Annotated in this window: 58 protein-coding genes and 2 tRNA genes (2 of these 60 cut by a window edge); 23 read left to right on the forward strand and 37 right to left on the reverse strand. The window is 59.2% G+C overall.

Annotated features, from left to right (window positions below; all coding sequences use genetic code 11):
• Positions 1 to 1,414, reverse strand: the 5' portion of a protein-coding gene (locus tag GSQ88_RS29700; protein WP_159011344.1) for a PAS domain S-box protein. 44 nt of this gene lie to the left of the window's left edge; only the first 1,414 of its 1,458 coding nucleotides appear in the window; the start codon lies at positions 1,412 to 1,414; its stop codon lies beyond the left edge, outside the window.
• 276 nt (positions 1,415 to 1,690) lie between these two features.
• The gene (locus GSQ88_RS29705) at positions 1,691 to 2,692 is read right to left on the reverse strand and encodes an AraC family transcriptional regulator (protein WP_159011345.1); all 1,002 of its coding nucleotides are present in this window, start codon (positions 2,690 to 2,692) and stop codon (positions 1,691 to 1,693) included.
• 68 nt (positions 2,693 to 2,760) lie between these two features.
• Between GSQ88_RS29705 and GSQ88_RS29710 the strand changes: the two genes are divergently transcribed.
• From GSQ88_RS29710 to GSQ88_RS29765, 12 genes are all read left to right on the forward strand, one after another.
• On the forward strand, positions 2,761 to 3,972 hold the full coding sequence (locus GSQ88_RS29710) for an MFS transporter (protein WP_159011346.1): 1,212 nt from the start codon (positions 2,761 to 2,763) through the stop codon (positions 3,970 to 3,972).
• Between the two features lie 153 nt (positions 3,973 to 4,125).
• The gene (locus tag GSQ88_RS29715) at positions 4,126 to 4,365 is read left to right on the forward strand and encodes an antitoxin MazE family protein (RefSeq protein ID WP_159011347.1); all 240 of its coding nucleotides are present in this window, start codon (positions 4,126 to 4,128) and stop codon (positions 4,363 to 4,365) included.
• Complete coding sequence (locus GSQ88_RS29720; protein ID WP_159011348.1) at positions 4,362 to 4,712, forward strand: type II toxin-antitoxin system PemK/MazF family toxin; 351 nt, start codon at positions 4,362 to 4,364, stop codon at positions 4,710 to 4,712. The genes GSQ88_RS29715 and GSQ88_RS29720 overlap by 4 nt, the downstream gene beginning before the upstream one ends.
• Before the next feature lie 144 nt (positions 4,713 to 4,856).
• The gene (locus GSQ88_RS29725) at positions 4,857 to 5,543 is read left to right on the forward strand and encodes an AbiU2 domain-containing protein (RefSeq protein ID WP_159011349.1); all 687 of its coding nucleotides are present in this window, start codon (positions 4,857 to 4,859) and stop codon (positions 5,541 to 5,543) included.
• A 490-nt stretch (positions 5,544 to 6,033) separates the two neighbouring features.
• Entirely contained in the window at positions 6,034 to 7,245 is a 1,212-nt protein-coding gene (locus tag GSQ88_RS29730) for a tyrosine-type recombinase/integrase (RefSeq protein ID WP_159011350.1), read from the forward strand.
• A 52-nt stretch (positions 7,246 to 7,297) separates the two neighbouring features.
• Entirely contained in the window at positions 7,298 to 7,702 is a 405-nt protein-coding gene (locus tag GSQ88_RS29735; RefSeq protein WP_159011351.1) for a hypothetical protein, read from the forward strand.
• 312 nt (positions 7,703 to 8,014) lie between these two features.
• Positions 8,015 to 11,026, forward strand: a complete 3,012-nt coding sequence (locus tag GSQ88_RS29740; protein ID WP_159011352.1) for a primase-helicase family protein — start codon at positions 8,015 to 8,017, stop codon at positions 11,024 to 11,026.
• A 540-nt stretch (positions 11,027 to 11,566) separates the two neighbouring features.
• Positions 11,567 to 11,884 carry a hypothetical protein gene (locus GSQ88_RS29745; protein WP_159011353.1) on the forward strand — a complete coding sequence of 106 codons (318 nt, stop codon included), beginning with the start codon at positions 11,567 to 11,569 and terminating at the stop codon, positions 11,882 to 11,884.
• A gap of 22 nt (positions 11,885 to 11,906) precedes the next feature.
• Complete coding sequence (locus GSQ88_RS29750) at positions 11,907 to 12,386, forward strand: hypothetical protein (protein ID WP_159011354.1); 480 nt, start codon at positions 11,907 to 11,909, stop codon at positions 12,384 to 12,386.
• 526 nt (positions 12,387 to 12,912) lie between these two features.
• Entirely contained in the window at positions 12,913 to 13,086 is a 174-nt protein-coding gene (locus GSQ88_RS29755; protein WP_159011355.1) for a hypothetical protein, read from the forward strand.
• The gene (locus GSQ88_RS29760; RefSeq protein ID WP_210253921.1) at positions 13,070 to 13,693 is read left to right on the forward strand and encodes a hypothetical protein; all 624 of its coding nucleotides are present in this window, start codon (positions 13,070 to 13,072) and stop codon (positions 13,691 to 13,693) included. The genes GSQ88_RS29755 and GSQ88_RS29760 overlap by 17 nt, the downstream gene beginning before the upstream one ends.
• On the forward strand, positions 13,690 to 14,193 hold the full coding sequence (locus GSQ88_RS29765) for a hypothetical protein (protein ID WP_159011357.1): 504 nt from the start codon (positions 13,690 to 13,692) through the stop codon (positions 14,191 to 14,193). The genes GSQ88_RS29760 and GSQ88_RS29765 overlap by 4 nt, the downstream gene beginning before the upstream one ends.
• Before the next feature lie 31 nt (positions 14,194 to 14,224).
• Here the strand turns inward: GSQ88_RS29765 and GSQ88_RS29770 are convergent, their stop codons facing one another.
• Complete coding sequence (locus GSQ88_RS29770; protein WP_159011358.1) at positions 14,225 to 15,079, reverse strand: hypothetical protein; 855 nt, start codon at positions 15,077 to 15,079, stop codon at positions 14,225 to 14,227.
• A gap of 153 nt (positions 15,080 to 15,232) precedes the next feature.
• Between GSQ88_RS29770 and GSQ88_RS29775 the strand changes: the two genes are divergently transcribed.
• Positions 15,233 to 15,991 carry a hypothetical protein gene (locus GSQ88_RS29775; protein ID WP_159011359.1) on the forward strand — a complete coding sequence of 253 codons (759 nt, stop codon included), beginning with the start codon at positions 15,233 to 15,235 and terminating at the stop codon, positions 15,989 to 15,991.
• Between the two features lie 10 nt (positions 15,992 to 16,001).
• Here GSQ88_RS29775 and GSQ88_RS29780 read toward each other — a convergent pair whose 3' ends face one another.
• Positions 16,002 to 16,433, reverse strand: coding sequence for a hypothetical protein (locus GSQ88_RS29780; RefSeq protein ID WP_159011360.1), 432 nt, complete (start codon positions 16,431 to 16,433; stop codon positions 16,002 to 16,004).
• A 140-nt stretch (positions 16,434 to 16,573) separates the two neighbouring features.
• Here GSQ88_RS29780 and GSQ88_RS29785 point away from each other — a divergent pair, with 140 nt between their 5' ends.
• Genes GSQ88_RS29785 through GSQ88_RS29795 form a run of 3 tightly spaced genes read left to right on the forward strand, consistent with a single transcriptional unit; the run spans position 16,574 to position 17,831 of the window.
• On the forward strand, positions 16,574 to 17,167 hold the full coding sequence (locus GSQ88_RS29785) for a hypothetical protein (RefSeq protein WP_159011361.1): 594 nt from the start codon (positions 16,574 to 16,576) through the stop codon (positions 17,165 to 17,167).
• Positions 17,157 to 17,516 carry a KTSC domain-containing protein gene (locus GSQ88_RS29790; protein WP_159011488.1) on the forward strand — a complete coding sequence of 120 codons (360 nt, stop codon included), beginning with the start codon at positions 17,157 to 17,159 and terminating at the stop codon, positions 17,514 to 17,516. Before GSQ88_RS29785 ends, GSQ88_RS29790 begins: the two co-directional genes overlap by 11 nt.
• A gap of 51 nt (positions 17,517 to 17,567) precedes the next feature.
• Positions 17,568 to 17,831 (forward strand): hypothetical protein, encoded by a 264-nt coding sequence (locus GSQ88_RS29795; RefSeq protein ID WP_159011362.1) that lies wholly within the window; start codon positions 17,568 to 17,570, stop codon positions 17,829 to 17,831.
• Positions 17,832 to 17,844: 13 nt separating this feature from the next.
• On the opposite strand, the gene GSQ88_RS29800 is transcribed toward GSQ88_RS29795, so the two are convergent.
• The 3 genes from GSQ88_RS29800 to GSQ88_RS29810 form a co-directional block, all read right to left on the reverse strand.
• Positions 17,845 to 18,363 (reverse strand): hypothetical protein, encoded by a 519-nt coding sequence (locus GSQ88_RS29800; RefSeq protein WP_159011363.1) that lies wholly within the window; start codon positions 18,361 to 18,363, stop codon positions 17,845 to 17,847.
• Positions 18,364 to 18,365: 2 nt separating this feature from the next.
• The gene (locus GSQ88_RS29805; protein WP_159011365.1) at positions 18,366 to 18,692 is read right to left on the reverse strand and encodes a GrlR family regulatory protein; all 327 of its coding nucleotides are present in this window, start codon (positions 18,690 to 18,692) and stop codon (positions 18,366 to 18,368) included.
• Between the two features lie 181 nt (positions 18,693 to 18,873).
• The gene (locus tag GSQ88_RS29810) at positions 18,874 to 19,887 is read right to left on the reverse strand and encodes a DUF2971 domain-containing protein (RefSeq protein WP_159011367.1); all 1,014 of its coding nucleotides are present in this window, start codon (positions 19,885 to 19,887) and stop codon (positions 18,874 to 18,876) included.
• Between the two features lie 1,329 nt (positions 19,888 to 21,216).
• Between GSQ88_RS29810 and GSQ88_RS29815 the strand changes: the two genes are divergently transcribed.
• On the forward strand, positions 21,217 to 22,359 hold the full coding sequence (locus GSQ88_RS29815) for a hypothetical protein (RefSeq protein WP_159011368.1): 1,143 nt from the start codon (positions 21,217 to 21,219) through the stop codon (positions 22,357 to 22,359).
• 762 nt (positions 22,360 to 23,121) lie between these two features.
• Here the strand turns inward: GSQ88_RS29815 and GSQ88_RS29820 are convergent.
• The 9 genes from GSQ88_RS29820 to GSQ88_RS29860 form a co-directional block, all read right to left on the reverse strand.
• Positions 23,122 to 24,153, reverse strand: coding sequence for an MAE_28990/MAE_18760 family HEPN-like nuclease (locus GSQ88_RS29820; RefSeq protein WP_159011370.1), 1,032 nt, complete (start codon positions 24,151 to 24,153; stop codon positions 23,122 to 23,124).
• Entirely contained in the window at positions 24,153 to 25,337 is a 1,185-nt protein-coding gene (locus GSQ88_RS29825; RefSeq protein WP_159011371.1) for a DUF262 domain-containing protein, read from the reverse strand. The genes GSQ88_RS29820 and GSQ88_RS29825 overlap by 1 nt, the downstream gene beginning before the upstream one ends.
• A 776-nt stretch (positions 25,338 to 26,113) precedes the next feature.
• Positions 26,114 to 27,670 (reverse strand): ISL3 family transposase, encoded by a 1,557-nt coding sequence (locus GSQ88_RS29830; RefSeq protein ID WP_159011373.1) that lies wholly within the window; start codon positions 27,668 to 27,670, stop codon positions 26,114 to 26,116.
• Positions 27,671 to 27,731: 61 nt separating this feature from the next.
• Positions 27,732 to 28,346 (reverse strand): hypothetical protein, encoded by a 615-nt coding sequence (locus tag GSQ88_RS29835; RefSeq protein ID WP_159011374.1) that lies wholly within the window; start codon positions 28,344 to 28,346, stop codon positions 27,732 to 27,734.
• Positions 28,347 to 28,468: 122 nt separating this feature from the next.
• Positions 28,469 to 29,293 (reverse strand): hypothetical protein, encoded by an 825-nt coding sequence (locus GSQ88_RS29840; protein ID WP_159011375.1) that lies wholly within the window; start codon positions 29,291 to 29,293, stop codon positions 28,469 to 28,471.
• Between the two features lie 244 nt (positions 29,294 to 29,537).
• Positions 29,538 to 30,122: a DUF4238 domain-containing protein gene (locus GSQ88_RS29845; protein ID WP_159011376.1), complete on the reverse strand. Its 585-nt coding sequence runs from the start codon at positions 30,120 to 30,122 to the stop codon at positions 29,538 to 29,540.
• 228 nt (positions 30,123 to 30,350) lie between these two features.
• Positions 30,351 to 31,040, reverse strand: coding sequence for a hypothetical protein (locus GSQ88_RS29850; RefSeq protein WP_159011377.1), 690 nt, complete (start codon positions 31,038 to 31,040; stop codon positions 30,351 to 30,353).
• Positions 31,041 to 31,062: 22 nt separating this feature from the next.
• Positions 31,063 to 31,575, reverse strand: coding sequence for a hypothetical protein (locus GSQ88_RS29855; RefSeq protein ID WP_159011378.1), 513 nt, complete (start codon positions 31,573 to 31,575; stop codon positions 31,063 to 31,065).
• 642 nt (positions 31,576 to 32,217) lie between these two features.
• Complete coding sequence (locus GSQ88_RS29860) at positions 32,218 to 33,096, reverse strand: hypothetical protein (protein ID WP_159011380.1); 879 nt, start codon at positions 33,094 to 33,096, stop codon at positions 32,218 to 32,220.
• A gap of 101 nt (positions 33,097 to 33,197) precedes the next feature.
• Here GSQ88_RS29860 and GSQ88_RS29865 point away from each other — a divergent pair, with 101 nt between their 5' ends.
• Together GSQ88_RS29865 and GSQ88_RS29870 are read left to right on the forward strand one after the other, a co-directional pair.
• On the forward strand, positions 33,198 to 33,422 hold the full coding sequence (locus tag GSQ88_RS29865; RefSeq protein WP_159011381.1) for a helix-turn-helix transcriptional regulator: 225 nt from the start codon (positions 33,198 to 33,200) through the stop codon (positions 33,420 to 33,422).
• Between the two features lie 259 nt (positions 33,423 to 33,681).
• Entirely contained in the window at positions 33,682 to 34,566 is an 885-nt protein-coding gene (locus GSQ88_RS29870; protein WP_159011383.1) for an ArdC family protein, read from the forward strand.
• A 434-nt stretch (positions 34,567 to 35,000) separates the two neighbouring features.
• On the opposite strand, the gene GSQ88_RS29875 is transcribed toward GSQ88_RS29870, so the two are convergent.
• From GSQ88_RS29875 to GSQ88_RS29920, 10 genes are all read right to left on the reverse strand, one after another.
• A tRNA-Phe gene (locus GSQ88_RS29875) sits at positions 35,001 to 35,076 on the reverse strand.
• Positions 35,077 to 35,268: 192 nt separating this feature from the next.
• Positions 35,269 to 35,490, reverse strand: a complete 222-nt coding sequence (gene yacG / locus GSQ88_RS29880; RefSeq protein ID WP_159011384.1) for a DNA gyrase inhibitor YacG — start codon at positions 35,488 to 35,490, stop codon at positions 35,269 to 35,271.
• Positions 35,480 to 36,103: a Maf-like protein gene (locus GSQ88_RS29885; protein ID WP_159011387.1), complete on the reverse strand. Its 624-nt coding sequence runs from the start codon at positions 36,101 to 36,103 to the stop codon at positions 35,480 to 35,482. The genes yacG and GSQ88_RS29885 overlap by 11 nt, the downstream gene beginning before the upstream one ends.
• 224 nt (positions 36,104 to 36,327) lie before the next feature.
• On the reverse strand, positions 36,328 to 36,795 hold the full coding sequence (locus GSQ88_RS29890; RefSeq protein ID WP_159011389.1) for an arsenate-mycothiol transferase ArsC: 468 nt from the start codon (positions 36,793 to 36,795) through the stop codon (positions 36,328 to 36,330).
• Positions 36,796 to 36,915: 120 nt separating this feature from the next.
• A complete protein-coding gene (locus GSQ88_RS29895; protein WP_159011391.1) occupies positions 36,916 to 37,416 on the reverse strand; it encodes a UPF0262 family protein in 501 nt (166 codons plus the stop codon).
• Positions 37,413 to 38,720: a histidinol dehydrogenase gene (gene hisD, locus GSQ88_RS29900; protein WP_159011392.1), complete on the reverse strand. Its 1,308-nt coding sequence runs from the start codon at positions 38,718 to 38,720 to the stop codon at positions 37,413 to 37,415. Before hisD ends, GSQ88_RS29895 begins: the two co-directional genes overlap by 4 nt.
• A gap of 113 nt (positions 38,721 to 38,833) precedes the next feature.
• A complete protein-coding gene (locus tag GSQ88_RS29905) occupies positions 38,834 to 39,283 on the reverse strand; it encodes a DUF2948 family protein (protein WP_159011394.1) in 450 nt (149 codons plus the stop codon).
• Positions 39,284 to 39,362: 79 nt separating this feature from the next.
• Positions 39,363 to 40,652, reverse strand: coding sequence for a UDP-N-acetylglucosamine 1-carboxyvinyltransferase (gene murA / locus GSQ88_RS29910; protein WP_159011395.1), 1,290 nt, complete (start codon positions 40,650 to 40,652; stop codon positions 39,363 to 39,365).
• A 114-nt stretch (positions 40,653 to 40,766) separates the two neighbouring features.
• Entirely contained in the window at positions 40,767 to 41,426 is a 660-nt protein-coding gene (locus GSQ88_RS29915; RefSeq protein ID WP_159011397.1) for an NAD-dependent epimerase/dehydratase family protein, read from the reverse strand.
• Positions 41,427 to 41,450: 24 nt separating this feature from the next.
• A complete protein-coding gene (locus GSQ88_RS29920; RefSeq protein ID WP_159011399.1) occupies positions 41,451 to 42,389 on the reverse strand; it encodes an SDR family oxidoreductase in 939 nt (312 codons plus the stop codon).
• Between the two features lie 162 nt (positions 42,390 to 42,551).
• Here GSQ88_RS29920 and GSQ88_RS29925 point away from each other — a divergent pair, with 162 nt between their 5' ends.
• On the forward strand, positions 42,552 to 43,127 hold the full coding sequence (locus GSQ88_RS29925; protein ID WP_502706780.1) for a TetR/AcrR family transcriptional regulator: 576 nt from the start codon (positions 42,552 to 42,554) through the stop codon (positions 43,125 to 43,127).
• Positions 43,128 to 43,180: 53 nt separating this feature from the next.
• On the opposite strand, the gene GSQ88_RS29930 is transcribed toward GSQ88_RS29925, so the two are convergent.
• From GSQ88_RS29930 to GSQ88_RS29950, 5 genes are all read right to left on the reverse strand, one after another.
• Positions 43,181 to 44,005, reverse strand: coding sequence for an alpha/beta fold hydrolase (locus tag GSQ88_RS29930; protein WP_159011402.1), 825 nt, complete (start codon positions 44,003 to 44,005; stop codon positions 43,181 to 43,183).
• 175 nt (positions 44,006 to 44,180) lie between these two features.
• Positions 44,181 to 44,684, reverse strand: a complete 504-nt coding sequence (locus tag GSQ88_RS29935) for a hypothetical protein (protein WP_159011404.1) — start codon at positions 44,682 to 44,684, stop codon at positions 44,181 to 44,183.
• Positions 44,685 to 44,784: 100 nt separating this feature from the next.
• On the reverse strand, positions 44,785 to 45,093 hold the full coding sequence (locus tag GSQ88_RS29940) for a UBP-type zinc finger domain-containing protein (RefSeq protein ID WP_159011406.1): 309 nt from the start codon (positions 45,091 to 45,093) through the stop codon (positions 44,785 to 44,787).
• A gap of 80 nt (positions 45,094 to 45,173) precedes the next feature.
• Positions 45,174 to 46,895, reverse strand: coding sequence for an FAD-dependent oxidoreductase (locus GSQ88_RS29945; protein WP_159011407.1), 1,722 nt, complete (start codon positions 46,893 to 46,895; stop codon positions 45,174 to 45,176).
• Positions 46,896 to 46,947: 52 nt separating this feature from the next.
• Entirely contained in the window at positions 46,948 to 47,271 is a 324-nt protein-coding gene (locus tag GSQ88_RS29950; protein ID WP_246785101.1) for a hypothetical protein, read from the reverse strand.
• A gap of 200 nt (positions 47,272 to 47,471) precedes the next feature.
• On the opposite strand from GSQ88_RS29950, the gene GSQ88_RS29955 reads away from it, so the two are divergent.
• Positions 47,472 to 47,546 (forward strand) — tRNA-Thr (locus GSQ88_RS29955).
• A 155-nt stretch (positions 47,547 to 47,701) separates the two neighbouring features.
• A complete protein-coding gene (locus GSQ88_RS29960; RefSeq protein ID WP_159011409.1) occupies positions 47,702 to 49,195 on the forward strand; it encodes a helicase HerA domain-containing protein in 1,494 nt (497 codons plus the stop codon).
• 12 nt (positions 49,196 to 49,207) lie between these two features.
• Here GSQ88_RS29960 and GSQ88_RS29965 read toward each other — a convergent pair whose 3' ends face one another.
• The 5 genes from GSQ88_RS29965 to GSQ88_RS29985 form a co-directional block, all read right to left on the reverse strand.
• Positions 49,208 to 49,876, reverse strand: coding sequence for an alpha/beta fold hydrolase (locus tag GSQ88_RS29965; RefSeq protein WP_159011411.1), 669 nt, complete (start codon positions 49,874 to 49,876; stop codon positions 49,208 to 49,210).
• Positions 49,873 to 53,277 (reverse strand): acyl-[ACP]--phospholipid O-acyltransferase, encoded by a 3,405-nt coding sequence (locus tag GSQ88_RS29970; protein ID WP_159011412.1) that lies wholly within the window; start codon positions 53,275 to 53,277, stop codon positions 49,873 to 49,875. The genes GSQ88_RS29965 and GSQ88_RS29970 overlap by 4 nt, the downstream gene beginning before the upstream one ends.
• Before the next feature lie 110 nt (positions 53,278 to 53,387).
• Positions 53,388 to 53,669 (reverse strand): YiaA/YiaB family inner membrane protein, encoded by a 282-nt coding sequence (locus tag GSQ88_RS29975; protein ID WP_159011413.1) that lies wholly within the window; start codon positions 53,667 to 53,669, stop codon positions 53,388 to 53,390.
• 47 nt (positions 53,670 to 53,716) lie between these two features.
• Positions 53,717 to 54,412 (reverse strand): PspA/IM30 family protein, encoded by a 696-nt coding sequence (locus GSQ88_RS29980; RefSeq protein ID WP_159011414.1) that lies wholly within the window; start codon positions 54,410 to 54,412, stop codon positions 53,717 to 53,719.
• A 24-nt stretch (positions 54,413 to 54,436) separates the two neighbouring features.
• Positions 54,437 to 54,736 carry a hypothetical protein gene (locus GSQ88_RS29985; RefSeq protein WP_159011415.1) on the reverse strand — a complete coding sequence of 100 codons (300 nt, stop codon included), beginning with the start codon at positions 54,734 to 54,736 and terminating at the stop codon, positions 54,437 to 54,439.
• Between the two features lie 50 nt (positions 54,737 to 54,786).
• Between GSQ88_RS29985 and GSQ88_RS29990 the strand changes: the two genes are divergently transcribed.
• Positions 54,787 to 55,407 (forward strand): TetR/AcrR family transcriptional regulator, encoded by a 621-nt coding sequence (locus GSQ88_RS29990; RefSeq protein WP_159011492.1) that lies wholly within the window; start codon positions 54,787 to 54,789, stop codon positions 55,405 to 55,407.
• Positions 55,408 to 55,440: 33 nt separating this feature from the next.
• Here GSQ88_RS29990 and GSQ88_RS29995 read toward each other — a convergent pair whose 3' ends face one another.
• A protein-coding gene (locus GSQ88_RS29995) for a LysR substrate-binding domain-containing protein (RefSeq protein WP_159011417.1) crosses the window boundary here: on the reverse strand, positions 55,441 to 55,442 show a 2-nt sliver of it. 868 nt of this gene lie beyond the right edge of the window; only 2 of the gene's 870 nt are visible here; the start codon falls outside the window, past its right edge; only part of the stop codon is in view: it crosses the right edge, with 2 bases visible at positions 55,441 to 55,442.

Genomic DNA, 55,442 nt, shown 5'->3' on the forward strand with positions numbered 1-55,442 from the left:
CTTCGCTCCGGCGATGGACGCCAAGCTTGCGGTACAGCGCGGATACATGGTTGCGCACCGTGTTCGAGGACAAATTCAGCCGCTTGCTGATGGTCGCATCGCCGACGCCCTGGCAGATCAGGCCCAGCACTTCCCGCTCGCGCGCGGTAAGCTTCTCCACCGATACGTCGGATGTCGGCTTGCCCGTCCGGCGCAAGGCCGCGAGCTTTTCGATGATGCCTTTGCTGAGCCAGGACGCGTCGGTCATCACGGCATCGATCGCCTGCATCAGCTCGCGCTCCGAGCGTTTGCGCTCGGTGATATCGAGGAACGTCGCCAATACGCAGATCTGATCATTGATCGTCACGGTTTCGGCCGAAACGATACAATCGATTTCGTTGCCGTTTTGGCAAGTCATGCAGGTTTCGAATTTAACGACACGCCCGGATTCCACAATGTCGGTCTCAAACCGCTGCTGCGCTTCCGGTCGCGCCCAAAGCCGCATTTCTTTCTGAGTTTTACCGATCAGTTTGGTGTCGGCGTATCCGAACTGGGCAGCGAAAGCATCGTTGACGGTCAGGAATGAGAAGCCGTCGAGTATCATGACCGCGGTCGGCACCGGCGACAATTGGAAGGCCTTGGCAAACCGCTCTTCGCTTTGTCGCAGTGCCGATTCGGCTTTCGCACGGGCTTCGAGATCCGCAAATGTGAAGAGCATGCAGGGCTCTTCATCGATTTCGATTGGCTGACCGGCCAGGATGACAAGCCTGGATCCACCGGCCGGCAATGCCAGCGGGATCTCCATCTGCGGGATGGTCCTACCCTCGGCGAGCCGGTCGTACGTCAACTCCGGACTTTTAGCTCCCGCCAGAAGATCGATTTCGCCGATCGAATGACCGAGTACATGGTCGCGGGTGTAACCGGTCATATCTGCGAAGCCCTGGTTCACCTTCACGAACATCTGGTCTGACAGACGGCAGATGACGGCCGGTGCCGGATTCGCATTGAACGTGCGTTCAAACCGCGCCTCGGCCGCGAAGCGTTCCGTCACATCGGCCATCACCAGCACAAGACAGTCCGGATTGCCTTTCGCGTCCGTGATGACGAGGCTGCGGATTTGATGCACCCATTCCTGTCCATTGCTGGCCCGCGGCGCAACGACCACCACCACATCCGCGAAGGTTTCCCCCGCGATCACCCGTTCAACGGGGTATTGATGTCCGATGAGCAGATGATTGTTGCGATAACGCAGCACGAAATTCTCGCGATACTCGTCGACGGTTTTCCCCATCTGGTCGAGGGTTTCGACGCCATGCATCAACAAAGCGGACTCATTGGCCCAGGTTACCTTCTGGTCCGGTTCGATAATGATCACGCCCTCGCTGAGGCCTGCGATAATCTGCTGAAGCTGAGAGCGATCTACGGTTTCCGTCAAAAGTACCTCCGGCGCTGCCGTGAAAGCCCCGGTAATCTGGCTTTACTGCAAAAGCGATTTTCAAATTTGTTGTCAGGCTTGACAGGCCCACGCGACAACCAACGTTGATGGCTCGCGTTCCCACCCAGAATCGACCTACCGTGGGCCGGTAGGGTTTGCGCGGCTGTCTGGGGAAATGGCGCCCGTCCCCGGAGCGCCATCAACCGCAGTAAAAACAAAGGCTTACAGCCACCAGTCAGGTATCTCAACACTCTGGCTACGGAGCGCGGATCGCATTCAACTGTCGGATGGATGGTCTGTCGGACCCGGCCGTTCCCCGTTGTCAGCGGCAGCCAGTGTCGCGCGAAAATAGCTTGGCGGCGCGCCGATGATGCGCTTGAAGGCGCGACTGAACGCTGCTTCCGATTCATAACCAAGCCGGCGTGCGACGACCGCGATCTTCAAGCGGTCGCGAAACAGCCACAGCTTTGCTTCCTGCATCCGCAACTGCGCCACGTAACGGGCCGGTGTTTGGCCGACCACATTGACAAAGCGCAACGCAAATGCCGAGCGAGACGCATGCATGACGTCCGCCAGCGCCTCGACGGTCCAATCCGCGGTCGGATCGCGATGGATCGCAGCGAGAACGCGCCCGATACCGGGGTCGCGCGCTGCTGCGACCCAACCTTCAGAGCCGCAGCCTTTCTCCACCCAGTTGCGGATCAGTGCCGCGGCGACAACATCGGCCAGCCGCGTCAGCATGCCACCGGCACCGACGCGATCCAGCGCGAGTTCGGCGGTCATGGCCTCGAGCAGATGCGGGATGGCGGGCTCGTCGGTGGCGAGTTCGTGCATCTGCATCAGCTCAGGCATCATCAGAAGCAGCGGATGCTGGCTGTCGAGGTTGAAGGTCATGCCGGCACCGAACAGCACGGTTTCTTCGCCATCGCTGTTGCCGCCGCTGCAGGTGTCGAGAATGCCGCAGCAAACCGGCTCGAAGTGGCAATTCTCCACGGGTGCGGGGAAGGCATCAGGCGAACTCGCCAAGGCGTGTTCCGCTCCGCGCGGCAGCAAGACCGCATCGCCTTCTTCAAGGCGGACCCACATGTTGTCCAGCGTTCGCAGCCAGCAGCCTCGCCCCGCGACGAAGTGGAATTGGGCCTTTGCCTGCGCCGGGAATGACAGACCCCACGGCGCCGTCATGCGGCAGCGCGCGTAATCGACGCCCTCAAGCTTCAAGCCCCGGAGCATCTCAGTGAGCGGGTGCGTCGCGGCATCTTTGGACGAATTATCAAGCATTACGGGTTTTCTAGCATGGAAACTCCAGATGGTCACGTCCATCTATCGGGTTCCTCCTGGAGACTGTCATGACCGATTCCGCCAGCGCCGCACTTGATGCCGATGTTTCTCCGATCACCAAAGCGCCGACTGCAACGGCGTGGGCGGCTGTTGTTTCCTTGATGCTTGGCGCGTTCAGCCAAGTCACGGCTGAGTTCCTGCCGGCCAGCCTGCTCACACCGATCGCCGCCGATCTCGGTGTCTCGGTCGGCGCTGCCGGGCAGGTGGTGACGGCGACGTCCCTGGTCGGGATCATCGCCGGGCTTGCGTCGGCGATCGTGACTCGCGCCATCGATCGCCGCGTCGTCCTGTGGTCGCTGACGGTGCTGTTGATCGTATCCAATCTGCTGTCGGCGACGGCAAGCAACCTGACGATCCTGTTGTTTGCCCGCGCGTTGCTCGGCATCAGTCTCAGCGGCTTTTGGGCGATGGCAACGGCCACCGCGATGCGGCTTGTCCCGGCGGACGCGCTGCCGCGCGCGATCGCGCTGATTTTCAGCGGAGTTTCGATTGCCACCGTCAGCGCTGCGCCGATCGGGGCCTATCTTGGCGATCTCTGGGGATGGCGGAACGTGTTTTTGCTGGCGGCTGTGGTCGGCGCCGTCGTGCTCGTGTTTCAGGTGCTGACGCTGCCGCGCTTGCCGCCGCTCACGTCGCCGGATGTGCGCACGCTTTTTGTGTTGATGCGTCGGCCAAGTGTCCGGCTCGTGATGATCGCCATAGCCGTCTGCATCTCGGGCCATTTCGCCGGTTTCACGTACGTCCGCCATTTCCTCGAGCAAGTGCCGAAGCTTCCGGTCACTGCGATTTCACTCGTGCTGCTTGCTTATGGCGTGGGTGGCTTCTTCGGCAATTTCGCCGGCGGGGCGCTGGTCGCCCGCAGTGCGAAGGGTGCGATCGTCACTGGATCTGCCGCGATCGCCGTGCTCGCGCTGGTGCTTCTTGTTTTTGGCAGTTCGGGCCTTGTCTCGGGCATTGCGGTCGGCCTCTGGGGTTTTGCTTTCGGCGTGCTACCGGTCGGCTTCCAGACATGGATGGTGCGGGTGGCATCCGACGAAGCTGAATCCGCGGGCGGCCTGCTTGTATCGGCTTTCCAGGTAGCGATCACGGTCGGCGCGGTCGTTGGCGGCATTCTGGTCGATGGCTTCGGCCCGTTCGGCTCCGTGGGTTATCTCGCCGCGGCGACGATTGCGGGCGCGCTGCTTGTGTTGCTGTCGCGCAGCGGCGAGGTGCCGGCGTGAAGGTGCGGCCTGCGCCATTCAGAACAATATAACGAACTCACATGTCATTGAAATTATTATACAATTAAAATGGGCGCTCCGCACGGTTCAAGGGGACTTGGCCAATCGCCTCGCTCCTACTAGGTTACATGTAACCAGCCCGGGAGAGTTGCCATGGTGTCTGCGCCGAAGCCGAAGCCCTCCCGTGTGAAAGTTCGCGAGCATCGCGAACGGCTGCGTCGGCAAGGACTGCGTCCCATCCAGATTTGGGTCCCGGATGTGCGTGCGCCGGCGTTCCGCTCGGAGGCGCGTCGCCAGTCGCTGGCGGTGGCCGCAAGCTCCCGCGCACACGAGGATCAGGCGTTCATCGACGCCGTATCGACATTCACTGACGAAGTGGATGGGCATGAATGAGACGCGGCGACGTCTGGACCGTTGCGGGCGGCAAGGGTTATGCGGGCAAGGCGCGGCCCGTCGTCATTCTTCAGGATGACAGTTTCGACGGAACTGAATCCATCACGATCTGCGCGTTCACGACCGACGACACGGACGCACCACTGTTCCGACTTCCTGTCGAACCGAACGAGCGCAATGGATTGCGCGCCCCATGCCGCCTGATGGTCGACAAGGTGACCACCGTCCCGAAATCCAAGGTCGGCGCTCATATCGGACGCCTCGATGACGAAGATGTCCTCCGCCTCAATCAGGCCGTGCTCGTATTCCTTGGACTGGCAACGTCTCAGAGAAACAAGAAGGCATGAGTTGTAGCGAGACGTGGACGCTGTTCAACTCGTGGCGATTGGCCACGAGTTATGGTCCAGTGTACTTAATCGGGCGAGAGTGTTTGGTGCACTGTCACCGTGACCTATTTGAAATAGCAAGTCAGCCAAGTTCGGAGGCGTATGGTGACAAATCAATCGGCTGCCGAAGCCAAACAGCGCAACGTCGAAAAGATGGGCGAGGCACTGGGGGCGCAGTACTCCCTGCTTTGGCAGGAAGTCGTACTGCTGCACAGGAATTGGGAACAGTACGTCGTGCTATTCGGCACTAAACCGTCGCGGATCGAACTACTCAATCAAAGCGCCCCGTATTTCTTTCGCATGTTGCAGGATGACTTATGGGACGTGACGCTGCTTCACATTGCCCGGCTGACTGACCCTCCAAAGACTGGCAACAAAGAGAACCTGACCATCCTGAGTTTTCAGACACTGATTGATGACGCAAAGACGAAAGAAAAGCTTGCTGCACTGCTAGCCATTGTGAAGGACAAAACGGAGTTCTGCCGCGACTGGCGCAACCGATATATCGCTCACAACGATCTCGACATAGCGCTCGAACGTTCAGCGAACCCGCTCGCCGACGCTAGCAGGCTGAAAGTAAAGGAAGCGCTGAAGGCAATCGCGGACGTGATGAACGCGGTCGATTTCCAATACTTCCACTCAGAAACGCGCTTTGACCTTGGCGGCGCGCTTGGCGGAGCCATGACGCTTCTTTACGCCCTTTATCGCGGCAAGAAATTGCAGGATGAGTGCGTGAGGCGACTAGAGGCGGGAGAATTCAACGAGGATGATTTAGACCCATCAGAGTTGTAAGTCGCGCACAATACATTGCGCGGCGGCCGCATAATTCTTATTCATTCCACTCCTCTTTCAAAGGGGCGGTGTAGTCCTCTGCGATAGATGCAAAGGTATTCTGCGCGGCGACGGTGAGGCGAGCTTGCCGAGTTTCCTTTGCTGGCCCGGATCGGTGCCATCGCGCAACTGCTTCAGACCTCATCCCGCTTCCACCGGGAGTACCCTCAACCCACGCCATCATGGGTAGCCGTGGGGAACAGCGCTGAACGATTTCTGCAAGCTATTGATCTTGCTTCAGTGTGCGCAACGAGGGGGAACAGCGAAATGGTGCCCAGGGGCGGGATCGAACCACCGACACTGCGATTTTCAGTCTCTGTCCCTTCACTTTCGTCACGTTGCTCAGCACTGCTGCCCTTGAAATTAAGGAATTCTTTGCCCAACTCGATTGCTAGAGTTTTCGTCGGTTTGCTTCCAAGGTTGCAATAGAGTTGCAAGGCGAGTTCATGTGATGAGTATCGAGTCGTCGTTAACCAAGTTGCCGCTGCGCCTCAAGCCCGTTCCGGCTACCCGCGTCAAGCTAACGGAGCTTCGCATCGCGAACCTCGCGATTCCACGGGCAGGCGTAGCATACATATACGACAGCGTTACGCCCACACTCGCTATACGGGTTACATCAGCGGGCACGCGGTCCTTTGTGGTCGTCAAGAAAATTAATGGTGCGGCTCAGCGAATCACACTTGGTCGTTTCCCGAGCCTCCGACTTGATGATGCCCGCCAGACTGCGCGGTCAATAGCTGGTGAAATAGCCAAGGGCCACGATCCCGTCGCGTTGCGGAGGGAGGCGAAGGCGCGAAAGACAAAGTTGGCCGATCTGTGGCCCTTCTATCTCTCCCATTTGAAGCAACGCAACAGGACGTGGCGGCGCGACGAGGCACGCTGGACGGCCGACATTGAGCCGGCAATCGGCAATAAGGCATTGGCGGAAATTACTCGCGGCGACTGCCAGACGCTGGTCGATCGAATTGGAACGCAGCACCCGATCGCCGCCAATCGAGTTGCCTCGCTAATGTCTGCCTTTTTTAATTTTGCGGTTCGCACTGATCGGCTCGCCGTCAATCCCGCAAAGGGATTAACCAAATTTCAAGAGACATCTCGATCCCGTGTACTAAATTCCAATGAGCTTGAGAAACTCCTCAGCGCAGTCGAGATAGAAGGGGCACCCTGGGCAAGCGTCTTCCACATGCTGTTCTTTACAGGAGCTCGCCGGGGCAGCGTCGTCGCCATGCGTTGGGAAGATATCGATCTCGGCACCGCAATCTGGACCATACCGGCGCAGGTGGCAAAAAACAAAACGGCGACTCCTCTGCCGCTTACCGAACCTGCTCTCAAACTCCTTCAGAAACAGCTGGAGCGCTCTGCTGGCGAGGAATGGGTTTTCCCTAGCCCGATTGGAAAAGGCCATCTGGTCGGCCTGCCCAAGGCGTGGGCGCGGATACTGCGCCGGGCGGGGATAAAGAACCTTCGTATTCATGACATTCGTCGATCAGTCGGCACTGCAATGGCCAGGACCGGAGCAAGCCCACACCTGATTGCAACCGGACTTGGACACCGGAGCATCGCCTCAGCAAAGGCCTATGTTCGTCTGGCAGGCGAGGACGCTAGGCAGGCTTTAACCGATGCCGTTGCGTCACTTACCCGGTCGCGGTCGCAAAATGTATAAATGGAGCGGAGCACCTGGCTGTGCATCACTTCCCCCAGAAGCTGAGAAGAAGGTGCGAGATCGAATCACGAACATCCTCGAACGCCATGGCATGCCAGAACGATTGGAATTGCTACAGGCCCTCGTCGATGAAATCTCCTGGGCCTTCGCGGGCGCCGCACATCAGCTAAGGCGTGAAGGCCGCGGTCGTCCAGTTGACGGTGCCGAAAAACTTTTGGCCGTGCGAATTCCCCAAGTTTTGAAGGATCGCGGAGTTCAAGGCAATTGGCTCCAAGGGGACAACGGCGAGATCGGGATAGTTTCCGAAATCGAAGCCGTCGCCCTAGGTGCCCTTCGGCAGTCGCGGGACCAAGAACGACAAACAATGTCCCGTCCTGCCCGCACAAGCGACGCACGGAAATTGTTAGGGAAAGTGTACCGCAACGATCCGCTGCCCAAATTCGACCAAAATAATTAACGTAACAACGCGGGTTTCTAGAGCGTGCTGTAAGCATCGTGGAGGTGATCCATGATGATCGGCACAAACTCTCATATGCATTGCAGAGGAGCACGGCCAAGGTTGGCCCCTCGCTCTCTTGAGGAAATCTATAGTCTTCCCGCAAATGCGCTGCTTACGCCGGCAGAGGCGGCGCTTGTCACCCGGCTGACCGAGTCAGCGCTTTCCGTGAGGCGCTCGAAAGGTCAATGGCCACCTTTTGTGAAGTTCGGACGTCTGGTTCGCTACGGCCTGGGAGACTTGCTGACGCCACCGAAAACAGGTGCGTAAGCGATGAGCGATCAGGTCGTACCCGCGAGCGCTACCGCGCAGCCCAGGGAATTTACCGCCACAGTAACTACTAACCCCGAAGCCGGCGCGAAGCCGACAGCTGCAGTAGAGACCATCGAGATGGCGGCGGATGGTGGCGCCGCAGGAACAATCGGCCCTGAGGCCAGCATGGTGCCCGCCACAGCAAGTGGCGGCGCCGGAATTACCGCCACGGTAACAAGCAGTTTTACCGAACCGGCTCAAGTTAGCCTCGCGACAGCCGCTGAAAAAAACCGAAAGTTTCTCGAACAAGTAGTTGTCTGGCCGGGGGCAAAGGATACTCCCGGCTGGATCAACCTGCATACGCATCTGAAGAATAACGACCCGGCCAAGAATGGTGGCAAGCCATTCGTTGTCGGTTGGCCGTTCAAGACGCCGCCGGATTTGATCGCTCGCGCGCAGTGGCTGCACCAGACCGACGCATTCTTCGACGCGTGGTACTGCACCTCGCAGCAGAGCGAATGCACCACCAACTCCAGCGGAAAGCCCAAGGCGATCCGCCTTCACAAGAACGCGACGTGGCTTAAGGCCATCTGGGTCGACGTCGATGTCGGCAACAAGATCGACCCCGCCACCGGGAAGCCCGAGACCAAGCACTACGACACCCCTGCCGAGGCTTGGGCGGCCGTCAGTGCGTTTCGGAAGAAGGTGGGCCTTCCAGCCCCAAGCGCCGTGGTGAACTCTGGAGGGGGCCTGCACGTCTACTGGATCGCGTCCCAGCCGCTCACGCCGGCCAAGTGGCGCCCCTATGCCGAGGGGCTGAAGGCGCTCCTGCTTCAAGAGGGTGTGAAGTGTGACGCCGGCCTGACGACGGACGACGTGCGCATTCTTCGAGTGCCGGGCACGATGAACCACAAGTATGATCCGCCTCGTCCTGTTGTCCTGCTGCATCTCGGTAAGATGTATGACTTCGGGACCCACTTGCTGTTCCTGACGGGCCATAGAATGACGTTGGCGGCGGCTGCGCAGCCCGCCCAACGAGACGTAATGGAGCCCGCCGACTGGAGCGCACCAGACCCAGCCTTCGCAGAGCTAAACCCATCCGACGCGTTGGCGGCCGGCATGACGCCGGCCGGCGCGTTCCTGATCGACCCAACTCCAGTGTTCGAGCAATGCGGCTTCCTGCGAGACGCGCGCGACACAGGCGGCAAGGACTTTGATAATCCCCTGTGGAATATCTCCGTGCTCTGCACGGCTTTCATGGAGGACGGCAACGCGCTCGCTCACGAAATATCTCGACATCATCCGACCTATGTCGCTACCGACACACAAGCGCTCTTCGATCGGAAAATGGCTGACCGTGCTGACCGAGGAGTTGGATATCCAAGCTGCGCAACCATTGCCGGCCTAGGCAGCAAATCATGCGCGTTATGCCCGCTCTTCTCTAAAGGGAAGTCACCGCTCAATATCAGGCGAGTTTTTACCGCCACGGTAACCGCGGACGTTCTTCACCCAAACGCCGAGTTGAAGAGAATGTTTCATGATGAGCCCCTTAGCGATGTTTTAGTTGCCATGAATAAAATCTTCGCAGTGGTCAAATACGGGGATCAGATCCTCATCGCCAACATTATCGCAAAGCACGTCGAATTCTTCGGTGAACCTGAATTTCACAAGATGATGGCAAATCTGACGATCCCCACAACGAACGGGGGAACAACGACGCTTAGCCGCGTTTGGTTCAGGTGGCCCGATCGTCGACAATATATAGGAAAGGGTGTCGTGTTTGAGCCCGGCGGCCCTCTGGATGTCAGAGACGACATGCTCAACATATTTCGCGGGCTGGCAATCGATCCCACGCCAGGAGACTGGTCGTTAATGAAGGCTCACATTCTTAATGTCCTTTGCTCCGGCCAAGAGAATCTGTTCGAATACTTGCTTAAATGGATGGCCTGGGGCGTGCAGAGACTGGATGAACAAATCGGAGTGGCGGTCGCGCTCCTTGGAGATCAGGGCGCCGGCAAGGGCATCTTCGTGCGCACTTACGGAAGCTTCTTTGGCGATCATTTTGCGCACGTCGCCAATGGCGACCAACTAATCGGCCGCTTCAACGCAACGATAGGAAAGTCTTGCCTTGTCTTCCTGGATGAGGCGGTCTGGGCCGGCGACAAAAAAGGTGAAGCAGTATTGAAGGCCCTCATTACGGAGCCCAGTCTTCAGCTTGAAGCGAAATTTCGGGATCCTATCAAGGTCATCAACAGGCTTCGTATCATAATAGCGTCAAACAACGAATGGGCTGTCCCCACGGGTATCGGCGACCGGCGTTGGGTTATCCTCAATGTCGCTAATGACTACGCTGGAACATCGCACGCAGCATACTTCGATGCGCTAGGCTCTGAGATCGCCAACGGCGGCGCGGCCGCGATGCTTCACGATTTGCTCAACACGGACCTGAGCACCTTCAACGTCCGAGCAATACCACGCACTGCGGCAAAAGCTCAGCAGCAAGCCTTGTCATTGCCCTCGATTGAATCTTGGCTGTTTCAGGTTCTCCAGGAAGGTGCCATGGAACAACGCAACCCACTGGTCAGGGAAGAGTGGCAGAGGGATGGGTTCATCGTGAGCAAAGACCTTGCCTATTCTGCCTACGAAGAATTTAGCAACAGGCGGCGCGAGTTTCGCCCAGCTACAAAATCTATGTGGGCGAAGCGGCTCTTCACTCTCTTGGGAAGCTGCATGAGTCAGGCTCGACCAGGCGGCGAAGGTACCAGAAGGCGGTCCTTCCAATTTAATTCGCTCGACGATTGTCGGCGGGAATTTGCCGCGAAGATCGGTGCTGATTTCGAGTGGGATCCTGAGGAGGTTGTCCAAGGTGTTGAGCAGGAGCCTGCTCCGCCTCAGACAATTTCATCAAAACCCAAAGCAGCACAATGCTCCGAGCCGGTAATACAATCGCTCTTTACTCACCCTTCAAACGTCGCAGCGATAGCCAAGGACGTCAGTTTGGCTGAGCGCTTCGTTGTAAAGGGTAACCTCTGAACCCCGTGGCCGTCACGCGGTGCGTCCAGGGCTCTCTTGCCGGTCCGGTGGCGTTTCCAATGCCCGGGCCAGCTCAACGACTGCGATTGTTGCTTCGGTCCATCATGTCCAGCGTGGCCGCCGCTTTTCTTGCAAGCCTCCTGCGTTTGAGCAGGCTGCGGCATTTTTAAGGGAAAGAGACCCATTTTTGGCAATGCTGACTGGTTGGACAACTTGGACAGGATGGACCGGCATCGGATTTGTCGACATCTTCTTGCGTCCAACCGAGAGCGGTAGGATGGCCAAGCCGGCCTTGATGCCTCGCCGGTTGCAGCAACGCGCGTCAGCGCGACGATGTCACGTCCCCAGTCGCCGCCTAATCAGACGCCCTCTCCAGGCGCTCAGGGACGAATCGTATTGAGGCAGATGAACGGAGCGGCGGCTGCGTTTCGTCAATCACAATCGAGTGAATATTTGCCACTCCATTACGAAATCGCATCAAGGTCGAGCGTACAAGTACATGTGGCGGATGTTGTAGGCCGTCGGCTACCGGAATTAGAGATGATCATGTCGTTTTTAGAAAAATTGGCTCAAGCCCGCGCCGAATTGGAAGCGCGTCAAAAAGACCCTTGGCACACGAAGGTCGAAGCCGCCGTGTGCGGCAAGGACGCGATCAGCACTGCCGCCTTGCTCGATCTCCTGCGGCAGCCCGCGACTACAGGTACCGCGCGGCGTCTGGCCACGATCATGCGAAGTCTCAATTTCGTTCCAATCAAATCGCGGCGTCTCATGCCGGGAGGCCGTTGCGGCAACACGGTCACGCGCGGCTGGGCACGCCCTGTCCGGCAGACCAAAGGTCTCGGCCTCAGGGCGAGCTGATACGGCGCGAACGGAGCACACAATGTCGAAGCCACATCCAGATGTAACCCCAAAGCTAATTGAACGCTTCTTGGCTCGCGAAGAGACAGCCCTCCCGGATATCTATCTTCCGATGGCGGATGGAGCTGTCCTAGCAGGTGAGGATCTCCCCGGGGCGGATAGTTGCAGCCTCGCATCTGACGATAAATATGCGTGGGCCCGTACATGTGACGACAACGCATTTCAGCGCTGGACGCAAAGGGGAGAGCTGATTGAAGTCGTCAAGTTCGGAGAATACTGGTTCATCAATCTTAGCGACGGCCCTTTTCCTGAAGAAAAATATCAAGCTTTGGTCTTTGCCTTTGATCGACTTCCTATCTGCACCGGCTCCGCGGCACAGGCGATGCAACTAGCCGAACATTGCTATCCCGATCCCCGCCCGCCGGTGGCGGGTTGTTGGGCGGACATACGGGTGCTCCTGCGATCTGGCAATCAGATGGTATATCGCAAGGTGCAAAGGTAGAACGGCTTCCTCGCGTCAAGCTTTGAATCAGACTGTCCGCCCTCCGCCAGCAGCAGCCGCTAGCGGGGCCGACGATCGAACCGTGAAGCGGACCCCGGACGGCGAATTTTGGATTCGCATTGAGCCCGTGACTTTTAATCATGGGGTCGTGGGTTCGAGTCCCACCGCGCTCACCAAGAAAACCCACTGCCGCAGGGTTTTTTTGAATCCCACTACCCAAGGCACTACCCGGAAAACTCATTTGGGTAGTGTATGGGTAGTTGGTTGCGGGAGACCCGGCCGGAAAATAATGAGAAAGGCCAGCTTGGGCGCCTCGGTCGCTGTCGGCCCGATTCCGCGACCGCCCTGCCCTCACTACCCAACACCGTTTGGGTAGTTGCGGCACCACTCCCAGCGCGCCCCGCTGGTGCCCGCAATTCTCCGACCACCATGGCACCACCGGTCGCCGCGCCAGCTCGCGGGCGGCGCCGGGATGTCCCGGTGATGCCCCTTGACGGCCAGCCCACATCGGCCCAACCCGGCGCCCATGACCATCCTAGAAACCGTCACCGAGCACCGTTGCGAGGCGCTGACGATCAGCGACATCCCGCCGTATCGCTGCACCACCAGCGCCACCGCCGACCGGCGTGGCCGGGCAGTCTGTGCCAGCCATGCCCGTGCCCTGCGCATCCGCTGGTTTGATGATGGCGCTGATGAGTGAATCCGGCGCCGAATACATCTTGGCCCACGCCCACCGGCTGGTCACGGTGGCGACCCGATGCGCGTTCTCATTCGGATCGGCAGATGGATTGAACGACCTGTTGTTGATGCAGGATGACCCGCAAGGCGAATGGCGGCAACCTGTCGCGGTCCTGCATCGCGACGCGGTTATGATGGCGGTATTGCAGGTGTCGAGTTTGCTCGACCGCAATGATCGGATGCTGAGCCTTCAGGCGGTTCATCGATTCTTGAAGGACGCCAGCGTGGTAGCGGCACTTTTGCAGACGCTGGAAGATCGACGCGGACCAGATATTTTCGAACCGTCGCGAACCGAGCTGATCGAAGAGTTCCGGAAAATCTACGGCAAGATTGACTGGAAGATTCACGGTCGACTTAAACATCTGCGTAACCGAGGAATTGCGCACCTCACGGTCGAAGAGATGATGAAGTCGGTCACTTTTGCTGAACTTCGGACCTTTGTTGGGATCGTGTCCGGACTGACGGCTACCCTGCAACATCTCTGCCAGACCGATACGGCATTTAGGATCGACATTTCGGATGAATACCGACGGATGGCGCGCGAGACAATGAGGCGGGCCAACCCATGACGACGGATTTCCTGATCGGTCTGGCAAAAGCCGTCGCCTATCTCCCCGGTGTATTCGCGGCGACGTTCTTGATCTGGGATCGGTACGTCAAACATAGGCCGATGGCGATCATTGTGGCACGGCCGTTGATGGACGGGAGTGTGCAGATCGTGCCGTTCTTGTTCTTCAAAAATGCAAGCGATCGGCCTATTCTGGTTTCATGGGACAATGACCGGACAAAGTTGCGCGTCGGGAAGGACCAGTCGGCTCACGCCATCCTGCGCAGTTTGGGGGATGAGCAGACCGTGGTTTCGCTGGGACCAGAAGCTGAGGCTTATTTGCCGGTATTTAAGCCCAACACCTATGACTTGATTGACCCCCACAACAGAATGGAGCTTGAGCTTAAATGGCGATTTGCTCAGCCCCGTTTTTGGATTGCTGAAAGACGTCTCAGAATCTCGCTTCGCAAACGCGATTTAGAGGAAATGATCGACGGATTTATGGACGGCTCGCAGAGGTGATCGCGGTCACTGCGTCGCACGACTGGCCGTTTTACCACTCCAACTGTTCCCAGCGGGCCTTATCAAGCGTCCCGTCCGCTAAGATGAAATGTGCGGGGCGCGCGCGAATTATTTCGAGGCCAGCGATAGCCTCGTTTGGATCGTCGCTTGTGCTTGGCCCCTGAAAGATCACACCGCCCAACATCCATGAGCGTAACCCGCGATGCTGTACCACGGTGATCATCGGCGCACCGCTTATTCCGCGAAAGTCAAAATTTTCTGGCATAATTCCGTCGCCGAAAACCGGCACGAGACCTTGTCGCTCGATCTGCGATGAAATTACTTTTTCATTCACCTGCGTGGCGATACCAGAACCGCATACAGCACCGAACGTGATAAACTCCGGAGTTTGGCGTGTCCCGACTCCCGGATATCCGCTATAGTAAATGCCGCCGTTCTGCATCGGTAGGCTTGGCGGCCACGTTCTCTGGTAGCCTCCGCACACTTCTTTTCCGATACCTCTCACCTCTTGTTCAGTCACCGAAAAGGTTGCGATATCGATACCCGGATGAGAGTCGATCATGCGCGCATCCAAATCGAGCTGGATGCCCATACCGTTTGTCGTAAGTGTGAGCGGTCCCTTGCGAGCATCCGACGCCCGATAGCCGTCAACGACATGGTACGCGGTTACACCGATGACCCGCTCGCCGGTATTTAAGAAGAACGCGGTGCCGTTGCGCGGGACTATTGTGCCGTAGCCATCATATTCGCGCCATGCCAGCGGCACACAGAATGAGGTGACCAAGCGCAGCTCATATTCTCCCAAGCCGCCCGCCATGATGGCTTTGGCTTCCTCAATGGAAAGCTGCTCATCGATCGGAATTTGCGTCTGTGTCTGGTCACTCATGATCCTGTTATAGCGCCAAAACAAGCGAGAAGGGAGCCGCCCGCTTGTCCAAATCGCACTGAGCTGGCGCGCGGCGGCGATGATGATGACACATGATACCCAAGGGCCGGTCCGTGGTATGCTCGGCGGAACGCAGGAGCGAGTAACGAATCGATGACCGAGAACCTTTTCACTCGCTTTAGCGACAGGTCGGTTCGCGTTGGGCAGGTATGGATACCGGGCAAACAGGTCGAGCAGACCCTCGCGCGCTACGCAAAATTGTTGTTCTGCTTGAATCATTCTGTTGATCATCCTTATTCCCTCATGGGCAGCGCGACTGCGATCCGTTGGAAAGATCGGTGCCTACTATTTTGCTGCCAGCATCAGATTTTGCAGTACGCCCCGGACGATGTCGTCATACCGACAGACAAATCAGGTGAGATTTTAATTTCGGGATCGGCGCTGATTTGGAGAGAGCCTGACAGTACCAGCCTTGGCGAGGAATTTCTCGACATCCGAGCGATGAGGTTCATTCCTACTAATTATGGCGTGGCAAATCTGGAGGCCGGCTTTTTCGATCTGTCCGCCTCAGATTGCTGGAAGCGCGAAACCGATGCCACGTTTTTTCTTTTTGGCTACCCGACCAGCCTCCGCAGGGTCGATTACGACAAGCCCAGCATTGATGTGCAACAGGTCGTGACAAGCGCGAAATATGTTGGACCAAGCAACGCTGAGGGAGTTCATCGAATAGAGATGCACCGCACGAAAGGCTTTTCATCAGACGGACTGAGCGGTGGTCCAGTGTTTCATCTTGCAGAGGATGCCAATGGGTTTTTCGTCGGGTTTTCAGGCGTAATGCTACGAGGCAGCGACACCTCTGATATCATTCACTTGATCGAGGCTGGCCAGATTTTAAAATTCTTCAATGGATGACAATTCTTGCTCACCGCCGCTCATCATCATCCGGATGTACCCATTTATAGGGCGCGATCTCGCGCTGTTGCGTGAGCTTGACCATATGCACGCGTGGCGAATAGCGTGGCGTCCGGCACGACCGGCATTTCAGCGCCGCCTCTAGTTTCCAGATCGGCGTATCGCGTGGTCGCCGGACATGTTCAAGCGGAATGCTGGCCTCGGTTTCGCAGCGATGGCATTTGACTTGTAGCCAGCTATAGCCGCCGTTGAGACATTGCGCGATCGTTGGCGACGGCTGCGCCGGTCCCCCATGGGCTTCCATCTGGATCGACCATAGCTCGGCCGCTGCCCGGTCGGCTTCACTGACGGCCTTCCGCGCGGCTTCCTGCGCTCCCTCGGCGCGAATCCTGGCCCCTATGATCCGGCCGCCGTAGATGACTTCTCGCGATTTCGTGCTCATGGCGGCCATTACAGCGACCTTGGCGCGGCTGTGCAATGGCACTAGGGTTTGCGGTACGGTAGCGCTTGGCGACCCCACAGGTACGGGCTGTGTGCTTGGCGAGACGGCTGCTTGGGTCTTGGTGTTCGCGGGGGAACCTTATGAGATCGGGACTTGGCAGCGTTGGTGCGTTTCTCTTGATGGGACTGGCAACGATAAACGGGAGTGCTGCTCAGAGTGCCAAAGTCCCAGCAAGGGACGACGTGTTCAATTTTGCAGGCACACAACAGTCTGAATACACGGCGGACCTTCGAGAAAAATTTATCGGGTCACTCGTGACTTATTGTCAGGCAGTTTTCGAGTCACTTCCAACGAACACGCCCGCAGAAGACGCTTGGGTCGTTTCCGAGGAAAACACCAGAGACGCGGCAAAAATACAACGCCTCTGGAAATCCAAGGAGTATAGCCGGAGCTACTTGAAAGCGATTTTTTCACAATGCAAAGATACGACGGCTATGCTGATTGAGCTGATCCAGTATTTTTCGAAAAAGCCAAATTCATCCGAGCAGCTTTCGCGTCTTGAGGCAAATGGGCTCATCAAACTCGCTCTCAATTTCGATGTCTTTCTTGACGACTATTCGTCCAACATCGAAATAACTAAAGACGTGCGATCATCATTCGATGAATTCCGTCTTCACGTCATTCGCATTTGCCTGTTACGAGCGGCACGGAGCTCACTTGACGATGTTCATTAATCGAATATGCGCGACAGCGGCGGCGGCGATCATTGTCCTCTTGTTCTGCGCCAACGCCCGCGCCGAATCAGTTGATGTAAAATATCGCGGCCCTGTCGATCTCAAAACATTTGAGTGTCGTGACATCAACCGAAGTAGCTTCATCCAGCGCGTTTGTTACGACAAAGCGCAGAGCTATATGATTATAAACTTGAAGGGCACTTATTATCACTATTGCGAATTGTCGCCCACGACGTTTGACTCCTTAATGGACGCGCCATCTATGGGCCAGTTCTATAATCAAAACATCAAAGGGTCTGGCTCGGATGGTCCGTATGATTGTCGAACGCATCGTGTGCCGCCCTATTAGGAAATTTTCGCCGCCACCGCGAAGGCCCTGAACATTGGGACATAGACCTGAATGCAATTCGCCACTATCCGACCCTATGCCGACCCGGAAGCCGCCGCGCGCAAGCTGATCGAGATCGCCAATTCGGTCGAGGCCGTGCAGGATGGCCGAATCTTTATTGAGCTGATCAACGGGCCGCTGTTATTCGAGCATAAGGCTACGCCAGCGGAGTATAGCGCCGGGCTAAAGCTTGCGATCGAACGCGGCTGGCTGGTCATGCACGAGAGCGGGACTTTCGTGAAGTTCACGCAGGCGGGCGCCGAGCTGTTCGCGTGAACTACGTCACACCTTACGAAGGCCACCCCGGCCTATCATAGAGCACCAGACAGAAATTTGCAAAAAGTAGACTGAGCGCAAAAAGTGAAGTCAGTAAGCAGTACGCGATAACAAACAAAGCAACATTGCTGCTCCGCAGTGCTTCTTCGGCTTCAACTTTGTCGAGTCGGTTATATTCGATGAAAAATTCGGTAAGAGTCCGATTTGGAGAAAGCAAATATCTAACGAATGTGAAGTGCTTTATCTGCATCGCAATTTTGTAAACCTGATACAGCACGAAGCCGACGAGAGACATTCCAAGGCAAAATGCTACCATAATATTGGCACGAGGTGGCAATTGTGACTTCGTATAACTCCAAAGCGTGAACGCGCCAGCGTACCCGCCTAACATTACCAGATTGGTGTAGGCTGTTGCCTTGTCATACAACTTCGACTGAATATCGACTATGGTCCGACGATATTCATCTGCTAATTTTCTTTGTTCCTCGTTTTGTTGATCTGGCGCTACGCCGCCCTTATCCAAATCACTCATTATCAGTCAGCGATGCGGGAAAGTTTGGCGGTGAATTTCAAGCCCGGTGCTTCAACTGCCGTTCCTTGCATCAATCCGCTGTTGCCATTCGACTGCCCTTTGAGAGCGATGTGAACTCGATCCTTGCCGAAGACAGAAACAATGCCGGGATATTGCGTGTGTCGATCTGTAACTACCTCAGCGATAAATTCGTTTCCATGTTGTGCGAAAGTGCCAACATAGAATAGGCCAGCGTCCCCGCCGTGCAGTCTTCCGCCCTGCAAAAAGACTACGCCAGCCCCAAAACCCATCGGAGTGTGAAATTCTACCTTGTACAGGCCGTCATCCATTTTGCGCTCCTCTCGTTAACGTCGAACGCTTTTACGCCAGTGCGCTATAAATATCCACGGCGCCAAACCGCCGTCACGTGACGGCGGCGGCAGCGATTGGCCCCGCATGGGGTTAGCCTGAGTGCCAAAGCGCTCATGTCCCGCGCGCGGGAAACGTGCCAAGGTTTACAAGATTGTGCCGTTAGCTGCGGATCGGAATAAGTGATGCGAATATTTTGTTTCCAGCATCGGTTACGCCGGACGCGGTGAGTGTTTCTTTGAATGCCTCGTACATCGCTAGCGGATACGGCGAAGGGCCGATAATCAAGCGATCAAACATCGCGGCTAAATCCAGCTCGGCGAGCACTGGCGATACGGCGCCATCAAGCGGAATTTTGTAGACAATTTGCGGGACGCCACCGACGACTTCCGTCGAATGATCAACGAATTGGGAAGGCAATCGCTGAGGTGAATAGATAGCTCTCCACTCCCGCTCTTCGTGGAAACCCTCATGTTTCAGGCAGGTGACACCCGCGACAAGCATCGTAAAAACATAATTGACAATCATCTGTCGATCAATTCCACGTAAAAATTCGGCGGACGTTTGAAAGTTCTTGATGCTTTCGTCGATAACGCCGTGAGTTTCCGCTTCGGTGAGATAGGCGACGGGACTGAACATCAAACCTAGAGCGATTGCGGCACTCGAAAAATTCGGAACACGGAAAACTAGTCCGACCCGAGCTGATGAGGCGTTACCGAAGGCACGCCACATCGATAAGCGTCCGTGGAAATCTTCCGACGTTCTGTGCTCAGAGATCGATGCGATATAGGTGTTGTCACGGATGTTGTTCCACCAGCCATTAAATAGGTTGATAGCTTCCATGGCTGCACCGGGAGCAGACTGATCCAGCGCTGTTGTAAAGGCGTCCAGACGCGGCTTGTCGGAAAAGAATTTTGTCAGAATGGCGAAACCATGTTGGACCTCAAGGTAATCCGCCATGCACGTCGCGTTGCGCATCCACAGCCGCTTCGTCTTGATAATATTGAGTGCATTTTCGGCCGATGTGTAATGGACAAATCGCGGGTCAGAACCGTCAGCTTCATTTGCAAAAATGGCGTCCCGCTGCCTCCGCGCGTGGGGCATGAAGATACCCTCTAGACGCTTCAAGAGTTCGATTTGTTCTGGGGGCAAACCGGGAATTGGTGGCGTATTCATGAAATGGCTTTCAAAACTCTAGGACGAGCGAACGCAACCATGCACCATGTTAGGTAGTATTGTCGAGACCGAGCGCTGTCGTTCACTGCGCCCGATCGCATGCCGGGTGCGGCAACGGTCCCTCATGATCCTCAAGCCATGCCCGATCGCGCATGTCGACATAGCCGCCGCAGAGCGGGCATTTCCGGAAGTGCTCGGCTTCGCTTAAAGGGCGTCCGGTGACTTGCCTACCGATGACGGTGCCGCGCGGAAATTGATCTTCGATGCTCGCGATTTTCATATGGTCACCTCAAAAAAATCAGGCCCCGGAATTACTTCCGCGGCCACCTATACGGCGCGCGGTTTACATCCGACCGTGCTGCCATCTCGATTTATATGGTGACTGCCGTTGTTGCTGCCATCGTTAGCGACCTTACTCTGCGGCTTCGTCGACAGACCCAGCCCCTGCCGGGCCGGTATAGCCGCATCGGAAACACTCAAATATCTTTCCGCCGGGCTCTGCTGCCATCATCCGCATCTGGCAACTCGGACAGTGCGGGCGACGATCGTCGAACGTCTCTTGCTTCGATAACTTGGCCAAGGTTTTGACTCCATGGATCAAGGCGGGAGCAGAACACTCTCAGTCACCGATAACGGCCGGGACGCGCGGTGATGATACAACCTATAGTACGCCCAGCTAAAATCGCTGTTCAATATTGCTCACTTTCCAGATTCAGCCGCGCGGCCAGCGCCATGCCTCAAAGCCAAACCCTCGCGCCGCTCATCCTGCGGTGCAGCGCCGGCCGTCAGCGCGTTGGCGCGCTGGACGTGAGACATTGGGCCTGTCAGATTAGAGGGCCGTTAGCGGGGCATCGCTGGTGACGACATGAAGGGGTTTGGATGAAAACACGGGTCTCAAATCCGAATGAGCAGAGATGTCCAGCTTGCGACGGCACGGGCGTCCTAGCGGCCGTTCAACCCGTGCAGCCCGATCGCAGAGTCTATCCGCCGCCGTGCAGGGAATGCGATGGCAAGGGACGGATACCGAAAGCGGATTAGTGAGGCGGTCTGAAACGCACAACGCCACCGAGCGGAATATGATCGATCGGTGGCGTTGGTTTAGGTGCCGAGCCCTCAAAATCTCCCGGCAGATCATGCCAAGCCGCCGGATGTTCGGGACCAAGTCTCCAAAAAAGCCAAGGCACTTTGCTGTCGGGCTCTCCTCACCGCCGATTGCGTTCATCAGGTTACCGGGGGCAGTCCCGCCGGCATGAGCCTGCAACTTGGGGTAGACAATCTAGGAGAATTCGTGGTTAACTTTCGCTCGGGCGCAAGGTTGGGGGTGACGGGATGCGGATTTCGTTTCATCGAACGTCGCTGATATCGATAGCTTCGACTGCTCTAGTGGGCTGCGCCAGCACCCAGATAAATTACAACACGCTGGACATTGCGAGTACTTATGACCAATTGATTACCAAGCAGGTTACGTACAACATACGAAAATCTATCGAAAGCAGGTACGGCCTCCCCGCCTTTGTCAAGGTAACTGCGGCCACCGCGACCACGCAAGCTTCCGTTACGCCGACAGCCAGCATTCCGCTTTCGACCGGCATAACGAACACAATTCAAACGGGGGCGACGGGACTCCTTAGTGGAGGTTCTCGTGCGACGGCTCGAGCGGCGCCGGGATTAGGCGTCTCAGCAACTGACCAGTGGGTCCAAACATATACACTCACGCCTGTCGTTGATACTGACCAGCTTCGACGCCTGCGTGCTCTATACCAGTATGTTACGCGACAGCTCACGAGCGATGCCGAATTCGAAAGTGACTACCCCCTTATCGAGACCGGCTCATCATCGGCAGGCGGCGGAGCCGGAGGAACGAAGACCACAGTTAGCGCGAGCGTCGATGGCAAACCTGTCACGGTAACAGTGGATACCACCCCGCAAAAGTCCAATGAGAGCAAGACTATCTACGTTCGCCGACAGTTTATTACTGACCTCAATGGCAATTTTAAAGGATATGGCTGGAAAGAAGCAACTCCGGACCTAACTTTTGTCAAGCCACCAGGCTGTATTTTGTGTGATTACGGTAATGGGTTGTCTCAGGATGACTATGACTCCATCGATTATACGAATGAGAAGCTGTACAAAAAATTATTCGATGAAAAGAAAAAACGGCTGACGGTACATAAGCTCGAAAAGAACGTTGCACTGAGAAACGATTGGCTCTGCCTCTCAGGAGATGACGTTCCAGCGGACGCGATAGCGCTGCCATCGAACGGAGATGGTACCATCTACGTTAAAGGAAGGGTTGGAGACGACCCACAATTCGGCCTGAAATATTTCTACGAATTCGCGCTGTTTACGGAAGACGCGTCATCTCAGGGAACGGGATCACCGACAAGCGGTGGTCAAAGTGACGGCCGGAAAACTTCAAACGTCGAGCGTATAAGCGTTCCGGTTGCCGCAGGAACACTTCCGGCGCCTTGATCAGCGCGGCGAGATAACACCGCCTACCGTGTTGGGGATAGAAGTGGGTGGAGTTGGAGCTATTGATACGGATGAACCTTCGTTCAGCCGTTTTGAAGATGATCCGATCTTGCTACCCGGCGCCTCCTTGTGGGCAAGGCACTTTACCAGAAAGCTACTTTCGCTCTCTCCGGAAGACTCGATCTGTGCCTCATTATTGTGAAAAGCTCCCACGCAATCCTCCATGGTTCGGGCCGACGTCGGAAAAGAGTACCCGCCGACGAGCACAACAACAATCACTGTGGAGAGAGCGACTGATGACCTCTGCATAGTATGACTCCCGCGACTTCAGGTAGAGCAATTTAGCACAAAAAACTGCTCAGCCAAGCTTTAAACCGTTGGTCAGCCGGACACTCCGCGAGGCAGTCAGCATAGTCGCGGCCACGTTAGTTCGAGTGGCATGTTAACTTTGCACTTGGTTGCCACGGCGCGTGTACCGGCGATCATAGCTAAGTTGGGTAATCAAAGTGATGACATCGACCGCATCGACGAATTAAAGATCGAGCAGCGCGAGTATCGTGATCAGCGACGCTTTGAAGCTCCATAGAACTGAAGCTCAGGCACGACGAATTGAATCATCAATACGCCGCCCGCGCCATAACCGACCACGTTACTGTCGCGCCTCCAATAAGCGTAATGAACTCGCGTCGCTTCTACGACACCCAGTCTGGGGGTCTAAATTAGCATCGAGACACACTCGGCAGGTACGCAGCCGCGGTTCGGTTAGCCAAACCTGATCAGTTCGCAGCCCACCCTCGTCCTCACCCCTAAGCGCAGACCTACTTCGGTCTCTTCTACCAGCACGGCTTCTTGAACGTCGACGTCATCAAGCTGGATGCTCCTAATTTCGGCAATCATCGTAAGCCCCTTTCCGAACACATAGATCAACTCTCCGATCTTCAGTGTACTGTTGGTGACTTTTGCCACTACGATGTCGTCGTGAAAGCGCTCTGAGATTATGCCTACCACTGTGGCTTTACCGACCTCTTTAGCCCTTCGAAGCGTGTCATATTGAATGAAATCAGTGACGCTCTTACAAAGAGCTTCGAAAAAGTGTGTGAACTCGATCAGAACATCTGGGCCAAGAACTTGATCCACGTCACCATGCGCTGCCTCGTTACGATATTCCACGATTTGACGAAGTTCGCTCTCCGCGGTCTCTGACAATCGCGACTGAGCCGCGAAGAATTCCTCGACGGCACTGTGCTTCGTAACCCAGACGTCCAAACCGGCCAGACCGCACTGCGAAAACAACCGCTGCAACTCAGTCATTCGGAGATTCTGCTCCGCACGCAGCAGCGCTTCGGGTTGGATTTGATACCCAGCTTCATCCGCCATGGCTTGGTTGACGCCCGCGATGAGTTTGGAGATATCGACACCACGGTAACGCTGCTTGTCTTGTTCAACAAGAATCTGTCCAATTCCACGAGTGTATTTCGAACGGAAATCTGGGCCAAGGGCCGTTAGCGTGTACGATCCTGATAGGAATGCGAGATACTCGCGTAGCAGCTGCCAGATGAAGGACTCAAAAAGGGCATACGTCCGCGTAATAGCCGCACAGTGATCGATCACTCGCCAGTTTGTAGTATCTGCGGCATCGCCCAGAATCGCGGCAATGTCGAAGCATTTCTCGTCGCGAGCCTTACAAATGAAAGACGTTTGACCAACCTGGTTTCGAAGGTTTGCTGAGAAAGACACATGCCTGCGCACCGCGCCCAGCGCTTCAAGGTTTCGATCGAGGAGAGCGGTGTGCATCAGCCGATCGCCTTCTCGACCATCTCCGCAAATAAGCGGATTCGAGTTTCAATATCATCCTTGGTATTGCCGCGACCTGTGAAGGTACCGTTTTCATGTTCCTTGAACATCTGGATCGTGGCCGACTTTATCTCCTCGGACTTATCGCGGACTTGTTGCTCGCGATCAAGGAACGAAGACAAGCCAACCATGACGGCGTCGTAATAGGCTCTCTGGGCGCGAGATTCCCATTCGTTCTTCTCGATATTGAAGGGCCGGAAAAGCGCATCGCCATAGATATCTGCAGCTAACTTCAGTGTATCGATAAACAGCTGCTCTAGCACTGCGATGTCCGCTTCCGTGAAGGCTAGGGATTTTCGCATATATATGTCGAGGAAACCCTGCATTCCGTTCCGGTAATTGGCCACGTGCCTAAGCGCAAAAAACCGAAGAACCATCTCAGAGTCAGCCATCTGGGCAAATATTGAAATCTCTAGCAGGCCGGGAGTGTCGGTGATCTCGTTCTCTACGTAGAGCGGAATCCCCCAAGCTTTTCTGAAGGCGGGGATGCGAGACAGCCGATCAAGCATATTATTCACACGGCCGCGGTATAGTGCGTTCCTTATCTCCTGCCTTCCCAGTTCAACGCCACCTGTATTCAAGCGCTCGAATACAGTCTCCCTAAGACTTGATGCCTCCTCTTCACCGCTCGTCGACTCTTTAAGGAGCACGATGGATGTGATCGAGCGCCTATCGAGACCGGCCTTAATCTTTTCGGGCAAAGTCGAGTAAGTGCGACCGTTGATTTCAGGCCATTGCTTTAGGTCGGCAAGCTCAAACTTTCCTTCGTAAAAGTACTGCAGCGCGGTGATTCGCTGCTGACCGTCCATTACTTCGTAAGAATTGTATTCCTTTTCATACAGGAACACCGGCGGGACCGGGATGTTCATGATGAAGGATTCAATCAAAAGACTCTGTTTAGCTGCCGACCATCTCGGACGGCGTTGATAGAAGGGGCGCAAGTCCATGTAGTTGGGTTGCTTCAGTGAGGCGACGAAACCCGGAAGCTTCTCACGATTGGTCTCTATAACGATACGGCCTTCGCCGCGTGAATATCGCTCGTTGATCTCGTTGTCAGTTACGGGCGTGGCCTTTTCTTTGGGCCGCGTGGCCCATAGGTTTAGTTCAGACGGTGCGAGCACCATGATTTTCCCCCGCGGATGATTAAGGCGCGATAGCAGGTAGGGATGTCCTACCAGATCACCTTCGTGAAGCCTGTGAGCAATATTGCCTTAAAAAAATGGGATTGGTTGTATTATTGTCGCACGTCAATCTTGTTCTTGAAACCTAGACTTCCCTAGGAGGTCAGCAATGCAAAACGGAATGGCCGGGAATTCCGAAACGGAGCTTGTATATAACCTATATGGACGGAAAGGACTTTTATGCGGTTCGCCCGCAGCGCCACGGTACAGTTGGGTGGGTACCGCCAACGACCAGTTTCAGCATTGAAAAACCTAGGAAATTTGACCGCTAGGGATGTGCTTTTGTTATCAGAGTTTTGTATTTGGACAAGCCTGCAATATGCCCCCGTAGTTGCTACCGGCGACCGTTACTCAAACGGCGGCAGGTCGATAATGTCGATTGCCCGCGTCTTCTCCCGCAGTACCAAGCATCCATCGTCACGCAGTCTGATACCAAGCCGCATGGGTAAAGGTGCCATGGCTATGACCGGTGCCGGGAGAGTTGGAAGCGGATAACGAAGACCATTTCGCATCACATCGCGAATGGCTTTGTTGAGCTGATTGAAATGCCTCACCACAATCCTAGTCGCGTGCCCGGAGGTGCTTTGGCCTAGCCCTGGTGGAGAAAATAGCTTTCCATCGTTCTGGATCGAGTAAGAAAGGCCTGCCTGCCGCAATTTAAGCAGCTCTGCGTGTCAATCGGCTTGCAAATTTGGCTATGACGCAATTTTGGTGCAGCTCTATTCCGCGCCGATTAATCTGGCTTGAAGCAGATCGATGTTCCCGCGGCCATACATCTGACGTCTGACAAGCTTCAGGCGGGTGAGTTGACCCTCAGTCTGTCCGTTCGACCAGGACGATGTGATAGCCGCTCGAACCGCCGCTTCATCCCTCGAGACGCCATTAGCGAACGAGGCGACGAGACTCGCGCGGGCGTGCTCTATCCATGGGACAAGTCCCGCCTCAACCTTGCGCCGGATCATCAAATGGAATTGGGCTATAATCTCGCGTGCCTCTACCAAGGTTGGTACGCCGGCTTCGATCGCTGCAACAAGGACCGTCTCCGCTTTGGTGAGCAAGTCGCACCCGATTGTCATGAGGCGTGCGATTTTTCTGGCGGACGGAAGCCGCTGAAGGTTTTGCGCATCGGTCTTTTCGGCCCGTCGTCTGCGGGTCGCCCACTCGCTGATGACGCGGAGCGAGCCTCGGAAGCCACGCAACTTGAGGCGACGCCAGAGTTCAGCTCCATTTCGATAGCCAGACGCCCACTGATCGTCCGGCCATGGCAGGTGCTGATCGAGTGAGCTCTCGCGGGTCCGGAAGACATCATGGCGTTCACCGCGTATCACCTGTCGTACCAGCTTCCTGCTATAGCCAGTCTGACGCACGATCTGCTTGATCGGTGTACCGCTCTTCGACAAACCCAGGATGACCACATTGGTCTCCTCGCGGCGCAAGTAGCCCTCATACTGGAGACGCTCGGCAGCTGTTAGCAGCTTGGGATCAATCGTGGTCGCACCGATGACTGTGCGTATCTGGCGCATCGATTTGCGGACGGCGTCGAGGAAGGCCCGACTGGCGTTCTCCATTGGATGCCAACGATCCGCGACCTGTATCGCCTGCGGCAGGGCTTTTGCCGCGGCTTCGCCATATCCGCCACCACTGTCACGAGCCACGATCGCGATCGTCGGATGAGCAGCGAGGCAGGCTTGGGCAGTCGCGGGTTCGCGATCCGGCAGCAGCGTGACAATTCGGCGCTTTTCCAGATTGCACACGATGCTGGCGTACCGGTGATTGCGCCGCCAGGCCCAATCGTCAATGCCGATGACTCGAAGCGGATCAGATGGCGGACGGCTACGGCGTCGGACCACGCGCAGCAGCGTATCCTTACTCACTGGCAACATCAGCCTCTTTGCAAAGCCTGCCGCCGGTCGTCCGCCAAGCGCCAGACCAAGGTGATGGACGATTGAGTCCAGTCTCGCCGTGCGTCGAGCCGACGGAGCCAGCACCCCCTCAGCAAAGCGTTCGGTGAAGATTTGACGCCCGCACAGTACGGCATCGCAACGGAAGCGGCGGGCAATCACCAGAAGCTGTACTATCCGCCCAGAGAGCGGCAGATCGGACACATGTCGTCGATACCGGCTATGGATACGTCTGGAAACCGTTCCGCACGACGGACACAAGCCAAACCTTCCAGACGCCCGGACAGTAATAACCACCTTATCGCCTTCGTAGTACGCACTTTCTACAACAAACCCGCGCGGCACCAGACTGGAGCGCTGGACTGCTTGCTGCATGGCGGCTGATTCTCCCCCCAATCAAAACGCCAGACGTCCCTCGAACTGCATCAAAAGTGAGTCAGAGCCAATTTTGGACGCCGATCCCCCGGCTTAGGGGGTCAATATTGCAGGCCGAATGACACTCTGCGTCGGACCAACCGGAATTGCTCCGCTGAGGAATAACTCCTTTGAATTCAGGTAAATCCTCAGGGCTTGTACGAAGGAGAATACGGAGTACCTCTCGGGCCGTATAGTTCTCGGGTCCATGTCTCTTCACGTCGAGGAACACGGCGCGGTCGGCCTTGATCAGCACGAAGAGACACTCATCTGTCCGCTCCACCTTGTCTGGCGCGACGAAATGCGACCCAAGATGAAAGTGGCTGATCTGCCAGTCGTTAAACATCAAGTCTGCGAACGCGTCCTCCTTGCGCTTGCGCACCCTGTCACTCAACCAAGGTGAAACATCGCGTCCGCGCTCAAGCTCTGCCTTCAATTGCTCGATGGCAGGATAGGTAGCCGTCAGTGCCGCAACTTTCCGCGAGACTATCACGGTACGACGGCGGCGAGGAACTATCCGCGCTTGGTAGTGCATCCAATCCAGCACAGCGATGGCGGTCAGCGGGCTAGGTTGAGGAGCGAAGTCACGTTCAATCAGGTTTCTGAGGTCCGCCTCTGTTTCATCAAACCATTGCATCAAAACTTAACCTTCGTCTCCGCATGACGCCACCTCCGGCAGCAGCTCAGTCCTCCTCAGTTTCATCTATGAAACTACACTTACCATCCAAGCCGTAATCATTCTTTGCAAGCAGATTTCGTTCAAGCACGAGCGCGCCAGCCCCTTACCTTTGGGCTCTTGCGGATCAATTCCGCGTCAAGCCAGCGCATTATCTGTTTGTATTGAAAACCTTCGATCATGTCATCGGTGATCAAGACCCCATCGATTTCGAGCCTTTCGCCATAGCCAAACACCTCCGTAATACGCCTATTTAGCCTTGCCTTACGGAGGTTCAGGACCTTGCGAAAGATGTTCCCGATGCGAGTAACTGTCCTGCGGACCTCCGTGGCCTGTCCCTTTGCAAGCAATCCCTCAAAGACCTTCAGTTCTTCCAGGGCGGCGGTTAGACTGCTATCCGAAAGTTTGGGGAGCCATCGAACGTCTGAACGGCGCGGATTACCTTGTGTATATACGGCTCCAACTGACGCAACCGAGACAACTTCGGGGTCACCAAACCGCTCTACCGCGTCCACGAGTGACGGCAATCCATCAACCGTGAGGCTCAAGCTGGCGTGCGGCATCGCACTACCGAAAGTTGGCAGGTTGGTTCGACCGGAAATCCAGCCGTAAATGACGTCGGTCAACCGCCGAGCCGTCTCGATTTCCGTGGCGTTCATTGAAAGGGACTGGTCCGAAATACTGAGTTCCGCTCTTTTTTTCTCAGTCCGCGTCATCGTTTCAAAATACAAGTTCGGATTAAAATAGTTTGGCCACCACGGATTGATCGGGAGCTTGTTATCCTTCCTAAGTATCGTCACATTTGCCGTTTCGGGAAGCTGGTCTTGCAGTGAGCCGCGCCAGTACGTGAGAAGCTTTTGAGGCTCCCCACGCAGCGAAAGCCGCACCTTGATACCACCGTGCTGCATGCAGCCTCCGTTGACTAGCCGAATTGATTTTCACTGCCCGGCTATTTGAGCCGACCACTTGGGATCGAACCTCCTGCAGGCCACTTCGGGACTTTGTTCCGGGCCTAACGAGGTTGCGCGCGGGGCAACAAACGCAAATGTAGCGTCAAGACACTACCTGATTCTTAATCGCCGCAGGAGCCATGCAAAACGGAATCGCCGGGATCCCTCGGCGGGTGCTGGATCACCGCAGGGTCATCACTGGTCAGGAACGGATGTTCGGACCGTTAATTAGTACATCGCATCCGAAGCGCGATGCCAGAGCCTCAATATTGGCCCCGAGATTATCTCGAAACCAAGTGCCCATTGGGTGATCGGCGAGCTGCTGAGCTTCATCTAAGCTCATGCTCGGTCCTTTCGACAATGATGGAATTGGCAGAACGTTAGGATCGATCCGAATCGAGCGCGCTTGTTCTACAACGTGAGCCCGTTGGTCAGATATGAAGTTGATCCTGTGGGGAGGCCTCGCCAACATCGCGCCTGTGGAAACATAAAGAGCGGCAACATCCTCTTGTGAGATATCCTGTCCGGCTTCCAATCGGTTTCGGACCCTTACAAAGCCGTCCTCCCACTGCCCGAAAGCGTTCTCAATACTCAGGTCTCGACCGCCCTCGCTAAAAATCGTGTATAGGTCTGGCATGTGGAAGATATTTTGAAGCGCGCGTTTCGTATGTTCATTCCCGTCACGAGCGAAAATACGCACGTACGGGTCATAGTGGGCTGGGCAATCGGGATCAGCCCAAGCATCCAAATAAGAAGACGACACCCAGTGCCGATGTTTCCTGTCCATTCGCTTGGCTCACCGAAAGTCCCGGTCTGGCCAAAAAAACGAAAAGACCGTCCGGGCCTTGGTGTAGGATGCACCACTGGGTGCGAATCACCGCATCCCAACCTGCGGAGTATAGCGTAATGGCCAACGATCCTTTCAAGGGAACGCGCGTCGTCGGTGATAGTGCCCACCCGAAGGCGATTGAGCCGTTCACAAAGTCATTCAATCCGAAGCCCGCTGACCCGGGCGCTACGGTGCAGCCGAAGGCTCCTCTTGCTCCTGCCGAGACCGGTCAAAAGCCGCCCCCAGCCAAGAACGATTAGGCTTCCGAAGATATCGCACTGTTATGCGCTTGATTCGCGCTGCTGGAACGTAGGTGATGCGGTCTCCGTAAGCCGCATCCCTGAGCCTAAGTTGAGGTTTTTCTGTTCCATCTGCCAATGAAATGTCGGTTACGTAGAGTGCGATGTCGCCGTTCGGTCCTAATTGAAAAGGCCCAAAAGGTGCTTTGGTGAACTCCACAGCATTCTCACAACTCAGCCAAGAATCATCGTCCAGTAACACGGCGACCTGCGTAACGTAGCACTTGGTATTTTCGCTTAGGCTCGCGAGTGCGGAGGGATCATCATTCGCCCACGTAATATTGGCTGCCCTGAGAGACCATCCAATAAGGGGCCTACCGAGTTTTCTCCAGAAAGCGCCTGAGATGACCGTTACGGCAAACGCCAGTCCGCTAGACCGCAAAGGCTCGACGCCGTGCTTGGCCGCCAGCGCAAGGACCCCCGTCGCAATCAAGCTGAAGACCAAGGAAATGAAGGCCACGTCAACCGTCTTCTGACGGTCCCGCAGCCCGGTGTACGCCAGCACGTAGGCCGCATATCCGCTGGCAAGAGGGACCTGCAAGTCCCAAGGGAGCTTTAAGAGGTCTTCCGCGCTCATCGCTCTTCTCGTCCTTCTGGCGCTAGCTCTGAGACATCGTAAAGGAAAACAGGGGTTCGACGTTAACCTCATGCTTTGCTGCTGCAGTGCGCCAAATTTTCCAAGATGTCACTGGAGCATGCGTCCTGCGGTGAACATCGACTGGTTTGAACGCTTTCAAATCGAACGCGATGGCCCTTAACCGAATGTCGTCTGGAGGGCGATTTAAATTGATGGCAACTACGGTTTCACCAACGTGAATTACCCCATGTTTTTCTGCGTACCGGCTGTTGCCGGGAAACGAGTTGGCGTCAAAGGTAAGGTCTAGTAGCCATTCTCCACCGAAGGACATGCACATCAATCCTTCGATGGACATGCTCATAAAGAATGGCGGACGCGCCTCGTCGTTCGTTTCCAGAAAAGCGCAGACTGCGCCGTTTTCCGTTTGTCGCATAATGATGGCCAACGCTGATGCGCCTCGTAAATCAAACCTTACAAGGTCACCCGGTGTAGCCTCCCTTAGTTCCATTAGCTGAACATCTGGCAAAACAATCATCAGGCTCTCCTTGGGCGGAGGCAGTTTTCTGCAAACCCCCTGCGAATCGCTCAGTCCTAAGCACTTCAGTTCAGCACCGGCCCAAAGCCATGCAAAACGGAATCGCTGGGATTCCTAAATGTACCTACAGGACTTTCGACCGCTCTGTTACAAATTAACCGTCCGCGCGGCTGCCCCCGAATCGCCGCCTGCGCTGCCTCCGGATTGCAGCACAGGATTGACGGCTCTCAATACGGCTGCACCTGAACTGGAGAAAATGGCGAATTTGACCGCGGGCCCGTCAACTATGATCGAACCCAGGCTCGCCGACAGTCTCTGCAAAACGGGGATACGCGGGTGTGACCTGAGACATTCGCCGATTGTCGCCCGCGATTGCCGATTTGGGAGTTTGGAGACGAAGTCGAACGCGCGAAAGGCCGGCATTTCCGGCCCATTCTCGCGTTTTCTGGGGAGCCTGCCGGAACGCCGGAGTTAGCTGCCTGGGGTGGAACGTATCAAACGGCCGAATCCTGAAGAACGGCGCCCTGAGCTGTCGCTAAAACCGGGCGGCTCAGCTACAGCCCCCTTCGAAAGTGCCAAGGTTTACTCTTTTCTTCCGAGAGCTTCGGCATCGTGAAATGGTGTCACCTTGTTACCGCGTCTTTATTTGGACGCGGCTGACATCCCGGGCAAGATCGGCTCGGTCGACTTAATACCGGTGATGTCTTGCAACGTGGCCGACGCGACCGGAATTGTGCGGTCCGGGTCAAATTCAAAGAGCCCGACAAGATACTTATAATAGTCGGGCTGTTTTGCTTTAAGCTTTTCGCGCGTGAAGGGTTCCTTGTCGTCTTTGCCATAGAGAAACACACTCGCCGTCACCGCAAAGAATTCTTTTTGATCGGTCATAACATATGCATCGGCGGGGTAGAACTGTTTGCTTTTCGCAAGATTGTAATGGACCAAAATTCCGGGGTTTTGAAATCCCTGCGGCATCAACCGGTTGTGGAAGGCGTGGAGAAGTTCGTGAAGGATGACCGGATTTTGCCCGTCGAACTTGAGTATCGGGCGAACCATGACGATGCCACCTTCGACGTCGGAGGCTAAGTATACGGGGTCTTTGTTAATCCACTGAGACCTCTCACCGTCCCAAACCGTCATCTCGCGAGATGCAGGTTCAGAGTGCTCGGGTACTGCTGGACCGTAGCAAGCGGGTGCGGCGAATTCTTTTTCCAGGCATGACAATTCGTTCGCGACGATCGGTACCGTGCGGAAATATCCAAGCACGCGCGGGCTTAATCCAACGTTCTCTACGATGTCGATTTGATGATGCAGCGCTTCAGAAATTACCGCGAAGTCTTGCCGATCGGCGAACTTCGATAGGTCGAGGTAATAGCCGCGATAATTCTTCTCAATCGGATCTGTGCGGCTGGCCTTCCCGTCGCTGAGAATCGCCTGTTCGGCACGAACAGCACCAGCGTTGCCAGCGGCAGGGAGCAGAATGGCCGCCGCGAACAGCGAGGCCCGCGATAATTTTCGCATGATTTTCCTCCTCGATCTTCAGGTGGGTTCTACTCGCTCAAACGTGTATTATACGTTAAAGCGTGTGGCGGTGCGCCTGCCGCAATGGATCATCCTCATGGATGACAGGGCGGGATTCTCAATCGGCTAGGCGTATTTTGGCCCGCAATCTCAGGAAGCTGCGGCTTGAGCGCGGATGGTCACAAGAGGACCTCGCTGCCGAGGCTGGAATGCGACAGGCCTTGGTAAGCGCCATCGAAGTCGGTGCCGCAAATCCGACGTTGACCTCGCTGGAAAAGCTCGCGGCAACTCTCGGCATCACGCTCGCTGAACTTTTCGGACACTAGCATCGTTCTCGTGACGACTGGCGACATAATTCCATTGAAGCGCTCGCCCTGGACGCATTCCGCGCCGCGGTTTTGAATTAACGATTTGTTAACGATTTACTTTTTGGCGGCTACATCTGCGAGGCACATGTCTCGGCGCGCGCGAGGGGGGTGGCCTGTCCATGCCTCCCCGGGGGTGAGAAGGGCGCACCCCTAGCCCCAATGCGGCGATAGCACGCGGCCGATTGCGGTCGCAGCAACCGTCACCGCGGGGCGAGCCATGAAGCGTGATCTTTACACGGAGGTCTCTGCGCGCATTGTTGCGGAGATGGAGGCGGGCGCAGTGCCATGGGTCAAGCCGTGGTCGGCTACGCCCGGCGCCAATACACCGTGCAACGCCGCGACCAACCGGCCCTACTCTGGATGCAACGTCGTCCTTCTTTGGATGGCCCAGGCTAACGGCTATGCGACGCCGCGCCACCTGACGTTTAAGCAGGCTTCGGAGGCGGGAGGCAACGTTCGCAAGGGCGAACGCGGCACTAAAGTGTATTTCGTCAAACAGCTCCAAATCCGCGACAAGAGCGCGGAGGATGCCACCGCGACGCGCGTCGTCCCAATGATGCGCGAGTACACCGTTTTCAATGTCGATCAGTGCGAGAACCTGCCCACGCGGATCATAACTCCCAGTGAGTTCAAACTGCGTAACTCGGACCAGCGCGACGCTACGATTGACGAGTTTCTCGCGAGTGGCGGCGCCACCATCCGCGAAGGCGTCGGCGAAGCTTATTACCGGCCCAGCGACGACGTAATCAACCTGCCCCGGTTCGAGGCATTCAAGAATGCCGCGCATTTCTATTCAACGGCGTTCCATGAGCTTGGCCACTGGACCGGCCACAAATCGCGGCTAGCTCGTGACCTGCGCCACCGCTTCGGCGAAAGGGCCTACGCGGCCGAGGAGCTGGTAGCCGAGCTGTGCTCAGCGTTCCTGTGTGCCGAGTTCTCGGTCGACGGCGATCTGCGGCACGCCGGCTATATCCAAAACTGGATTGGCCTCCTGAAGGCCGACAGCCGCGCATTCTTCACGGCGTGCAGCAAGGCACAAGCCGCCGCCGACTACCTCCGCGGCTTGACGCTGTCCGATGGGCAAAACGATGCCGCCGCTTAGGGCAGAGAGAGGCGCGGCACCGATGGCAAATTCTAAGTTTAACCCGCTCTACGCTACCCATCCGCTAATCGGCGTTGCTATCGAAGTGTTCTACGCAGACCGCACCCTGGAAACATTTGGCAGGTGCGGCCCTGGCTGGTTTTGGTGGTACCGCCGACGCGGGTTTGCCCCAGACGGCGAGCGTAGAGGGCCGTTCGCCAGCAGCTACGCGGCTTATCGGGATGCGGTGAGCTTGGCCAGGTACTTGCCCGCCCAGCCCCCAAGCGGGCGGATTGCATCCTCCCGGATGGGCCGGTCCAATGTCCCACCCATTGTTCGTGCACGCCCGCATGCCAATTTTGCGGTTCGCGGTTGCAAGGGGGTTGCAATACGACTGCTACAAGAAAAGGGCCGGCGCCGGACGACGAAAAAACCTTCGAAAATCAATCGATTAATGGTGCCCAGGGGCGGGATCGAACCACCGACACTGCGATTTTCAGTCGCATGCTCTACCAACTGAGCTACCTGGGCACTTTCCGAACCCGCGAACGGGGGTCGGGAGCGCCGGTTTATAGTCAGGCCGGGCGGCCCTGTCCACCACGCTTCGCCTTCGGCTTCGCGTGGCGCAGCCGCGCGGACGAAGGCGAAGCGTGTCCGGCGTAGCCCGCAGGGCGAAGACGGACGAGCCATCCGCTAACTACTTAAAACGCTTATGAAATTCGCTTATTCCGTATCCTGGTCGTCTTCCGGCTTGCCGGGAACGACGTAGGAGCCGGACAGCCATCGGTTCAGATCGACGTCGCGGCAGCGCGGGGAGCAGAACGGCTCTGCGGCCACGGTGGCAGGCTTGCCACAGATCGGGCAAGGCTTGCTCGAGGCAGGCTTGGTGGCGGCCGGCTTGCCGGACGGCTTTCCAGGGGCCTGGTCCGGCGGCTTAACTGGCATTCAACCAGCCGAAGCGAATCGGAAAGCCCTCGCCGCCGAGCAGCGTGATCGACTCATAGAGCGGCAGGCCGACGATATTGGTGTAGGAGCCGACCATCTTGACCACGAACGATCCGGCGATGCCCTGCACCGCATAGCCGCCGGCTTTGCCGCGCCATTCGCCGGAACCGATATAGGCCTGGATATCGTCCTCGCTCAGGCGCTTGAAGCGCACCCGCGTCTCGATCAGGCGCTGGCGAAAGCTCTCCTTCGGTGTCACCAGGCAAACCGCCGTGTAGACGCGGTGGTTGCGGCCCGACAACAGCCGCAGGCATTGCGAGGCCTCGTCGACCAGATTGGCTTTCGGCAGGATGCGGCGGCCGACCGCGACCACGGTGTCGGCGGCGAGGATGAAGGCGCCGCGCAGTTCGTCGTCGAGCTGCACTGATTTCAGCGCCGCGTCCGCCTTGGCCCGGGCCAGCCGGTTGGCGCAGGCGCGCGGCAGCTCGCCCCGCCGCGGGGTCTCGTCGACATCGGCCGGACGCAGCGCATCGGGCTCGATGCCGGCCTGGTTGAGCAGGCTGAGCCGTCGCGGCGAACCGGAGGCGAGAACGAATTTGGGGCGGCCTAGCATGATGAATTTGGCTGGGGGAGGATTCGGGGTAAATTCGCGCGGAACCTATCGGAAGGGCTTCTCTGAAACAACCCATCGTCGTCCCCGCGGACGCGGGGACCCATAGCCCCTAGCCTCCATTGTTCGAAGAAATATGACACGGGCGCCTTCCTTCATCATAACCCTCACGGCGTATGGGTCCCCGCGTGCGCGGGGACGACGTGATCAACCGCGTCGTCCCTACATCAGCCGCTCGCCGCCCCGACCTTGGAAAACCGCTTGCGGATCCGCAGCAACAGTCCGTCGCAGACCTCCCGATAGGCTTCGAGCTTCTGCTCGCGGTTGCCCTCGGCGCCGGTCGGATCATGCGTCGGCCAATATTCCACGTCGGCGGCCAGCGTGTGGGTCAGTTCCAGCGCCTTGTGATGCGCCTCGGGCGACAGCGTGATGATGAGGTCGAAATTGAGCCCTTCCCAATCGTCGAGTTCCTCGAACGTCATCGGCCGGTGGCTGGAAATGTCCTGGCCCAGTTCCGCCATCACCGCGACCGCGAACGGGTCGAGCTCGCCTTTCTTGACGCCGGCCGATCTGACGTAAAGCGCCTGCGGAAACATGTGCTTGAGCAGGCTTTCGGCCATTGGCGAACGCACGCTGTTGAAGCCGCACGAAAACAGCACGGCTTGCGGAGCCCGCGCGCGCGGCGGCGTCACCATGCGCCTAGGTTTCTCTCAGATCGGGCACGCTCCTAAACGGGATCATGCGATTTAAGTGCCGCATGATCTGATCCGAAAACCGGAACCCACTTTGCGCTAACGCGGCCCTTCGGGTCGGGATCATGCTTCGCCCTTCCAGTGCAGCACGCAGATCAGCGTGAACAGCCGGCGCGAGGTTTCGAAATCGACCCGTACCTTGCCCTTCAACCGCTCCTGCAGCGTGCGCGAACCATCGTCATGAATGCCCCTGCGGCCCATGTCGATGGCCTCGATCTTGTCCGGCGTAGCTGTCCGGATCGCCTGATAATAGCTGTCGCAGATCATGAAATAGTCTTTCACGATCCGCCGGAACGGCGTCAGCGACAACAGATGCGCCACCACGGGCGTGCCGTCCTCATGGCGGATGTCGAACATCAGCCGGCTGCCGGTGATGCCGAGATGCAAGGTGAACGGGCCCTTGCCGGCGCCCTCGGGCGCGAACAGGTTCTTTTCGACCAGATCATAGATCGCGATCGCGCGCTCGTGCTCGATGTCGGGACCGGAGCGCCCGATCGATTCCTCATCGAGCGTCACCGCGACGATGCGATTGTCTGAATCATCCATCGGGGGCGGCTTGGTCATGCCGGATCGATGGGCAGATTGAGTCGGATTCCGACCGAACGGGCGTGGGCATCGAGCCCTTCCGCCTTGCCCAGCGTCATCGCCGCCGGGCCCAGCGCCCGCAACTGATCCGGCCCGCATTTGAGGATCGAGGTTCGCTTCATGAAGTCGAGCACGCCGAGGCCCGACGAGAACCGCGCCGAGCGCGCCGTCGGCAGCACGTGGTTGGAGCCGCCGACATAGTCGCCGATCGCCTCCGGCGTATGCGGTCCGAGAAAGATCGCGCCGGCATTGCGCACCTTGGCCGACAGCGCTTCCGGATCCGCGGTCATGATCTCCAGATGCTCGGCAGCGATGTCATTGGCAAGCTGCGCGGCATCGTCGAGCGTGCCGACCAGAATGATGGCGCCGAACTCGTTCCACGAGGCGCTGGCGATTGCCGCGCGCGGCAGTGTCTTCAATTGCGATTCCACCGCGCGCTCGACCTCATCGGCCAATGTCGCATCGTCGGTGATCAGGATCGATTGCGCGCTGGCATCGTGCTCGGCCTGCGCCAGCAGATCGGCCGCAATCCAGCCGGCATTACCGGTGCGGTCGGCAATGACCAGCACTTCCGAGGGACCGGCGATCATGTCGATGCCGACCTTACCGAACACCAGCCGCTTGGCGGCGGCGACATAGGCGTTGCCGGGGCCGACGATCTTGGCGACCGGCGCGATGGTCGCGGTGCCCCAGGCCAGCGCCGCCACGGCCTGCGCGCCGCCGACGCGGTAGATCTCGGACACGCCGCCGAGCTGGGCCGCCGCCAGCACCAGCGGATTGAGCTTGCCGTCGGGCGACGGCACCACCATCACCAGCCGCGGCACCCCGGCCACGCGCGCCGGCACCGCGTTCATCAGCACCGAGGAGGGATAGGCCGCGGTGCCGCCCGGAACATAAAGTCCGACGGCATCGATCGCGCTCCAGCGCCAGCCCAGTTCGACGCCCAGCGCATCGGTGAAGCGCTCGTCCTTGGGCAATTGGCGCCGGTGAAAAATCTCGATCCGGTCGCGCGCGAATTTCAGCGCGTCGAGCGTCGGGCCGTCGCAGGCCTTTGCCGCCGCATCGATCTCGGCCGCCGTCACCCGCAACCCGCCGGCCTCGATGTCGAGCCGGTCGAACTTGCGCGTCGCCTCGATCAGGGCTGTGTCGCCGCGCGCCGCCACATCATCGACGATGGCCCGGGTCGCCCGCTCGACATCGGCGGACGCTTCGCGCTTGGCAGCGAGAAACGCCCCGAAGCGCTCGGCGAAATCGGGGCTGCGGCGGTCCAGGCGAACGGGCATGGCGGCTTTCTTTAAGGGTTGGATCGAAGGCCTATGCTCAATGGCGCGGCGGCCAATGGCCGTCAACCCTTTGGATATCGTCGAAATTGAGCCGTAGCTGGGGTATGGCCCAATCAGGCATCCAGCCCGGACGGCTCGACCCCGAGTTCGGAGGTCCCGAGATCGTCGGCGCCGAGGTCGGCCAATTCGCATTCGAGACATTCGACGTCGAGCCGGAGCGCTCCGCCGCTGCCAAACAGCAGCATCACGCTGCCGCCGGGGGCTTCCCCGGGGTTAAACTCGATCCCGAGCAATTCGAGGGCGGGTTCCGCCGCCTCCAGATCGATATTGCGCGACTTGCAGGACAGCACGCGGTCGAACCGCAGCGCCGATATCAGCCGGCGCGGGGTGGCTTCTCCCGCCATCGTCTGTTCCCAGTCGAGCCGGCTCATGCCGACCACCAGCCGCTTTTCGCCCTGCCGCCAAATGATGTCGGCGGCGTGCAGGCGGGCTTCCTGGACATGGGCGGAGATCACCGCGAGGTCCTCGGTATCGAGCGCAATCAGTTTGAGCTGGGCCGTCATCGATCGCACCTTGAATTTTGACGCATATTCTTTCGCAAAACCGGCATCCACTTTTGCGGAATATGCGTGAACCTTTAATTTAATCGCTGATGCGCTGGATGGACGCGCCGCAGGCCGACAGCTTTTCCTCAAGCCGCTCAAATCCGCGGTCGAGATGGTAGACGCGATTGACCATGGTCTCGCCTTCGGCCGCGAGCCCCGCGATCACCAGTGACACCGAGGCGCGCAGATCGGTCGCCATCACGGGGGCGCCGCGCAGTCTGGCGATGCCGTCGATGGTCGCGGTCTCGCCGTCGAGCCGGATCCGCGCGCCGAACCGCGCCAGTTCCTGCACATGCATGAACCGGTTCTCGAAGATCGTCTCGGTGATCTGCGAGGCGCCGCTGGCGCAGGCCATCAACGCCATCAGCTGCGCTTGCAGGTCGGTGGGAAAGCCCGGAAACGGCGCGGTCGAGACCGTCACCGGCCCGATCCCGGCGCCGTTGCGGGCCACCCGGATGCCGTCATTGTTGACGGTGATATCGGCGCCGGCCTTGGTCAACACATCGAGCGCCGATTGCAACAGTTCCGGCCGCGCGCCGGATAGCTGCACGTCGCCGCCGGTCATCGCCACCGCCATCGCATAGGTGCCGGTTTCGATCCGGTCGGGCAGCACGGTGTGCCGCGCGCCGTGGAGTTTGGCGACGCCTTCGACGACGATACGCGTGGTGCCGGCGCCGGAAATCCGCGCGCCCATCTTGTTGAGGCAATCGGCGACGTCGGAGATTTCCGGCTCGCAGGCCGCGTTGGTGATGACGGTGGTGCCCTTGGCCAAGGTCGCCGCCATCAGCGCGACATGGGTGCCGCTGACCGTGACCTTGGGAAATTCGATATCGGCGCCTTTCAGGCCGCCGGGCGCCTTGGCGATCACATAGCCGCCGTCGATGGCGATGTCGGCGCCGAGCTTTTCCAGCGCCATGATCAGGAGGTCGACCGGCCGGGTGCCGATGGCGCAGCCGCCCGGCAGCGACACCTTGGCCTCATGCATCCGCGCCAGCAGCGGCGCGATCACCCAGAAGCTCGCGCGCATCCGCGACACCAGCTCATAGGGCGCGGTGGTGTCGATGATGTCGGTCGCCGAAATGTGCAGGGTCTGGCCCTGATATTGATGATCGCCGGGGCGCTTGCCCACCGAGGTGATATCGACGCCGTGGTTGCCGAGAATGCGCTGCAATTGCGCGACGTCGGCGAGCCGCGGCACGTTATCGAGAATCAGCGTCTGTTCGGACAAAAGGCCCGCGATCATCAAGGGCAGCGCGGCATTCTTGGCGCCCGAGATCGGAATGGTGCCGTTCAGCTTGTTGCCGCCGACGATACGAATGCGATCCATGCCAATTCCCGCTGATTGCTATCGGTAAAGTATAGGGCGAACCGCCCCCCCATGGCAAAAGCGTGAAATTTGAGGCGATTTCATGAGGTTGAGAGCGAAAACGACAGGCCGCTGTCAGAACCGGTTGATGTCCTCGCTCTCCAGCACCCGCTTCGGATAGCCATCGCGCGCGACGCTGATCATGGCGCGGCCGACCCGCTCGGTCGTCGTCATATACTGCGGTGAGGTGCGGGCGAGCCGCGCCAACAGCGGCGATGCCACGACATAGATCGCATTGATCCAGGCGGTCTTCGACCGAACGCCATACAAAGGCTGGATACCCGCGGGACGAAACATATAGGCCGCCTTGAACGGCAGCTTGAGCAGGTCGTTCTCGGTCTTGCCTTTCACGCGCGCCCATCTCAGCGACCCGTGCTCGGTACTGTCGGTGCCGCGCCCGGTGACATAGGTGAACACCATGCCGGGATTGAGTCTTGCCAGCATCGTCGCGGTCGCCATGGTCAGATCATAGGTCAGATGCCGGTAGCGCTGCGCGTCCATGCCGACCGACGAGACGCCAAGACAGAAAAAGCAGGCGTCATAACCCGTGAGCTCGGATTCGATCGCGGAAAAATCGAGGAAATCCTGGTGCAGGATTTCCTGGAGTTTTGCGTTTTGTTGGCCGGTCGGGCTGCGCCCGACCACCAGCACGCGCTCGACGCCCGGATCGACCAGACATTCGCGCAGCACGCCCTGCCCGACCATGCCGGTGGCGCCGAACAGGATGACCTTCATCGCGTTCCCCCTCTTGATCGTTGCTCAGGCGGCCACAGCGACCTGACCGAACGATACGCCGGTCAGCGCCGCAGAGACATCCCAGAGCCGGGCGTTCACTGCGGCGTCTTTCGCCCGCGGCATGATCTTGGCCGGCACCGGGGGCCCCTTCATCTCGTAGAATCCGTTAGGGCCGTAATAGCCGGCCGCCTTCGCCGCCGGCGACGTCGCCGCAAACAGCGTCGGCAGCGCACCTGCCGCGGCGGAATGACTGGCAATAGGCTGAAGCAACTTGCCGAGGTACCCCAACAGGCCGCTATTGCCGGGACCGTTGGCTATCAGGGCGGTTCGTGCAAACCCGGGGTGCGCGGCGTTGCTCATCAATCCCCAACCGGCGGCGTCACTGCGGCGCTGAAGCTCGAGGGCAAATATCAGCATCGCCAGCTTCGACTGGCAGTAAGCCTTGAAGGGGTTATAGGATTTTGCACCTTGCAGATCTTCAAAATCGATCACGCCTGAACGATGCGCAAGGCTGGACAGGTTGACCACGCGAGGCTGATGGCCGCGGCGAAGCAGCGGCAGCAGACGTGCGGTGAGCGCGTAATGGCCAAGGTAATTGATGCCGAACTGCATCTCGAAGCCGTCGGCGGTGGTCTGCCGCTTCGGCAGCGCCATCACACCGGCATTGTTGATCAACAGATCGAGCGAGCCATGGCTGGCGGCGAAGCGCGTGGCGAAATCGGCGACCGAAGCCAGACTGGCGAGATCGAGCGTCTCATAGCTGATTTTGGCATCGGCAGATTGACCGCGAATTCGCTCGATGGCCTGGCGGCCCTTGACGTCATTGCGGCCGGTGACCACCACCGTCGCCCCGGCACCAGCGAGCGCCAGTGCGGTCTCGTAACCGAGGCCGCCGGTAGCGCCGGTAATGATGGCCGTCTTGCCGTCCTGGGACGGAATGTCTGCGATGGTCCAATCGGTCATGGTTATATCTCCGGGCTCGATTCGTTGCGGATGGCACCGCGCCGCTCCAAATGTGCACTTAGTGCAGATTTGCAAGAGGTGAAAATTTAGGATGGAACGGTGAGCCCGCGCAAACCAGCTAAGCCCCGGTTATCAAAGGCAAAATCCAGCGCCGTCGCGGGGCTGCTTGGTCTGCGCCAACGCAAGCGGCAGCAAACCCGCGAGCGGCTTGGCCGGGCGGCGATGGCGCTGTTTCTCGAGCGCGGCTTTGAGGCCACCACGGTCGACGATATCGCGGCCGCCGCGGACATTTCGCGCCGCAGCTTCTTCCATTATTTTGCGTCGAAGGAAGACGTGGTTTTTGCGTGGCACGAGGAAATCACGGCGGCCCTGATCGCCGCGGTCGCCGCGCGACCGAGCGATGAATCCATGCTCGCAGCCGCGGAGAACGCGATCTCCGCGATGGCTCGACAGCTCGAACCCGGCGAAGCGATCGCGATGGCGTGCTTGAAGCGCGACAATCCGGCGTTGCAGGCCCACGATCAGGTCAAATACGAGAGGCTTGAACGCGCGATGGCGGATGCGCTCGCCAAGCACGCCGGCCATAAAGCCGAAAAGCTGCAGGCCCGGCTGGTGGCGATGATCGCGGCGGGTGCGATGCGGATCGGCGGCGAACTCTGGGCCGACGAAGGCGCCCGCGAAAGACCGGAAGCCCTGGTGAGGCGAACATTCGCCGCGATACGGGCGATCTTCGATTGATCGCCGGTATCGGGAGTCTGTTGCGTTCTGATCGAAATCAGAACGGGTCGTAGCTACCCCTTGATGAAGGCCAGCAGGTCGGCGTTGATCGTGGCGGCTTCGGTGGTCGGCATGCCGTGCGGAAAACCCTTGTAGGTTTTCAGCGTCCCGTTCTTCAAAAGCTTGGCCGACAAGGGGCCGGCGGCAACATAGGGGACGATCTGGTCGTCTTCGCTATGCATCACCAGCACCGGCACGGTGATCTTCTTGAGATCTTCGGTGAAATCGGTCTGCGAGAATGCAACGATGCCGTCGTAATGCGCCTTGGCGCCGCCCATCATGCCCTGGCGCCACCAATTCTGGATGATCGGCTCCGAAGCCTTGGCGCCCGGCCGGTTGTAGCCGTAGAACGGACCCGAGGCGACGTCGCGATAGAATTGCGAGCGATTGGCTGCGAGCGCGGTCTGAAATCCGTCGAAGACGTCCTTGGGCAGGCCATTTGGATTGGCCGCGGTCTTCACCATCAGCGGCGGCACCGCGCAGAGGATCGCCGCCTTGGCCACCCGGCTCTCGCCATGCCGGGCCAGATAATGCACCACCTCGCCGCCGCCGGTGGAATGGCCGATGTGAATGGCGTTCTTGACATCGAGATGCGCCGTCACGGCCGCGAGATCGTCGGCGTAATGGTCCATGTCGTGGCCGTCGCCGGTCTGGGTCGACCGGCCGTGGCCGCGGCGATCATGGGCGATCACGCGGTAGCCATGGTTGAGGAAGAACAGCATCTGCGCATCCCAATCATCCGACGACAGCGGCCAGCCGTGCGAGAACACGATGGGCTGCCCGGTGCCCCAATCCTTGTAATAGATCTCGGTGCCGTCCTTGGTCGTGATGGTGGGCATGGGAAAGTCTCCTGCGAAACAAGGACCGGAAGTCGATGATATTTATTTCGTCATTGCGAGCGTAGCGAAGCAATCCAGAGTCGCAAAAAAGACTGGATTGCTTCGTTGCGGAGCCTGTCATCGGGCGCGCATTCGCGCGACCCGTTGGCTCCTCGCAATGACGAGGAAACGCTTCTCAAGCGAACGTCGCGGGCGGCCGGAAACGTCTGATGCCACCGATGATCACGAGCACGAAGAACAGCAGCACGAGCCCCTGCACCGCCGCGAACGGCGGCTCCGACGGCGGCACGCTTGGCGCCAGCGCGTGCAGGAACGGGACCTTGAGGAAGCTCTGGATCACCAGCACGAATATGTTGAAGTAAAGCGAGAGCATCGCGGTCAGCACATAGATCCAGCGCCACGCGCCGCGTAGCTTCATGGCGTAGAGCGCGATACACGCGATCGCCAGCAGCACCAGCGACAGGCCTGCGATGACGTAAGACGGTTTGAAGCCCTCGAACGGAAACAGGAAACCGGTCGCGTTGGTCAGGATCGTGGTCAGCAGAAAGATCGCGGTCATGCCCGACATCCGGTTCGAGCCGAGCAATCCGAACAACACGAGAATGCCCGAGACAATTCCGATCAGGCTGATGACGACGTGAACCAGCGTAAAGGTAGCCAAGCTCATTCCCAGGACCATGACACGCCCCCCATTTTTCAAGAGAGCCGGATGCTACGACGCTCGGCCGGAAAAAGCCACAAGCCAGCATAATTGACGCAAGCATCCCGTTGCTTGGTCTTCAGTAGTAGCGCGGGATCGGTCCGTTGTGCGGCGTCTTGCGATCCGACAGATCGAATACAACCTGATCGATATAGCACCAGCCCCAACCTTCCGGCGGATCGTAGCCTTCGATGATCGGATGGCCGGTGGCGTGAAAATGTTTGGTGGCGTGCGTGTTGGGCGAATCATCGCAGCAGCCGACGTGGCCGCAGCTGCGGCAGATCCGCAAATGCAGCCACTCGCTGCCGATCTTCAGGCATTCCTCGCAACCGAGCGTGCTCGGCGTGACGTCGCGAATGCCATCGAGATGACTGCATCGTTTTGCCATCTGTCGCTTCCCCTTTAGCCTAGCGTTTTCAAGCGAAGTGGGCACCGGTTCGCGTGAAGAAAACGCGTCAAAACAATAAACTACAGCGCCGGCTTGGCGGCGTCGCCGAGAAAACCATGCAGCGACGCCACCACCTGGGCGCCTTCGCCGATCGCACCGCCGACCCGCTTGACCGATCCCGACCGCACATCGCCGACGGCGAATACGCCGGGCACCGAGGTTTCCAACGTCGGCACCGGACGTCCCAGATCCGACTGCGCGCCGGTCACGACAAAGCCGCCACGGTCGACCGTCACGCCGCAGCCATCGAGCCAACCGGTGGCCGGATCGGCGCCGACGAACAGGAACAGATTGCGGATTTCGGCCGAGCTGTCCTCGCCGGACAGCCGGCTGCGCCAGCGCAGGCGTTCGAGGCCTTGCTCGCCTTCCAGGCCGACCACCTCGGTATTGAACATCAAATCGATATTCGGCGTCGCCTCGATGCGTTCGATCAGATAACGCGACATGCTGGCGCCGAGGCCGCCGCCGCGAATGATCATACGGACCTTGCGGGCGTGCCCCGACAGGAACACCGCGGCCTGGCCAGCCGAATTACCGCCGCCGACCAAGACGATGTCCTGCTCCACGCACAGCCGCGCCTCGACCGGGGAGGCCCAGTACCAGACGCCACGGCCCTCGAACTTGTCGAGGTTCTCGATCTCGGGACGCCGGTAGCGCGCGCCGCTCGCGACCACGATGGCGCGTGCCCGCAGCTGATCGTCGCCATCGAGCGTCAGCGCGAACGCGCCGTCGGGCCGCGTGCAATCCAGCGACCTCGCGCTCATCGGAATCATGATCTCGGCGCCGAACTTCTGCGCCTGGTTGAAGGCGCGGCCGGCCAGCGCCTGGCCCGAAATGCCGGTCGGGAAGCCGAGATAGTTCTCGATACGGGCGCTGGCGCCGGCCTGTCCACCGTAGGCGCGGGTATCCAGCACCGCGACCGTAAGACCTTCGGAAGCCGCGTACACCGCGGTGGCGAGCCCCGCCGGACCGCAGCCGACAATCGCGACGTCGTAAATCCTGTTTCCGGCCGGGCCGCCGATCATGCCGAGCGCCCGCGCCAGTTCGGTCTCGCCGGGGTTGCGAAGCACGATGCCGCTGGCGGTGACCGCCAACGGCCAGTCCGACGGCGATGGCGAATAGCGCTCGATCAGTTCGGCGGCGTCATGGTCGGTGGCGGGATCGAGCAGGTGACACGGAAAGCCGTTGCGGCTGAGAAAGCTCTGCAATTTGGCGACGCCGGTGGAATTCGACGGCCCGATCAGCACCGGACCGCCGACGCCGCCCTGGATCAGATTGACGCGGCGCAGGATCAGCGCCCGCATGATGCGCTCACCGAGATCGGCTTCGGCGACCAGTAGCGCGCGCAGCCGCTCCGGCGGGATCAGCAGCGTCTCGACGTCGCCCTCGGCGTGGCCGTCGACCAGCGCCACGCGGCCGGAGAGCTGGCCGATCTCGGCCAGAAATTGCCCCGGGCCCTGATCGATCACCGGCGTGACATGGCCAAGGCCGTCGCGCTGGGTGATCGCGACATGGCCGGACAAGAGAACGAACATGCCACGTCCGGGCTTGCCGGTCTCGAACAGCTTGTCGCCATCCTTGTAGCGGGCGATCGTGCCGAACCGGCGCATCCGCTCGATCTCTTGCGGCGTCAGCGCGGGGAATGTCTGCTCATGGCGCGGGAATGAGGACGCCAGCGGACCCCGCACCCGCGCGCTGCCTTGTTCAATTTCTTGGTCTTTTTCCGGAAGGTCTACGCCCATCGCCTCTCACTTCGCTCGAAACAAACTTCATTATGGCGCGGAAGCGCCCCGGCTATTTGCCCGGCTTGTTTCCGTCGTCATATGGCAAGACGTCATCGGCATTGGAAGGTCTTGAAGCCGGATCGCCGCGTCCCCTCGCCTGGGTCTTTCGCCGCTTGAGATTTTCGCGCAGCGCCTGCTTCAACCGGTGCTGTCGTGAATCCTGCTTCGGATTTCCCGCCGCCGCCCCGGTGTGGCCCTCCGCTCGATCGCTGTCATCCGTCATCGCCAACCTGTCCGAATTCGTCCCGCAACCGATGGCCGAGATGCATGCCGCAATAAATCGACTTGCGCCACTGCTCCAACGGGCAGTGCCAATTCCGCCGCCGTCGGACATTTATCGTCCGCTGCCGCGATGCTACGCTGAATTTTCGCAGCAATATCGGCAAATGGCGGCGAAAGCGGGCGGTTCCGCGCCGATTTGGCGGTTTTTAGCGCCCCAAAGCGGCGTGCCGCGCTTGCGAAGCCGGAGCCCTTGTGGCAAGGATCGGCCCGCCTTGAGAGGCCCTTTGGGCCGATTCCCTTGATCCGGGGCATGCTGCCGTAGCTCAGTGGTAGAGCACTCCATTGGTAATGGAGAGGTCGACAGTTCAATCCTGTCTGGCAGCACCATCGCTTTCGCCGCAAGATCCGTTTTCGCCGCAAAACCCCCTGCAAAATCAGTCGCCCGACCCGTCACGCGGAACATGGGGGCGGTCGACCATCGGCGCTCGACGGGCTACGGTCAGGTTGATAAGCCCTGACCGCAGGGAAGTTTGAGTCGAGATATGACCGTTGCGATCGAGATGGGACACACCAAAGCGGGCGCCCTGGCCGCTGTGGACCTCGAGGAATTGCTGGCTACGCGCCTGCTGGTGCAGGGCAATTCCGGCTCCGGCAAATCGCATCTGCTGCGACGGCTGCTGGAACAAAGTGCCCCCTGGGTGCAGCAGACCATCATCGATCCCGAAGGCGACTTCGTAGCGCTGGCGGACCGTTTCGGCCACCTCGTGATCGATGCGCAGGACCATACCGAGCGTGGCCTGCAAGTCGCCGGCGAACGCGCGCGCATCCATCGCGTCTCCACGGTGCTCAATCTCGAGGAACTCGACGCCGAGAACCAGATGCGGCGCGCCGCTGCCTTTCTCGGCGGGCTGTTCGAGGTGGGCCGCGACCACTGGTACCCGATGCTGGTGGTGGTCGACGAAGCGCAACTGTTCGCACCGGCCGTCGCCGGGGAGGTTTCGGACGAGGCGCGCAAACTTTCGCTCGCCGCCATGACCAACCTGATGTGCCGAGGCCGCAAACGCGGGCTTGCGGGGGTGATCGCAACCCAGCGATTGGCAAAACTCGCCAAGAACGTCGCCGCCGAGGCTTCCAATTTCCTGATGGGGCGTACCTTCCTGGATATCGACATGGCGCGCGCCGCCGACCTTCTCGGCATGGAACGGCGGCAGGCGGAAGCCTTCCGCGATCTGGAACGGGGGCAATTCATGGCGCTGGGCCCGGCGCTCTCGCGCCGCCCGCTGGAGCTGCGCATCGGTCCGACGGATACGCATCCGCGCAACGCGTCCCCCCGGCTGATGCCGATGCCGAGTGCGACACTGGAGGACGTGCGCGCCACCATTCTCGCAGCACCGCCGCCGGAAAATATCCGATCGCAGCGCCGACCGCCGTCGTCACCCGACCTGCTCGGCCAGTTGATGATGGCAAAGTCCGCGGCGCTGGAGGTTGGTCCCGAAACAATAGAGCAGCCACTGAGCGCCGAGGAACTGGCCGAGCGGGGTGAGCGCGTGGAGCGCATTCTGCGCGCCGTCATGGCCGAACCCGATGCGGGGTTCCGTGTCATCGGCGTGCTCTATCAGGAGTTCGTGGTCCGCTGCCGGATCGAAGGGCTCGGTGCAGCCGTCCCCGACCTCAGCGACTTCCGCCGCATGCTAACGCATGCCCGTGCCGGCCTCGACTCCGATATGGCGAAGGACGATTCGTGGCAGGACGTCTCGGTTCGCGCCTCGATCCTGCCCGAGGACATGCAGGGCGTCTTCATGATGGTCGCCCGCGCCGCGAAGGAAGGGTGGCCCTGCCCGAGCGATGCCGCGATCGCCCGCGCCTATGGCTCGCACTCGTTGCGCCGTGCGCGCCGCCTGCTGACCTACATCGAAGAGCAAGGCTTGATCGTCTGCCAGCTCGACGGCACCGGCCGGCGGATCGTGACGCTGGTCGAACTGGCCTGGGCGACCGCGCCTGGCGATCCCAATGCCGAGGAAGTACCTGCCGGGTAGACTGAAGCGAACTCAAGCGCTCGCGGGCGCGAACCGCCCGTCGCGCAGAAACGCGATGGTCTGCTCGATCGCGGCGGGGTGCCGGAGCAGCCCGGGATGCGACGCTCTCACGATGGTGTGGTCGGTCATGCCGTCGAGCCTGGTGCGCTCAACCGAAACCTTGCCGTCGTTCGGCCGCGGCAGGATCAGGAATGACGAAATCGGATCGATCGTGCCAACGCCCGCCACGATGCCGAGGTCGTAGTCGATCGGCGGAAGCGCGCGCAGCGCCGGATCCTGTTGCGTCGACAGTTGCAAGCCGGCCGGGCCGTAAAACGCCCGGTAGATCGCAAACCGCTGTAGAATATCAGCGACTTCGCTGCCGCCGTTCGGCGTGCCCAGCATCACGACGCGCCCCAGCCGCGGCGGCCGGTATCTTGCCAGATAGACCCTGATCAACAATCCGCCCATGGAATGGCCGACGAAATGAATCGACCCGTCGGTTCGCGCCGTGAAGCGTGCGATGTCGGGCGCGATATCCGCCGCGAGCACCTCGAGCGGCTTGCTGCGGCTCGCGTAATTGAGATTGAGCGTGGTAAACCGCGATCGATGCAACGCGGTTTCGATTTTGTTCAGGGATCGCGAGGTCCGTGCGATGCCGTGCAGCAGCACCACACCGTCAGAGCATCCTCCGCCGATCACGCCACGTCCTGTTCCGGCACGCTGGCGATCTCCCTGGCCATCGTGGTCGCAGCGACGTAGTCGGTCTTGCCGGAGCCCAGCAGCGGCACCTTTTCCACCACCAGGACAGTGCCGGGAACGGAGAGGTCGGACGCGCCCTTGGCTTTCGCCTCGCGTTGCATGGCGGCGCGGTCGGCGCCCTTCTGCGTGGTCAGAAGCACGACGCGCTCGCCCTTGCGCGGGTCCGGCAGCGACACCGCCACTGAAATGGCCTGTGGCCAAAGTGCCGCGGCAATGGATTCGACGGCGGAGAGCGAAACCATCTCGCCTGCGATCTTGGCAAAGCGCTTGGCGCGGCCCTTGATCGTGATGAAGCCCGCAGTATCGACCGTCACGATGTCGCCGGTGTCGTACCAGCCCTCCGGCGGCGGCTCGAGCACGCCAGGATTCTCCGCGCGCAGATAGCCGAGCATCACGTTGGGGCCGCGCACCGACAGACGGCCACCCTCGTCGATGCCGGGAACGGGATCGAGTTTGTAATCCATCAGTGGCGAGAGCCGGCCGACGGTGCCCTGGCGATTGGCCATCGGCGTATTCATCGCCAGCACCGGCGCGGTCTCGGTGACGCCATAACCTTCCAGCACCCGGATGCCATAGCGCTCCATGTAGACCTGCCGGGTTCGTTCCTTGACCGCCTCCGCCCCGGCCACCACCAGCCGCAGCGTGCGGAAGTCGTAGGCGTGCGCCGAGCGCGCATAGCCGGTCAGGAAAGTGTCAGTGCCGAACAGGATGGTGGCGCCGGTCTGGTAGATCAGTTCGGGCACGATCCGGTAATGCAGCGGCGACGGATACATGAAGATCGGAATGCCCGCGAGCAGCGGCATGATGGTTCCGCCGGTCAGGCCGAACGAATGAAACACCGGCAGCACGTTGAACACCCGGTCATTGGCATTGGCATCGACCCGCGCCAGCGACTGCGCGGCGTTGGCGAGAATGTTGCGGTGGGACAGCACGACGCCCTTGGGCGTGCCCTCCGATCCCGACGTGAACAGGATGACGGCCGGATCGTCCGCCTTGCGGACGACGCGCGGCTGGGTGCCTGCCAAAAGGCCCGTGATCTTGTCACGGAGACCGATCGTGTCGCGCACGTCTTCGAGATAGACGATATCAGCCGCGGGGCCGATCGCGGAGATCAGTTTGTCGAGCTTGCCCTTTTCGATGAAGGCGCGCGAGGTCAGCACGGTGCGAACCTGCGCGGTCTTAATCGCGCTGAGCACGCTGACAGGGCCGGCCGAAAAATTCAGCATCGCGGGCACGCGCCCGATGCTCTGCAACGCCATGAACACCACGGCGACGCCGGCCGAATTCGGCAGCAGCACCGCGACATTCTCGCCAATTTCAGTACCCTGGCTGAGGCGCCGGCTCAGCACCTGCGCGCCCAGGATCAGCTTGCGATACGTCAGTTTGGTACCGAGCGCGTCCTCGATGATCGGCTTGCCGGTGTCGCGGTCGCGATAGGCATGGGCAAGCCCCTCGAACAAGGTCTGGTCGAGCATCGCGGTCTTCACCATGGCGTCGATCATGACGTCCTGCAGCGCGGCACCGGCGGCGTTGCGCCGCGCCTTGCCGCGCAGGGCGTCGTCGACCGCGAGCTTCACCGGCGGCAGGATCGAGATCGTCACCTTCGGAAACCAGACGCGCTTGATCTCGCCGTGCTTGAGATAGCTGAGATGCGAACGTTGCGCGCCCTCGATGCGGACCGGCACCACCACCGCGTCCGCCTTGTCGGCGATCATCGCGGTGCCGTCATACACCTTCATGATCGATCCGGTCACCGTGATGCGGCCCTCGGGGAAAATCACCACCGGCTCGCCGGTCGCGACCAGCTTGATCAGGTCGCGCGCCGCCAGCGGCTTGGAGGGGTCCATGGTGTAGTGACGGATCATCTTGAGGAACGGCTTGGCCCACCAGGCCTTCGCAATGCCGGTGTCGACCGCGAAGCTGGCGTCGACCGGCAGCACGGCATGCAGCAGCGGGCCGTCGATCAGGCTGACATGGTTGGGCGCGATCAGCATGCGGGTACCGGCGGCCGGCAGGTTTTCCAGGCCGCGCACCTCGACGCGAAACAGCGCGCGGAACAGCAGGGTCCCAAAATCGCGGACGCCTTCCTTGCCCCAGGTCGCCAGCACGAACCAGACCATGGCGAAGGTTGCGATCGCGAGGCTGAAGAAGATCCAGGCCACCGCGAGACCCATGCCCTGCACCAGTGCCACGACCAATGAGCCGACAACCATGAATCCGGCCTGCAACACGTTGCCGGCGGCGATGACGCGGGCGCGTTCGGACGGCGCGCTCCAGGCCTGCACGGCCGCAAAGGACGGCACCACGAACAAACCGCCACCAAAGGCGAAGACGAAAAAGCCGGCCAGCATGCGAAAGCCGTCGGCCGAGCGTGCGAACGACGACGGATCGACCTCGCTGCCATGCGCCGCGTGTCCGATCGCCCACGCCAGATCCAGTCCGACCAAGCCCATGACGATGCCGCCGATCGGCACCAGCGCGAGATTGGGACGAGCGTGGCTGAGATGGGCGGCGAACACCGAACCCGCAGCGATGCCTATCGCGAAGGTCGCGAGACAAAGCGTGACGACGCCTTCGGTGCCGCCGATGCCGTCCTTGATCACGGCGGGCAACAGCGACAGCACCACCGCGCCGACCAGCCAGAACCACGACACGATCACCATGCCGTCCCACAGCCGCGGTTCGGCATACAAGGTCTTCAACAGCCGCACGGTCGACGTCCAGGGATTGCGGGTGATCGCAAGATCGGGCGCCGACGGAACCGTCGCCGGGATCCGCGCGGCAAACGCCCAGCACACCACCGCAAGACCGACCACCGCGAGCGAGATCCAGCCCATATGCGTCGATCCCGAGACGAACAGTCCGCCGGCGATGGTGCCGATCAGGATCGCCATGAAAGTCGCGCCCTCGACCAGAGCGTTGCCCATCGCAAGTTCGGCGGTCGACAATTGATCGGGCAGGATGCCGTATTTGACCGGTCCGAACAGCGCCGCGACGACGCCGAACAGGCCGAGGGCTACAAACAACAGCGGCACGGAATGCAGGAAAAAGCCCCCGGCCGCGAAGCAGGCGGCGAAGATCTCGAAGAATTTCAGCCGACGGGCGACGACCGATTTGACATATTTGTCCGCGAGTTCACCGCCGAGCGCCGAGAGCACGAAGAAGGGAAAGATGAACACCGCGGCCGCGACCGTCACCAGCGAGCCGCCGTGGCCGGACGCAACGCCATAGAGGATCATGATGACGAGGGCGTTCTTGAGAACGTTGTCGTTCAGCGCCGAACAGAACTGCGCCCAAAACAACGGCGCGAAACGGCGCGACGACATCAATTCCTTGATCATGCCTGGTTCCTTTTGACGGACAAGCTCAACAACCTCAGTTTGCTCAAGCAGGCAACTGCATCGCAAGGAGGAATATCGGGGATGCACAATGCGCGGTTAATGGGCAGATTTTACGACCGTTCGTTACTCAACAGTTTCTCGGTTCGCGCTTCCTCGATGCGGTTGATCATCCGGCTGGATTCATGGAGGTCGCGAATATTCTTCGACAGCGTGAAGCAGGACTGCACCACCAGTACCATGCCCATTGCGAAATAAGCACGAACCCACCAATCCAGCGGCAGCGCGGCGATACCGCCGGCGAGCATCAGGACCGACGCTGCGAACGACGCATAGCTGAAATTCACCCACGCGCCGGTGGGACGTACAACGGGAGACACTTGCTGAAAAGACATGACGGTTCCTTATCGATCTGATTGGTGTCGGAGGCTTGGTGAAATGTTCAAGGCTGCGGGTTGATTTCGAGCCCGCTTTCGATCAGCACCGGTGCGGCGGCGATCATGCGCAGGCGCACCATCACATCGGCGGGGCTGACCGTGACCGGACGGCCAAAGCCCTGGTCCGACAGCCGCTCGATCAGGCGATCGGCCTGCGGGGCCATCTCTTCGCGAATCGCCCTGGCGTCGGCATTGTCGGCGTTGATCTGTTCCAGGGTGGTTTCCGCTGCCGCGAGACCGTCATGCCCGGGATGCGACAGGGATGCCGCGCCATTCAACGCGCTGCCGACCCGCGCCAGCCGGCGGCCACGGTCGAGATCGGCCAATCGGCGGCGTTGGCTGTCGACTTCACGGCGGGCGAGCGCGACCTCGGCGGCAAAGCGCTGCGAGGCGCGCTCGGAAGCTTCGAGCTCGGTGCGGATGGCCGCGATGGTTTGCGTAGCCGCGAGCGCCAGATCATCGCGGCCGGCGCGGATTGCTTGAACCGCACGCTGCTCGATATCGTTGACTTTCAACGTCAGGGACTCGCGACGCGCGATCTCCCGGGTTTCTTCCGCCACGGCCACCGCGAGCGCGCGACGGGCGGCGATGTGAGCGGATGCGGCGGCGGCGATCGATCGGTCGAGATTCGCGGCCGGCGCGGCGCTCGACCGCAGCCATCCGGAAATGAAGTTCGTGATCAAGCTCAGGGTTTCGCGCATGGCACGGGCTCCCGCGTTTGGCCGTTACGTCAGGTCTTGCAAGCCACGGAAGATGTTGAAGCGATCGCGGCACCGGCGCGGCGCCGGCCTGGGTTGCCAGTTGGCGCTCCGATGGCGGCGACGCAGGGTCGCGGCTTCGCGGGCGGCGAGCACGCCGCCGACGTCGCAAATCCGCGCCAGCCGGTCCACGGGCGCAAGGAGGCGGGCGCGGGCCGATTCGAGCATTTCGGCCGCGATGTCGCGGGCGACCGACACGAAGCCGCGGGCCAGCGCGACCGCTTCGTCGACGAACGTAAAGGCGATCTCGGAAATAATCGTTTGCATCGTCTCGTCCTCCGGGTTATTTGAACAATGTTCAAATGGATAGAACGAAAATGAACATTGTTCAAGAAGAATCTTTGCGCGATCGCAAAAAAAATGAAAGGCGCGAGCTCCTGATCGAGGTCGCGCGTCGGCAAATCGCGTCTAATGGATTGAGATCACTCAAGATTCGCGATGTCGCGAGCGCCGCCGATTGCTCTATCGGCAGCGTCTATAATGAATTCGACGACTTCGACGGGCTGATCCTGACGGTCAACCGGGAGACGGTTGGACGGCTCGATGCCGTGCTCGCGGCGGTGCCGGACCAGGATCCCGTCCAGCACTTGTTCGGTCTGGCCGACGCCTATCTGGGCTTCTTCACCGAGCATGCCCATCTGCTGTGGTCGCTGTTCGAACACCGCATGGAGAACGACCGGCCGTTTCCGGACGACCTGCTGCAGATGGTGATGCGAACCTTCGCACTGATGCACGCCCCGATGGTCCGGCTGTTGCCGGACCGGGATCCGGTCGAGGTCGCGCTCTTGGCCCGCATGATGTTCTCGGCCGCTCACGGCATCATCTCACTGGGCCTGGAGGCGCGGATGGTGGCCGTGCCGCCCGACAGCCTGCGTTTTCAGGTCGCGCAGTTTGTGGAAACACAGCTGATCGGCATGAACATCCTGCCGCGTCGCTGATGGCTGCAAACTTCATACTGAGATCAATAGGGTCT

This window comes from Bradyrhizobium sp. S69 (assembly GCF_009766005.1).
GTDB lineage: Bacteria > Pseudomonadota > Alphaproteobacteria > Rhizobiales > Xanthobacteraceae > Bradyrhizobium.

Excerpts from the sequence above, each read along its gene's own strand:
- GSQ88_RS29815 (WP_159011368.1), top strand. The coding sequence starts at position 21,217 with ATGCGGATTTCGTTTCATCGAACGTCGCTGATATCGATAGCTTCGACT.
- GSQ88_RS29855 (WP_159011378.1), bottom strand. The coding sequence starts at position 31,575 with ATGATTGTTTTGCCAGATGTTCAGCTAATGGAACTAAGGGAGGCTACA.
- GSQ88_RS29790 (WP_159011488.1), top strand. The coding sequence starts at position 17,157 with ATGTTCATTAATCGAATATGCGCGACAGCGGCGGCGGCGATCATTGTC.
- GSQ88_RS29775 (WP_159011359.1), top strand. The coding sequence starts at position 15,233 with ATGACCGAGAACCTTTTCACTCGCTTTAGCGACAGGTCGGTTCGCGTT.
- GSQ88_RS29970 (WP_159011412.1), bottom strand. The coding sequence starts at position 53,277 with ATGATCAAGGAATTGATGTCGTCGCGCCGTTTCGCGCCGTTGTTTTGG.
- GSQ88_RS29830 (WP_159011373.1), bottom strand. The coding sequence starts at position 27,670 with ATGCAGCAAGCAGTCCAGCGCTCCAGTCTGGTGCCGCGCGGGTTTGTT.
- GSQ88_RS29940 (WP_159011406.1), bottom strand. The coding sequence starts at position 45,093 with ATGGCAAAACGATGCAGTCATCTCGATGGCATTCGCGACGTCACGCCG.
- GSQ88_RS29715 (WP_159011347.1), top strand. The coding sequence starts at position 4,126 with ATGGTGTCTGCGCCGAAGCCGAAGCCCTCCCGTGTGAAAGTTCGCGAG.
- hisD (WP_159011392.1), bottom strand. The coding sequence starts at position 38,720 with ATGCCCGTTCGCCTGGACCGCCGCAGCCCCGATTTCGCCGAGCGCTTC.
- GSQ88_RS29745 (WP_159011353.1), top strand. The coding sequence starts at position 11,567 with ATGATCATGTCGTTTTTAGAAAAATTGGCTCAAGCCCGCGCCGAATTG.
- GSQ88_RS29740 (WP_159011352.1), top strand. The coding sequence starts at position 8,015 with ATGAGCGATCAGGTCGTACCCGCGAGCGCTACCGCGCAGCCCAGGGAA.
- GSQ88_RS29840 (WP_159011375.1), bottom strand. The coding sequence starts at position 29,293 with ATGCAGCACGGTGGTATCAAGGTGCGGCTTTCGCTGCGTGGGGAGCCT.
- GSQ88_RS29760 (WP_210253921.1), top strand. The coding sequence starts at position 13,070 with ATGGCGCTGATGAGTGAATCCGGCGCCGAATACATCTTGGCCCACGCC.
- GSQ88_RS29975 (WP_159011413.1), bottom strand. The coding sequence starts at position 53,669 with ATGTCTTTTCAGCAAGTGTCTCCCGTTGTACGTCCCACCGGCGCGTGG.
- GSQ88_RS29805 (WP_159011365.1), bottom strand. The coding sequence starts at position 18,692 with ATGGATGACGGCCTGTACAAGGTAGAATTTCACACTCCGATGGGTTTT.
- GSQ88_RS29770 (WP_159011358.1), bottom strand. The coding sequence starts at position 15,079 with ATGAGTGACCAGACACAGACGCAAATTCCGATCGATGAGCAGCTTTCC.
- GSQ88_RS29990 (WP_159011492.1), top strand. The coding sequence starts at position 54,787 with ATGAACATTGTTCAAGAAGAATCTTTGCGCGATCGCAAAAAAAATGAA.
- GSQ88_RS29795 (WP_159011362.1), top strand. The coding sequence starts at position 17,568 with ATGCAATTCGCCACTATCCGACCCTATGCCGACCCGGAAGCCGCCGCG.
- GSQ88_RS29765 (WP_159011357.1), top strand. The coding sequence starts at position 13,690 with ATGACGACGGATTTCCTGATCGGTCTGGCAAAAGCCGTCGCCTATCTC.
- GSQ88_RS29885 (WP_159011387.1), bottom strand. The coding sequence starts at position 36,103 with ATGCTAGGCCGCCCCAAATTCGTTCTCGCCTCCGGTTCGCCGCGACGG.
- GSQ88_RS29980 (WP_159011414.1), bottom strand. The coding sequence starts at position 54,412 with ATGCGCGAAACCCTGAGCTTGATCACGAACTTCATTTCCGGATGGCTG.
- GSQ88_RS29820 (WP_159011370.1), bottom strand. The coding sequence starts at position 24,153 with ATGCACACCGCTCTCCTCGATCGAAACCTTGAAGCGCTGGGCGCGGTG.
- GSQ88_RS29945 (WP_159011407.1), bottom strand. The coding sequence starts at position 46,895 with ATGGGCGTAGACCTTCCGGAAAAAGACCAAGAAATTGAACAAGGCAGC.
- GSQ88_RS29895 (WP_159011391.1), bottom strand. The coding sequence starts at position 37,416 with ATGACCAAGCCGCCCCCGATGGATGATTCAGACAATCGCATCGTCGCG.
- GSQ88_RS29930 (WP_159011402.1), bottom strand. The coding sequence starts at position 44,005 with ATGCCCACCATCACGACCAAGGACGGCACCGAGATCTATTACAAGGAT.
- GSQ88_RS29850 (WP_159011377.1), bottom strand. The coding sequence starts at position 31,040 with ATGAGCGCGGAAGACCTCTTAAAGCTCCCTTGGGACTTGCAGGTCCCT.
- GSQ88_RS29730 (WP_159011350.1), top strand. The coding sequence starts at position 6,034 with ATGAGTATCGAGTCGTCGTTAACCAAGTTGCCGCTGCGCCTCAAGCCC.
- GSQ88_RS29920 (WP_159011399.1), bottom strand. The coding sequence starts at position 42,389 with ATGACCGATTGGACCATCGCAGACATTCCGTCCCAGGACGGCAAGACG.
- GSQ88_RS29890 (WP_159011389.1), bottom strand. The coding sequence starts at position 36,795 with ATGGTGACGCCGCCGCGCGCGCGGGCTCCGCAAGCCGTGCTGTTTTCG.
- GSQ88_RS29810 (WP_159011367.1), bottom strand. The coding sequence starts at position 19,887 with ATGAATACGCCACCAATTCCCGGTTTGCCCCCAGAACAAATCGAACTC.
- GSQ88_RS29985 (WP_159011415.1), bottom strand. The coding sequence starts at position 54,736 with ATGCAAACGATTATTTCCGAGATCGCCTTTACGTTCGTCGACGAAGCG.
- GSQ88_RS29780 (WP_159011360.1), bottom strand. The coding sequence starts at position 16,433 with ATGAGCACGAAATCGCGAGAAGTCATCTACGGCGGCCGGATCATAGGG.
- GSQ88_RS29870 (WP_159011383.1), top strand. The coding sequence starts at position 33,682 with ATGAAGCGTGATCTTTACACGGAGGTCTCTGCGCGCATTGTTGCGGAG.
- GSQ88_RS29860 (WP_159011380.1), bottom strand. The coding sequence starts at position 33,096 with ATGCGAAAATTATCGCGGGCCTCGCTGTTCGCGGCGGCCATTCTGCTC.
- GSQ88_RS29720 (WP_159011348.1), top strand. The coding sequence starts at position 4,362 with ATGAGACGCGGCGACGTCTGGACCGTTGCGGGCGGCAAGGGTTATGCG.
- GSQ88_RS29785 (WP_159011361.1), top strand. The coding sequence starts at position 16,574 with ATGAGATCGGGACTTGGCAGCGTTGGTGCGTTTCTCTTGATGGGACTG.
- GSQ88_RS29800 (WP_159011363.1), bottom strand. The coding sequence starts at position 18,363 with ATGAGTGATTTGGATAAGGGCGGCGTAGCGCCAGATCAACAAAACGAG.
- GSQ88_RS29755 (WP_159011355.1), top strand. The coding sequence starts at position 12,913 with ATGACCATCCTAGAAACCGTCACCGAGCACCGTTGCGAGGCGCTGACG.
- GSQ88_RS29865 (WP_159011381.1), top strand. The coding sequence starts at position 33,198 with ATGACAGGGCGGGATTCTCAATCGGCTAGGCGTATTTTGGCCCGCAAT.
- GSQ88_RS29750 (WP_159011354.1), top strand. The coding sequence starts at position 11,907 with ATGTCGAAGCCACATCCAGATGTAACCCCAAAGCTAATTGAACGCTTC.
- GSQ88_RS29950 (WP_246785101.1), bottom strand. The coding sequence starts at position 47,271 with ATGTCCGACGGCGGCGGAATTGGCACTGCCCGTTGGAGCAGTGGCGCA.
- GSQ88_RS29960 (WP_159011409.1), top strand. The coding sequence starts at position 47,702 with ATGACCGTTGCGATCGAGATGGGACACACCAAAGCGGGCGCCCTGGCC.
- GSQ88_RS29905 (WP_159011394.1), bottom strand. The coding sequence starts at position 39,283 with ATGACGGCCCAGCTCAAACTGATTGCGCTCGATACCGAGGACCTCGCG.
- murA (WP_159011395.1), bottom strand. The coding sequence starts at position 40,652 with ATGGATCGCATTCGTATCGTCGGCGGCAACAAGCTGAACGGCACCATT.
- GSQ88_RS29845 (WP_159011376.1), bottom strand. The coding sequence starts at position 30,122 with ATGGACAGGAAACATCGGCACTGGGTGTCGTCTTCTTATTTGGATGCT.
- GSQ88_RS29835 (WP_159011374.1), bottom strand. The coding sequence starts at position 28,346 with ATGCAATGGTTTGATGAAACAGAGGCGGACCTCAGAAACCTGATTGAA.
- GSQ88_RS29705 (WP_159011345.1), bottom strand. The coding sequence starts at position 2,692 with ATGCTTGATAATTCGTCCAAAGATGCCGCGACGCACCCGCTCACTGAG.
- GSQ88_RS29915 (WP_159011397.1), bottom strand. The coding sequence starts at position 41,426 with ATGAAGGTCATCCTGTTCGGCGCCACCGGCATGGTCGGGCAGGGCGTG.
- yacG (WP_159011384.1), bottom strand. The coding sequence starts at position 35,490 with ATGCCAGTTAAGCCGCCGGACCAGGCCCCTGGAAAGCCGTCCGGCAAG.
- GSQ88_RS29825 (WP_159011371.1), bottom strand. The coding sequence starts at position 25,337 with ATGGTGCTCGCACCGTCTGAACTAAACCTATGGGCCACGCGGCCCAAA.
- GSQ88_RS29935 (WP_159011404.1), bottom strand. The coding sequence starts at position 44,684 with ATGGTCCTGGGAATGAGCTTGGCTACCTTTACGCTGGTTCACGTCGTC.
- GSQ88_RS29710 (WP_159011346.1), top strand. The coding sequence starts at position 2,761 with ATGACCGATTCCGCCAGCGCCGCACTTGATGCCGATGTTTCTCCGATC.